Origin of the sequence: Tumidithrix helvetica PCC 7403 (assembly GCF_965232925.1) — a bacterium.
Classification (GTDB): domain Bacteria; phylum Cyanobacteriota; class Cyanobacteriia; order Pseudanabaenales; family Pseudanabaenaceae; genus Tumidithrix; species Tumidithrix helvetica.
Window position 1 is genome coordinate 1 of record NZ_CBDDRA010000006.1, and the last position, 57,671, is coordinate 57,671.

Sequence of the window (57,671 nt, forward strand, 5' to 3'; positions counted from 1 at the left end):
TGGTTTTGATGCTTTGACGGAGGCAATTAGCCATTTAAGCCATAATATCAAGCAAATACTCTCATTTTGCCTTTAGGTTTACTTCTTTTCTCCTATTTACTCAAGAATGAAACAGCCCTGCTTTTTTCAAGGGGGGCTGGGGGGGATCCTTGGGATGTATAGCGTTTCAGGTTTTCTTATCCCGAACTGACGTTAGCAGAGGCATTTGCGACCGTATTTTTTCCTTTGATTTGAATGATAGGGGCAATGAATTGCCCCTATCATTTTAGGCTGATAGCTCTTTGTAGCAATTCCACATTCACAATTTGGCAGTTCTGAAACTCCCTCAACCAGAAAGAGTTACAATTCTTCATGTTTTTGCCTAATTTCAGAAATGCCGCAAAATCTCTCTAGATTTACATTTACGGCGTATATGCGCAAAAAAAGCCGGATTTAAGCAAAATTTTCATTAAAATGGGCTTATTATGGAAAAACGATATTTTTTGTAGCGGTTCCTAAGAATATCAAAAGCCTTCTATAGAGTTTTTATCCCGTCTTGTTGTTTGCGTCCTAGTTGAAAATTCAGACGATACTCAAGTTAGCGAGAGAGGTTCTCAGCCATGAGAAAATATATAAAAAAGCCCCCAACTGATTCTTCATTTGCGCCGCCAACGATACAAATGCAAACGCGTCCCTTTGCACCTCCTCAAGCAAAGGAAAGAACTGCCGATGGCAATAGCAAGGAACAGTTAGCAAATCTAAACTCAGCCCAAGATCTCTACATCCCAGCCGACAAGTTTATCGTTCATCCCGAACGCATGTCCAACGAGAGCTTAATGCAGCGGAAGTGGGAGGGCATCGTGCAACGATATAAAGAGAAGCAGGCGGCAGAATCGGCTGCGGCACAACCCATACAGGCTAAGTTAGCGATCGGAGCCGTAGGCGACAAGTACGAGCAAGAAGCAGATAGTGTTGCAGCTCAGGTCGTGCAAAAAATCAATGTCCCTGAAAGCGCTCAACGCAAAGCAATGCCAGAAGAGGAAGAGGAACTTCAGATGAAGCCCGAAATCTCTTCACTCCAACGCGAGGCGATGCCAGAGGAGGAAGAGGAACTTCAGATGCAACCACTCTCAGGGACAATACAGAGAGAGGCGATGCCTGAGGAAGAGGAAGAACTACAAATGAAGTCAGTGGTGCAAAGGCGTGACACCCTTGCTGGGGGCGAAGCATCAGAGAATTTAGAGTCCTCCATTCAAAGTGCACGGGGTAGCGGTCAATCTTTAGATCCCAATCTGCAAGCAAAGATGGGTGAAGCAATGGGGGCAGACTTTAGCGGCGTGAAGGTGCATACAGATTCGCAATCTGACCAGTTAAACAAATCGATACAAGCCAAGGCGTTTACGACGGGGCAGGATGTGTTCTTTAGGCAGGGGGAGTATGAGCCAAACAGCCGAGGTGGGCAGGAGTTAATCGCCCATGAGTTGACTCATGTAGTGCAGCAGGGAAGGGCAGGGAAAAGATTGCCATTTGAGAATGAGCAAGAAGGTTCCTGTATAGAAGCGTTTTCTGAACCGATACAGGCAAAAAAAACGGAAACTCCTAATCAAACTGGTTTACCTAATGACCTTAAGTCAGGGGTAGAGAATTTATCGGGCTATTCGTTAAATGATGTCAGGGTTCATTATAATTCGCCGAAACCTGTCCAATTACAGGCATTAGCTTACACTCAGGGCACGGAGATTCATGTTGCACCTGGGCAGGAGGAGTATTTGCCCCATGAAGCTTGGCATGTGGTTCAGCAGATGCAGGGAAGGGTTAAACCGACGATGCAGATGAAGGGAGTGCGGATTAATGATGATGTGGGGTTGGAGAGAGAAGCGGATTTGATGGGAATGAAAGCAGAGCATGGAAAAGATGAGACTATAGGATTAGCGTCAAGTGTGAACCGATTCTCATCCCAAGATTTAAAGCATGGGCAAGGATTGGTTCAACGAGTTATTTATAAACTAATCAAGAAAAACTGGACTCCGATTAAAGAGAAGGATAAAGTCGGCGAACACGAACTACCAGAACCTACCAATGAAAGAATTAATCATTTTTTCAATAATGTAAATGGAAAAATTAGTGCTAATCTTGAGGATGTAGAAGGAGAGAAGTTAGCGTATGAGGAAGATTGCGATCCTTTATTCTATACATTATATAAAATCATCAAAGAAGATGACAAGAAAGATCCGAGTCAGATAGATATTAGAGTAAAACAAGAAGTCATTAAGTATCGAAAAAATCAAGAAAAACTTTATGATTTGGCTTATATTATACATTATGAGGGGGCAAAAGCAAAAACACCCGAGACATTAATCAATGATCGATCACCCAAATTCAAACATGGAGAAATCGAACATTTTGATATTGATGACTCGATCAATGAGAAACGATTAAAAACGCAAAAAGATCTCACATCGGACAGTCCAGAAAGCCGAGAAGGTGCAGTAAAAACCATACGAGGTACGGATAAAATATATACTTCTTATCAAGGGGCAATATACCGACCGTTTATTGAAGAGGAAAGAAAAGCGATTCTAGGTTTAGTGGAGGCTGTGAAGGGAGCTCAAGTAATGTTCAGCCTTGAACGGGGTGGATCGCTAATTGCTGACTTAATAGAAAAGTTAGGTGGAATTGAAAGCCCAAAAAATATTAAGATCCCTAAACTAGAGAAGGAAACTGAAGCGAAAGATTATCTCGGACATATACTCAAAGACAGACCAATGGAGCAGGAGCGATATACGGGCAAAGAATCAAAAATAGATTTTGAGGGGATACAAAAGAAAGCGCAACAGGAGAGATTTAAAGAATTAGTAGTCGATTTTGTCGAAAAAAATAAGGGTAAAGAGGAGATAACAATAGCAATAGCTGAGACGGCAGTTGGTGGGGGATCTGTCAACATAATGCGGCAACTTGTTGCGGATATCTGCGAAAAGGTAAAGGATTCAAAGACAAAGGTGACGTTTCGGATACTAGTAGCAAGAGAGACTATAAAACACCACGGACGGCGGGGGAAAGGTATAGTAAAGCTTACTGATAACGTGGAGAAAGCCATCAAAGAAGGGCAAGTATTGACAACTGATAACCCTCACCAAGTAGAAATGTATATATCAGAGTTATCGTATCTAATTGGAGAAGATGTAGATTACCAGACGCAATACGTAGGCGGAATGACTTCCAAAAAGCCCGTGATCGTGTTCGAAGGAGAAGACGATATTACCGCGATGAGTATAACACCAGCCTCAGAAGGAGAAGACACAGCCCGTGAAGTGATAATGGATTTAGTGGCAGGTGCATACGATCAACTAATGGCTGAATTATTTGATAGTAAATAAAATGATTGATATTGACTAAGATAACTGAACAAAGTCTAACCGAAGCATAAAGTCCTGAATATCCAATTCGGAATTTACGGGTAATTGAACGCGAGCAAACAAATAAGGGAAAAAGGAATGTGTTACCAATTGAGCTTGGGATGACGAAATAAACTCATCGACCTCTTGAATTTCATCCATTATAACAACGAGGTTGTAACCGAGAATGAGTTGCTGAGTGTAAAGAGAATCGAGGTGGCTATCAATTAAGTCTAGTGCAGCGAAGGTTGAATCCTCCGAACCAACGGAAGAAGAATGGATAAAAGAAATAGCAGAAGGAGCCGACAAAATTGACACGATTCGATTAATCCTATAGATACGGATAAAACTTAAGATAAATTAGAAGAAAAATGAAACTTGTGTTCTGATTATATCAGAACTCTTGCAATGTGCTCATTCCTCCCGTTTTCCTCACAGAAAAAGAGTGTGATCGCATATCTCTTAAATTGAGATAAAAGATGAAGCCTAGTGTCAGTATAACTTATGTAGAATGGTAACGCGTTTAATTAATTCGAAATTGGGATTGAAGAATAATACCCAACCTCAACAAGCCTTGTGTGCAATGCCAGCGAGATCGCGATTTGGTTAACTGTTAGATTAAGTGGGAGTTAAACTAACCGATTTCTAATATCGCGGTTTTCATAATTATGTGGACACCATTCAAATGCATGAAAAGCTTAAAGAGACAGGGATCTCAGTACTTCCGTCCACTGTAAATTCCGTCCGTATTTGCTTGAAAACCGCGATAATCGGTGCACTTCCATCTGGATGTTTTCAAGGAATAAAGCAGCGATCGCCTGCAAAAATTGCGCCAAGCAATTAGCCGCGATCGGCGGACTGCCGAGCTAGAAGGATGCGTTAATGGAATAGTGCGATCGCCGATCGTGTAGGTTGGGCTAAAGCATGAAACCCATAGGGTTCAAAAATGAGTTGCACGCAATTTCAAGCATACGAACATAGTAGGAGTCGAACCTACAACAGACCAGATAAATATCGGTGGCTCTACCATTGAGCTATATGTCCTGTTTATGCATGACTGCAAAGAATTTCTCTGACCTCAACCAAAATAATTCCCAGCATATTTTTGCCACTGCCATCTTGACCGCATCCCCAGTAGTAGTCATTAGGGGCATTCTCAACTAAATGTTGATTTCCCGTTCCCAGCAGAATTTCTTGAATATCCGTATGGGTTTTGAACTTTTGTAGTACGCCCTTACGCATGACATCGTCTTTGACCTGTTCCCAATCTTGGCGTAGCGAATGGCTGCGATCGCGCCCCATATTTGCCGCATCTTTAGGGGCTTTGGCATTCTGGATTTTTTCTGCCCAAGCGCGATCGGTCGTAATAAATTTCTGGGCTTGAAAGTAATGTTCGCTGGTTGCCCACCAGAGATCGTCAAGCATAAAGCCATGTCTAGAAAAATTAGAGAAACAACCGTAGGGTTCTTCGCGATCGCTATAAAAGTAAATCGTCATAGCTATATACGTGATTGAATAAGTCGGCAATTCTTAGTGTAGTCCACTAGGCAGGTACTGCCCCTGCTACACCTGCGTTATCGGCACAGTGCGTCGCTATTTCCGCCTCTAGTGGAAAAAGGAGAGCAGAGGAATCGAACCCCTAGAGCATCACCCTACCCTGGTTTTCAAGACCAGTTGCCAGCCATTTAGCGGTGCTCTCCATTTGGGGTGTCTGACGGGACTCGAACCCGTTAATGGCTAGCTTCACAGGCTAGTATCTCGACCACTTCGACTTCAGACACATGGGCATAGTAGGACTCGAACCTACAACAAACCGATTAAGAGTCGGTGGCTCTGCCATTGAGCTATATGCCCGTATTCAATACCATTTTCAAATCCCGTAAAATTTGGATAAAGCGGGGATGGCAGGACTCGAACCTGCACGAGTCACTTTAGAAGAGTGATGCTCTATCCTTTGAGCCACATCCCCATTGAGTTTCGCCAAAATCCATCGAACTTCTTTTTTGTTGCACTGACGTTTTTGGATAATGTAGGTCGATTTGCCTCGCTCCCTAGAGACAAACTCCTTAAGCATGACATCCCAAAAGCAGCCAAAGGATGGCAAATTCGCTACAGTCATGTGATACCAAATGCCATCTACCCTACGATAGTGATGATAGGCATCGAGTTTGATGAAATCATCGACTGGCTTAGGTGGTGCTTTGGGAATTCGCTCAGCCAAACAAAGTACGCCAGTATCGGGATGGATGTAGAATTGGTAGTATCTCCACTTGCCAAGCTCTCTGCCCCGATAGGTGCTGGATTTACGGCAAGGTATTCCATCAACGATTTCTACATATCTCTCGACATAGTCCCATAGATGCGAAAGAATATGTTGCCCTGATAGGGTACTACTATCTAGACTTTGACAAAGTTCGCTATAAATCCGATCCCAAGGTTGTCCTAGTTGGGAATATAGAAACTGCCGTAATGGGGCAAGATGGTCGGAAAAGTGTTTAGTTTTGCCTCGAACCTTAATGAAATAAGGGCTGAGCAAACCATCCTCACTTGCTACGTCAGTCAAGCGATCGAGCGTTTTACGAACACCTTTGAGTCTGCGAGAACTCAGGCGCATTCCGCCCCGTGGACGTTCGATGGTAAGTTCGTGGAGCCGATGCTCGCTCATAACCTTAAATTTCTCCTCATAGAATGTTGAACGATTAGAATGTGACAAGTCAGCTTGGCGAAAAATATCTGTAACACGGCAATTTCTCCTTTTTAACTTTTAAGTGGATACTGGTGGGAATCGAACCCACATCTTTCTACTTGCAAGGTAGACGCTTTCCCAGTTAAGCTACAGACCCATACAGGAGTGCTAGGAAGGAGCTAACACGCCCGACGAGGATGGTAGGAATCGAACCCACATAGCTAGTTCCGAAGACTAGCGTCCTGTCCGTTGAACGACATCCCCAAATAACCCCGACAGCCAAATAACCCTGAAACGAGCGAACCTGCAACCGCTTGCTTGTAAGGCAAATGCTCTCCCGTTGAGCTACAGGGTTTAGCGATACACCCGCATGTTGGATTTACCTCTTTCATCTTCCTGTAACAGAAGATGGGTAGAAAGAAAGTAAAAGCGAAAGACGAGGGTCGAACTCGTACGAAGAGTTTGGAAGACTCCTATGCTAGCCATTACATCACATTCGCATGATTGGATATCAGACCAAGCTGATGACAGGAATTGAACCTGCAACCCATCGCTTACAAGGCGATCGCTCTGCCAGTTGAGCCACATCAGCAGATTTGGTGGCAGGGAGAGGAATCGAACCTCTTGATTTCTTGGTTATGAGCCAAGCGAGCCCGCCATTGCTCCATCCCTGCAAAGGGTCGTACTGGAGTTGAACCAGTCTTGAAGTGCTTAAAAGGCACCCGCGTAAGCCGCTCTGCCAACGACCCAAAATCCGAGTGGTAGGATTTGAACCCACGACCTTCTGCTCCCAAAGCAGCCGCGCTCCCCCTGCGCCACACCCGGTAATACTCTCGACAGGACTTGAACCTGCACATGAAAACTCAACCTGGCTTCTCGAACCAGTGCGTATACCATTCCGCCACGAGAGCAAATACCCCTGGCTGGATTTGAACCAGCAAAACTCTCGCTCTGAAGGAGAGACGTATACCTTTCCGTCACAAGGGCAAAATACTCCTGAGAGGACTCGAACCTCCAATATCTCGGGTCTAAGCCGAAAGCCTCTGCCAATTGGGCTACAGGAGCAAAAAACTCGATACTCCTAGTGAGAGTCGAACTCACAACTTCTGAATTTTAAGTTCAGCACCTCTTCCAGTTGGGCTATAGGAGCATACTCCCGATGAGATTTGAACTCATACTTGACTATTTTTGAGATAGCCGCCTCTACCAGATTGGGCTACAGGAGCAAACTGGGAAGGAAGGAATCGAACCCTCAACCGTCGCATTCAAAGTGCGATCGCTTTGCCTATTTGCGTACTTCCCAATAGAGCGAACTGCCAAGGTAGGGCTTGAACCTACAGACTCCTGTTTCAGAGACAGGTGACTTTACCAATTTGTCTACTCGGCATCGATACCTAATTTAATTGAACTCGCCAAGTTCTAAATTATGGTATAACTGCCCCGGCAGGACTTGAACCTGCAACCCCTCCGTTAACAGCGGATGGCTCTGCCATTGAGCTACAAGGCAATAAATCCCTTAGATCAGAATCGAACTGACGACCTCCTGTTGTTCAGACAGGCGCTACTACCATCTGAGCTACCAAGGGATAAGGAGAGAGAGGGATTTGAACCCTCGACGGTGGTTATTTCCGTTCCTTCTTAGCAGGAAGGTGCTTTAAGCCTCTCAGCCACCTCTCCATATGGGTCGGGTAGGAATTGAACCTACAGTGCTAACGCTCCGGTTTTACAGACCATTACTCACGCCATTGAGAGCCAACCCAACACGGTGCTGACGGGATTTGAACCCGCGATCGCTGACTTGACAGGTCAGTCGCTTATGCCGTTTGCGTACAGCACCAAAATGAATAAATAAAAATGGCGCAGGGACTAGGATTTGAACCTAGAATGTCAGTTTTGGAGACCGAAGTGTTGCCAATTACACTATCCCCACAAGAAAGAAAAGAGCAACCAAAGAGGGATTGCCAATTTCTTGGAAGTTGGTTTTGAAGTTGGTCTTGATTTGGTAGCAGTGGCGGGATTTGAACCCACATAAATCTAGTTATGAGCTAGACGCTTTAACCAATCAGCCACACTGCCAAGTTGCAGTAAATCAAGCTGCGAAAAATCAAAATCTTTCGCAAGGCCGAGGTGAGAGTTGAACTCACGCATAGATGCTTTGCAGGCATCCTCCTTAGACCGCTTGGATACTCAGCCATTTGGTAGTCCTGACGAGAATTGAACTCGCTGCTTCACGTTGAAAGCGTGACGGCTTAAACCATTCGCCCACAGGACTAAAACTTGCTAAACCTTGGGGATGAATTACCCTGTACTACAACGATGTAATTAATCCGTCGTAATTTACATAGATATTTCACCCCCCGTACTACAAGACAATTTCTTTAAAACACAGCTTAAATGCTTTGGATTTAAGAAACGCCCCGTATAAAAATGATGGCGATACTATTGATTTTTCGTGGTTCTGTTAGGGTTGAAAAGCTACATAACTTACCTTTGCTTTAGGCGATGTATTACTTTGTAACCTCATGTACTACATACTACATGCGTACTACAAATTTGACAAGGGGGTAGCGCAAAATTTTTTAATTACTTCAGCGATCGCATATCTCAGGTTCTCAGCGTGTGGAGTAGGAGAAAATCAATTGATGAATCCTTCGATAGTAGAATATGCTAGAGAAAGCGATCGATTCAGTTTACCTACATACCCTATATTCCTTCATGTTTTTGCTAGGCGATCTTGCCGAACCACTTACACTATCGATTCAAGTCAGTGCTGTAATGGTGTGGCTCGGCTTGGTGTTTGCGATATCAGCGGTTTTGCGTCGGTTTGGCACTAACGCAGAACTCGTGCGCAAAGTCGTGCACATTGGTACGGGGAATGTGTTGTTGATTGCTTGGGGACTAAAGATTTCGCTATGGCTCTGTCTGATTGCAGGTGGATTGTTTAGCGCGATCGCTTATTTATCGTATTACACCAACATCTTGCCCATGCTCAATGGTGTAGGGCGTAAGACCCACGGCGTGTTTTACTATGCAGTCAGCATTACGCTTTTAGTTGCCCTGTTTTGGAGCATTCATCTCCCCCAATATGCCGTTGTGGGCGTGATGGTGATGTCATGGGGCGATGGAATTGCCGCACTTGTGGGACAGCGTTGGGGTAAGCATAGCTATTCTTGCTTGGGAAATAAACGCACCCTTGAGGGCTCATTAGCAATGCTGAGCGTGAGTTATTTAATGACCGCGATCGTGCTATCCCTTGCGAATGGATGGATGGGAGGGGGAGGAAATGGATGGCTCAACCCAAGTTTGTATCATTGGCTGATCGCTTTTCCTGTAGCAGCGATCGCTACCCTATTTGAAGCTTTCTCACCTGGGGGAACCGATAATCTTACCGTGCCATTATCAAGTGCCCTACTTTGCTACACCCTCAGTTCGGGCTTAACACCCATCTAAAAACACCGATCTAAACCTGATAGGATGAACAAGGTCGTTCTTGTAAAGCCTATATGCAAGCTTAACAAAATATGCACCTAGGTGCATGTTGGCGTTTTTAAAGCGAATAGACGGAAGGTACTTAGCAAGAAAAATTCAAGCAACCCCGCTTATGTCTCAAGATGACTGGTTAGTAGTTGGTAAAATTGTATCCACACAGGGTCTTAAGGGAGAGTTACGCGTCTTCTCTTACTCAGATTTTCCTGAAAGATTTGAGCAAGCAGGTAAACGTTGGATCTGTCCGACTGAGACTGCACAACCTCAAGCCGTTGAGTTACTGAATGGCCGTTGCCTACCCAGTAAGTCTGGTCTCTATATTGTGCGATTGGCAGGAATTGATACCTGCGATCAAGCCGAGGCTTTGCGAAACTACCTGTTTGTGGTTCCAAGCAGCGATCGCCCTATTCTAGACCCCGATGAGTATCATTTTTCTGATTTAATCGATTGTGATGTTATGCATCAGCCAACGGGCAAATTATTGGGTAAAGTGATCGGGATAATGACAGCTGGAAATGACTTGCTAGAAGTGCAAAACCAAGACGATCGAACCACGGTCTTAATTCCTTTTGTCAAAGCGATCGCACCTGTGGTCGATCTCCAACGTAAATGTATTGAAATAACACCACCCAATGGTCTAGTGGATCAATGGCTCTAGGTAATCTAAGCTTGAATAAGTAGAAAGGCAAACACATTCTAGGAAGTTAGGCTGTGGCAAATCAGGAATACCTCAATTTAATTATGCAAGGGGCTACCAACTGGAATAACTGGAGAGAAAAAAATCCCAGTATCCAAGGAGCCGACTTGAGCATGGTTAGTCTCAACGATCTCGATCTCTCGGGCATTAACCTAAGCATGGTAAATCTGCGGGGGGTAAATTGGCGAGGAGTCAATCTTAGCAACGCCAATCTTCGCAGTGCAGACCTCAATATGGCAAATTTACAGGGGGTCAACCTGCAAGGCGCTAACCTCAGTATGGCGTACCTAAGTACGGTCAATCTCAGTACAGCTAACTTAAGTGAAGCAAACCTCAGCAGCGCCGATCTCAGAGGAGCGACGTTGAGTCAAACAAATTTCTATAAAGCCGACCTCAATATGGCTAGATTGAGCATGGCAAATTTGGTCAGTGCTAATTTAGTTGGGGCAAATCTAATTAGTGCCAACTTGAGTAAAGCCGATCTAAGTAAGGCAAACTTGATGGGAGTCGATCTGAGTCGGGCAAATCTCAATGAGTCAAATCTTAGTTATGCCACCTTAAATGTTTCATGTCTTGTGGGCACTGACCTAATCGGAGCAAATTTAATTAGTACGGACTTTAGCGAATCAAATCTCAACCGCGCCAATCTGATTGGGGCAGATTTGTCTGGGGCTAACTTGAGCGAATGCGACCTTGTGGGAGCCGATCTAAGGGGGACAAATCTAAGTGGGGCATATCTCAGCGGCTCAGACCTCAACCGTGCCGATTTACGGAGAGCTTTGTTGGTCAGAGCCAACCTGAGTATGGCAAATCTTTATGGAGCCGATCTCACCCAAGCCATCTTAACCGATGCCACGATGCCCCATGATTATGTCTTTCAAGAGTGATCGAGAGCAATTCGATCGAGAGCGCTAATTCTGACGATTGAAATCCTATCGCCAGACCAAAGTCAAACGAAAAATGCGATCGCAGTACCGATCGCGTAAGCAAGGATATCCATCCAATCAAAGGTTGTCCCGATAACGATCGCTAAAAGTTTATATTGCCGCAATCCCAAGCGATCGACGAGATTCAAATATTGCAACCCTTCGATCGCACAGGCAAACCCAAACACAGATAAAGCGGCGACGGTGGCACGAATCTTCCAAAAAGACCGAATCAAACAATAAATGAGAATGACGACCAAAACATCCCCCACAAAAGGACGAATAAAGCGATCGTCAAAAAAAACAGCAATGCAGACTTCTATCAAGAAGAGCAGCATGGTTAAACAGAAATATTTTGGATTAAAAGTCACGGCAATGAAGGATATTAATGACTCATATTCTAAATGTGAAAATCGCCGCTCAACCTGAAACAACTAGTGTAGGAATTATGGAGTTCTTTTAAATATCGATCGAAACCACATTTAAAGAATCTCGAACTTCTTCTAGAGGCTTTTCCCACAATTGATTCCATTCAATACCAAAGAGAGGTTTTGCTTGCTTTGCCATGAGCCATCCCTTCGCGATCGCATCCATGTACTGTCCCGAAACTTCAATATCTCCAATCGTGGCTTTAAGTAGATTTTTGACCAACAACGCCAACCAAAAACGCGATGCCGACAACTGACCCACATAAAAAGCTTCTAGCTGAATCTCCCCCAAAATCATCGTATTGCAACCCGTAACCACATGCCAGATATCATGGGTTTCCCCAAGGTGAGCGCCTAGAAACTCAAAGTCATTGTTCGCCGAATGGGGAGTCATCAGCTTCAAATGATTATCCATAAAATGCTGCGCGTAGGCATAGCCAAGAGTATCGGGCGGTAGTTGAGAAAGATGTTGCAGATCGATCGTTCCTACTCGCGGACGCTTTTCAAAAGCTGCTTTCCCTTGGGGAGTTTGCGAAAGCCAGTCGATTACCTTCTGAAGTCCCTGCGGTTCGCTGGTTGTTTTTGCAATGCGATCGAGGAGTACAAAATCGCCATCATCTCCTCGTGCCATTGCGATAATGCTATCCAGTACGCTGTCTTGCCAAGTCTGCTTGAGTCCATCCTTTGTATTCATTGCCAATACCTTTAGTAAGTAGTTAAAAACGAAAATATAATGATTAACTAGAAGGTATCGTAGTTTGGCACTCAATGGCTAGTCGTGGAGTATGAAAAATAGCCAACCTTAACCGTGAAAAATTAAGAACTTTTGTATTTCCCAGTTAAGGGCAAAGCTTTCGGAAGATAAGCTGATATGAATTCAAGCGGTTAATATCCAAAACTTTGTCCCAGACCTCTAGGAACTTAACAACATCATCGTGAGTAAGTATCGTTTTATCGCAATCCCGTTGCTGGGGATCGTAATTTGGTTGCTGGGGATCAGTCCAGCTAGTGCCAATAGTTGGCCGCCGATGGCAGTCTGGCTACTACAGATTCCATTAAGTGCTGGAATTATTAGTTATGGCTTAGGGCTGATTGGAATTGTTACGCTAGAGGGCTTTATTTTAGCGAAAAGAGAGCAAGTTCATCTAGGTAAAGCCATTCTGTTTTCTGGTCTGGCAAACCTATGTTCCTTGGTTATGGGCTTTCTTGTAATTATGGGCATTGCTGGATTACCCTATGGTGCTACTTGGATACCTATGGCGATCGCTTATTTTCTTTTGGTCATTTTCTCTTGGTTGTTTTTTTCCAAAAAGCGATCGCAAGATTCGATTATCCCTCCGTTGTTATTGAGTTTGTTGGGGTTGTGTGGATGGGGGCTAATCTGGTTTTGCGGACTGATCTGTAGTCTGTTTCTATTGGGATCTGTTGGTGTATTAAATCCAGCAACTGTTGCAGGAAAGCCATTCCCCGATCTGTCTGTACCCTTTTATGTCAATATTTTGCAACTCTTGGGGGTTGTCGTGTTTCTGGGCATCGGCTTTGCCATGAGCGTAGTTTCAGAAGGGTTTTGTATTACGAAATTACTATCCAATTCTTCTGACAAACTTAAGCGAACAGTTCTAATCATGAATCTTCGCTCTTACGGATATATTGCGATCCCCATCACGCTTGCATTTATGCTCCTCAATCGAAGATTGTAATCGCTTACTTCTTCACAATACGATAGAACGAGTTTGTACCAAGATATCGATCGAATGCCCCTCCTGCCCTATTGGGTATCGCTCTTACCGAAGGGTGACAAGCAGAAGTCTGCAAGATTTATATTTAGTTGCATGATTTTATTTCTCTCTTTGTTATGCAAGACGGAATGATGTGAGGTGTGTCAGCTATATGCTATCAAGCAATGCCTGAAAGCGCGGATTGCGGTGGATGTTTCAAAATCTGAGTCTGGCTTTGCTTGCTTCTCATTCTGGTGTGTATTCGATTACTAGAGCGATCGCGATCGTAATTTCTATCATTATGTCTTCAGTAAGTTTTCCTAGTTGTCGGATAAACCTTGTAGTATCTAGACCTCTTAGTTGAAGCGTATCAATTGCTGAGACTTTACTTAATCCATTAATGCTATCTGGCTCAATCTTGATATGCCAGATGTTTTCATCGAAATATGGTTTCCAGTCAGTAATGGGAGCAATCAGTTTTATTGGTAATTTGCCGATCGCATCTGAGCTAATCACAACTACTGGTCTGGTTTTGCGAATTTCTGCACCGACGGTTGGTTCAAGATTGACCAGCCAGATTTCACCTCTATTTGGTTTCATCATGATACTCAATGATATCTCCTGTTCCTAGTTCTTTCCATTCTGAATTTTGTTGATAATGCTCTATCATCTTTTCTGCTTGCCGAGCAAGGATTTGGCGGCGTTGTTCTAATGACATTTTTAGTAAGGAGCGGCGAGACTTTTTTCTGGCTTCAAGTTTTCGGAAAATATCATGGGCAATTTCGTCTTGTTCTGTCTGTGGTAGCGCAGAAGCGGCAGTAAAGGCTTGTTCGAGTAGGGTAGTCATGGCGTTTTCCTTCTATTGTATCAAGGCTTGAAAGCGCGGATCGTGACGAATGCTATCAAAATCTGAGTCTTTAGCTATTTCGTCTTTGCGGCTTGGATCGAGTTGTATAGAGTAAAGAAGATTCTCAATCGCTAAATCGGTTTTGTTTTGTAGAACATAAGCATAGGCTTTACTTTCATACGCATAGGAATCTGGCTGAATTTCAAGCGATCTATCGATACTTTGAATTGCTTCATCATATTTTCCGACTTTTAAAAGTGCATAACCTCGGTTGTACCATGCTTCGTGTTTGTCAGGTTTGAATTCCACAGCCTTGTCATAGGAGGCGATCGCTTCTTCATATCTGCCTAAATTCTCTAGGGCAATGCCTCGGTTGTACCATGCTTCGTGTTTGTCAGGTTTGATTTCCAGAGCCTTGTCATAGGAGGCGATCGCTTCTTCGTATCTGCCTAAATTACCTAGGGCAATACCTCGGTTGTACCATGCTTTGTGGTAATCAGGCTTGATTTCCAAAACCTTGTCATAGGAAGCGATCTCTTCTTCGTATCTGCCTAAATTACCTAGGGCAATACCTCGGTTGTACCATGCTTGGTGGTCGTCAGGCTTGATTCCCACTGCCTTGTCATAGGAAGCGATCTCTTCTTCGTATCTGCCTAAATTACCTAGGGCAATACCTCGGTTGTACCATGCTTGGTGGTCGTCAGGCTTGATTTCTACTGCCTTGTCATAGGAGGCGATCGCTTCTTCGTATCTACCTAAATTCTTTAGGGCAATGCCTCGGTTGTACCATGCATCTTGGTCGTCAGGCTTGATTTCTACTGCCTTGTCATAGGAGGCGATCGCTTCTTCGTATCTGCCTAAATTACCTAGGGCATTGCCTCGGTTGTACCATGCTTGGTGGTAGTCAGGCTTGATTTCTACTGCCTTGTCATAGGAGGNGATCGCNTCTCCGTATCTGCCTAAATTACCTAGGGCATTGCCTCGGTTGTTCCATGCTTGGTGGTCGTCAGGCTTGATTTCCACTGCCTTGTCATAGGAAGCGATCGCTTCTTCGTATCTGCCTAAATTACCTAGGGCATTGCCTCGGTTGTACCATGCTTGGTGGGCTTCAGGCTTGATTTCCACTACCTTGTCATAGGAAGCGATCTCTTCTTCGTATTGTTCACTTGCAGCAAAAATAAGCCCTTGCTCGAATAGAAGTTCGGCTTTACGATTTAGTGTTTGATATGGCTCTGCGAGTAGTTCGGCAATTTGAATGATGCGTTCTGTACGTTGTGATAAACTCCATCTTTGGTACTGTTGAAAATCTCCTTCTTGGATCAGACGTTGTGATTCCTGTCCCACAAATTCTTTGTCTGTAGGAAACTCTACTACACCTGTTCCCCAGTCAAAAAAGTCGGGGGCACGACGGATGATATATTTAATCGCAAAGCGAGGCAATAGAAACACAAAACAGAGGTGACGAAAGCAATCTCTATAATTTTCACGTTGCCAATTGAGATGGCTGAGGATGGGTGGAACTGTGTCGAGGTTGTAATAATCACCTTCCCCACCATATCCCGGACGAATGTATTCTGTAAGAGATTTCTCTAAGCCGACAATAAATAGAATGTTGAGGTTTTCGACATTGGGAAATGCTTTGACCAGATCGATTAAATTAGAGATAGGCTCCTTGAGTTCTAAAACACCAACTGTTTTGTGTGGCAGGTCGTTGCGAACTTTTTCGATTAATTCTTGCCCGCCTACTGGCGTACAGCGCACAAATACCAACCCAAAGCCCTTACGCCGTCTGAGCGACCTCAGCATCGATTGATACTCCTCTTCGGGAGTAGATTTCTCAATCTCTCGCTCTCCTATCAAAGTCATAGCCTTTGCTCAAACTTTTCAAGTTCTTTAATAAGAGGATGTACGTCATACCATCGCTTTAACTTTTCGTCTGCATCGCGATAGCGATATTCCAGAACACAACGACTACCCAATAGGCGTGGATACTCCTTATCATTCTCTATGTTTGGGATCTGTTTTTTATTGGCAACCTTACGCAAAAGTTCCCATTGGTGATCGAAAATTTGGTTGAGATAATCTTCCTTAGCATCCTCGAGCGCCCGATTCACAGACTTAGCCGAGATCGGAAGTGTAGCGGTGTGATCCAATGCCTTTTGAATCATTTTCATTAACAATCGAATATGTCCCCCACTCATCAAACAGAGACGTTCGAGGACTGCATCAGATACAAATACCTCTGTTTCCAAAGCATTCGCTAGCTTTTTCCCAACCTCAGGATCGTTCTCTAACTCGACTTGGGCAATTCGTTTAGCAATAATTTCGCGAAATTTCTCCAGCCCAGCTTCACTTTTCTTGCCTTCTTCATCTGTTAACATCACCATTGGTAGCACGTCGGTTTCATCAAAATTGTTTTGTAACTGCGTGCAACGATCGGAGTAAACCATCGCGATCGGAACAGTGTAAATCACATGACAGTGCAAATCTCGCATCTGTTCGTGTCTTTGGATAAAAATCTCATCATAGTTACTTGGCTTTCCCTCTGCTTTTTGTGTCTCTGCAATGCGATCCAGATTATCGACAATCAAAACTAAGTCTTTATAGCCTTTTTCTACTAAAAATTTCTTGCCAGCATCAATAAATTCATTGAGAACGACAGATAAAGAAGAAGCATTGGCATTAATGCGATCGCGAATCTCCCTACGGTTGTCTGGTTTTGCCTTAATCGTAGCCGTGATTTTAGAGAACTGCGAAACCTGTTGTTCGAGTGTCAAGCCCTCAAAGCTCAGCTCTGTTAACAATAAATCGGATAAATTTTTAGCCCTTTTTTGCAACCAATCAGAGATCCCCTTTAATGGATTTTTGTCTTTTAGTTTGATTTCTTGAACTAAATGCTTTGTACAAGCCAGTAAAATATCGGCATATTCCGTATCTTGAATATCAATATCTTCACTGTCAGCACCAAAATAGACGACAAAATAATTTCGCGCTTCTAAGTCTCTTTTGAGTCTCAAAAGTTCCGTTGATTTACCAACACCACGATGTCCTGTATAAAGCTGATAGGTGGTAGTTCTGCCACGTATAATTTTATTTCCTAACTCTGTTAAAACACTCCAATCACCACGTACTTCTCCACAGTCCACATAGGCTTCTTTAGGGGGCGGATCGAAAGGATCGAAGACATTGTAAATTTCAGTCAGGAGGTCTTGAGACATAGGTGGCTCGACAGACAGGTAATAGTGATTTTATTTTACGCTATAAATTTCCGATCGCCGATTAAACAGGCTCAAGGATGGCGCAGATTTAAATGGGCACAGTGGCAATATCCGCCAAGACTTGCAGTGGCCCAGTTTGGATTTGTCCGTTGGTGCTGAGTTCGCTATAGCAAAGATAGATTCTCTCTGTGGCGCGATCGCATAGATCTCGCAGCAATCGTTTTAAACGTTCGCGATCGGCTGCCTCCCGATCTTGAATTGTCCATACTTCACCCGACCAGTCATGCAAAAATAGAGGCGCACCAAACAACGCCGCTGCGCCGCCCTGCGTCCAGAGCGAGGAACCCGCATCCAGCCAAAATTGCCAGCGATGGGAGAGGCGTGCCATGCGATATTGGTAAATTGTGGCAAGCACGACGCTATCGTTCGGCGCATTTGGCGCAAAGGGATTTGCCGTCACTGTACCCTGTCGGATTAATTGAATAAATCCCTCTAAAATCTTTCGATCCTGCCATTGCAATCGCAGTCCTATTTCCCAATAGTACTGAGCTGTCTCAATCAATTCCTGTAGCGTAGAGAGGCGATCGTAGCTGAGATTTCTGGGTTGGAGGAACTGTTGAATCGCCCGATCTAACAGTAGCAAAGGCGCAAGATTATGGGGTTGGCGTTCGATCCATTGGCGAATCTGTTCGTATGCTTGAGTGGCTTCATAGCCAAAGCGATTCCATTCGCTAAAGGTGTCGCTAGGGAGCAGTTGCGGTTGAATGGGATGTGGCAAGAAACAGCGATCGGCGAGCAGCCCTGCCCTGACAGGATCGATCGCTTCGCTTAAAGACACCAGCATTTCGGCAACTTGATCGCGACCGACCAGATGTCCCAGATTGGAATAGACCAAAGTCATGAGTGCCAACAGCGATCGCACGGCGGCGGAAACCGAGAGGGGGCGCTGATCGTTAAGCGGTAAAATCGAAATCTCTTTTTTACTGAGAATTTCTACTAGGGCATAGTTGGCGATATTATCCAAGCCGGGGGCGATAATGGCGATTTCACTGGCTTTGATTTGCTCGGAAGCGATCGCAGTGGCGATCGTATCGGCAACGGAACGGAATAATTTAGCCCGTGAAATCGTATCGATACTATGGAAGCTGTCAATGGATTCGCTGAGGCGCATACTTGGCTCTAGAACTAGATCCAAAACCAACTCCGCATATTCCTTGCCAATGCTTTCGGGAATCCTATCAAGCGTTTCGACTTGGCATTGCGCCGCTAGTGTCAGCCAATATTTCGGATCGGCTCCCAGCCCCAAGCGAATCGAACCTTCAGGATTAAAGGTAAATAGAGATTTTACACCGCTCTTAACTAAAACCGTACATAAATCGCAAGCGATCGCGGGGAATTCATCGGCATCATCCACAATCAAATAGCGATAGCGTTGCTGGAGTTTCTGGCGATATTGTGTATTGGGTAATAGATATTTGCCAAACAATTCCGTAATCGTGCCATAGGTCAGCAACCCATTGCGCCAGCAAAACTCCCGCCACTCCACCAGCGCATCCCCAATATTCTCACAGACATTTTGCCAAGCACTTTCTTGCTGTTTGGGGTTCTCATTCGGCGCAGAATTTCTAGAATCTCGCTCGGAGTCTGACTCAAACCCCTCCATGCCTTGACTCAAGATCTGCGGTACTTGCTCGATCGGTTTCCCACTATTCGCAGCCAGTAAGTACAAGTCCAACATGCGCCGCACGACGCGATCGCGACCCACCCCTTCCATACTGAGCAAACCCGAATCGAGTCGGTCTGACCACAATTTGGCAGCGAGTTCCTGCTCGTTTTCTACCCGCAGCAAAATCGGAAACTGGGCTTTCCATTCCAACAACCGCATCAACAGAGGAAAGAAAAGCAGGACTTGATCGCGAAAAAAACTAAGCGGCGTAGCGGCTGTGACGGGATAACGACCGTGGGTGGCAATACTGAGGCGATCGCTTAACTTTTGGCGTTGTTCAGAATCTACCGATAGCACCAAGACGGACTGCGAAGCAGCTTGCGGATTGGGATGTTTGGCAAAGTCCATCTCTGCCCAGTCTTGAAATTCCTGGACAATGCGATCGCTTTTGCCACTGCGGCTACTCCCTCGAATCCATAAATTGGTCATTCGTTTTAGATGCGATCGCCTAGATATAAAGGAAAATGAATTTCATATTCAACGTCAGTTCGGGATAAGAAAACCTGAAACGCTATACAACCCAGGGATCCCGCCCAGCCCCCCTTACAAAAGGGGGGAGAATTTTTCTTGTCCCCCTTACAAAAGGGAGATGCCCTATCGGGCAGGGGGATCGAACTCTTTAGTTCTAACCAGTTGGCTTGCTTTGTTCCGAAATCATTATCCCGAATTCATGTTATTCATAATTCTAATGCCTATTTCAATTTAATTAGAACTTGAGTTCTGCGCTCGCAGAAAACGAGCAAAAAAAAACTGCGATCGCAGTTTTTTGGAATTTGAAATTATTAAGAATTTAATGGAACCGGGCAGAGTCGAACTGCCGTCCGTACTAGCTCATAACGCCCCACTCATTCACAGGTTTATCCATTCTGATCCTCATGGAGGGAGCTACTTGTTATCCTCAGCAGCGGAGATTCTCTCGTATGGTCTTAGGCAAACAACTTACAAGAGGAAGTTTTTTGCAGCGTCCGTTGGGGGTTATCTAATGAGTTTAACGGAGTCACACATCAGATCTCGAAACCGAAATTAATTGGTTCTTAGGCAGCTACAGGAGCGGCTTTACGAGCAAAGGGTACTATGTTGTTCGCATGTACTTGTTTGAGTCATTGATTTGCGAGAGGTGACTCGCTCTCGACCTGCATCACGGGATAATTTCCACTAACACGTCGAAACCGTTGCGGTCCCAAGTCGATCCATTATAGCTCAAAAAATTAGATTGGTGTAATCCTAAAGGATTGGATTTGTTAGATGATTCATCCATACAACAAGATCCCCGACTTTAAGATCCCCGACTTTTTTAAAAAGTCGGGGATCTAAGCCAGTAGATTGCATTATTCAAATAGAGAATTGCTATCAGTGATTTTTTGGGTTTCAATCTTTAAAAATCGCGCATCAGATCGAGGCTTTTGTCACAATCTAAGCATATCAATTGTCAATAATAATGCCAGCAAACGCGATCGGGATCGCTCTGAACTCTTTGCGAATGAGGTTGTGCATGAATTTATCCCAGTCAATAAGGATTTTGGTGGGTGCATTAAAAGTTAAATTGGCGATCGCCTAAAAACTAAATTCTTGTAATTATTCTGCAATTAGCTTAGGGATAAATGGTATAAGCAAATTTGTCCTATAATTTCTCGCTTTGTTATTTTTTGTTTGTTACTTGCCCTCAATCAAGTCAACTGAAAGGATCTGAAGTTATCCATAACGAAGTAACTCAGTAACAAATTGCGAATAACCACTGAATCTCATTAACTATGCCAAAAGTTCTCGTTTCCGACCCTATCGATCAAGTTGGTATTGATATCCTGTCTCAGGTTGCTACTGTTGACGTTAAAACAAATCTTAGCCCCGACGAACTGATCAAAGCACTGCCTGAGTACGATGCCATCATGATTCGCTCTGGTACCAAACTTACCAAAGAAGCGATCGAAGCAGGTAAAAATCTAAAAATTATTGGACGGGCTGGCGTTGGTGTCGATAACGTTGATGTTCCCACAGCAACGCGCCAAGGCATTGTTGTTGTTAACTCACCTGAAGGCAACACGATCGCAGCGGCAGAACATGCCCTTGCCATGATGCTCTCGTTATCTCGTTATATCCCTGAAGCCAATGCCTCCATTAAGTCAGGCAAGTGGGATCGCAAAAGCTTTACAGGTGTAGAAGTTTACAAGAAAACCCTCGGTGTGATTGGCTTAGGCAAAATTGGTTCTCATGTGGCAACGGTGGCACGGGCACTGGGTATGAGGCTCTTGGCTTATGACCCCTTCCTCACTGCAGAGCGAGCAGAGCATTTGGGTGTAAATCTCGTGGAGTTAGAGATTCTATTCCGCGAATCTGACTACATCACTCTGCATTTACCCAAAACCAAAGAGACTTACCACCTGATCAATGCTGAAAGCCTCAAAATCATGAAGCCGAACGTGCGGATCATCAACTGTGCCCGAGGTGGCATCATTGATGAAGCTGCCTTAGCAGAAGCGGTTAAAAATGGGCAAATTGGTGGTGCTGCCCTAGATGTTTTTGAGAATGAGCCCTTAGAAGCGGAGTCAACCCTGAGAACAGCGGGTTCGCGACTAATTCTTACCCCTCACCTCGGCGCATCAACCGAAGAAGCGCAAACCAATGTAGCTGTGGATGTCGCAGAGCAAATTCGCGATGTGCTGTTGGGCTTACCTGCACGCGCTGCCGTGAATATTCCTGGGTTGGGCCCCGATGTTTGGCAAAAGCTCAAGCCCTATCTGCAACTTGCCGAAATGCTCGGCAATCTGGTCGGACAACTGGCAGGTGGTCGCGTCGATACCCTCGACGTGCGCCTACAAGGCGAAATTGCCACCAGTGAAAGTCAACCGATTGTCGTAGCCGCGTTGAAAGGATTGCTCTCGCCTGCTTTGCGCGAACGGGTCAACTTCGTCAATGCTAGCCTTGAGGCAAAAGAGCGTGGAATTCGCGTCACTGAGACCCGCGATGCTACGATCGAGGACTACACGGGTTCCTTGCATTTGACTGCCAATGGTACGCACGGACAACAATCGGTAACTGGTGCATTATTAGGTAAGTCAGAGTTGCGAATTACCAATATTAATGATTTCCCCATTAACGTTGCACCTTCGCACTATATGTTGCTAACTTTGCATAGAGATATGCCTGGGATCATTGGTGGGCTTGGCTCCCTGTTGGGCAACTTTAATGTCAATATTGCCAGTATGCAAGTCGGTCGCCGTATGGTGCGTGGCGAAGCAGTCATGGTCTTAAATATTGACGATCCCCTACCAGCAAGCTTGCTAGAAGAGATTGTGCGGATTCCGGGTGTTAAAGATGCTTTTGTCGTTAACTTATAGAAACCGATAATGTTGAGTTTTCTAGATTTTTTTGCCGAGTGTTCTGGGCTATGGAAAACCGAGCGCACTTACCACATGACCGATGTCAACGAGATCGAAAGGTCTTATACGGAATATGAGGTAAAGGCGTTGACCTATCAAGATAAGCAAAACATTATGGCTCCATCGGACTCGATGCCGATCGTGTTCGATCTGGATGCATTAATGCTCGACGATCGGGGCATACCAGGGTTTTCTATTGCTTTTGATACAGTGTCTGAAAAGGGTGAAAAGGTATCCATGCAGCTCAAGGCATTATTTGTGCCTGACACCCATGTGCTATCTGTTTCTGAAGTCACAGATAACTCCTTAATCCCGATCGCTGCTCAACTTGAAAAATCTAAAGAAGTCGTTCAAGGCTACTACCTCAGAGATGAGGGCTACTCAGAAGCTGGCGCGATCGCAGGGCGATTTACCTATCAGCCCACTCGGCAAACCCTAGAAATGACCACCTACTATAAGAAATCGATCGCAGTCGATCAGATGCGCTTTCTCACTCATGAGACGCGCCTGCGCACGATCGTCACCTATCGGCGACCCGACCAGCCAGTTGCTCCGACCGAAATCACCCTAGTTGGCTTTGGCGTAGAACATCGCACCAGAGCGTAAGGCTAGCACCTAGGTCTAGACATATTCTTCGCCCCCTAAATCTCCCAATATCTGAGGGACTTTAAGAGAAAATCTTGCTCCCCCAAAATTGGGGGCTGGGGGGCTGAATCTATGCCCAATCATCGCGCCCATCATTGTGGGTGGCGAATACCTTGGCGGTGGCATGAATCTCACGGGTTTTGACATATAGCTGCTCCTCAGTTAAGTGCCACTGTGCTAAAACCTTGAGCAAGTCTGCTTGAATGTCTCGCGCTCCCTGAAACCCCCGATAGCGAATGCATAGTCGTGCTAGGTCTGCCAAGTTGCGATCGCTGGGTTGCGTAGTACCAAGCAAATCGGTGACAATTTGGCGATCGCCCATGTATTGCGGATGTCGTTGATCTTTGAGGTCAGCCATAGGTTTCGTCTGGGATCGTGGATTCTCTTGAATATTTTAGTTGGATAACGCAAAAAGCTGTTGGCATATAACCAACAGCTTTTTAGTTGATGAAAACGATTTGGAAAACTTACCGTCTCACAATTACCATCTCAGTGCCAGTGACAGGACTGCGAGCCACTAGGTGCATTTCTGAGTCAGCAACAAGCAATTTTTGGAACTTAAGCGACTGCGATCGCGATAACAGATCGGACATGAGTTGGCTTTGGCGATCGGGATCGAGCTGATACCAAGCATCGGTCAACTCAACAATCAAACGCCCCAATTTAAAATTGGTTTGTACGGACTTAATCAGTCCTTCACCATACTTTTTAGATGCATCAGTTACCTGCACCTGAATATCATTTACCTTGACTTTGTTGGGAGAGACAGCGCGATCGCCTTTTTCTGGTGCCACTAAGTCGCTAAAGGGCTTTTGGGTAGGCTGCTTGGTTTGTCTGGATATTTGGGTGGGAGACTGGGTAGGGGCTTTAACCGCATGGCTTAAAGCACGTGTTGGTTTGAGCAAAATTAATAGAGCAAATGCCAGTACCAGAGTTGTCACGGCTGCACGCTTCTCTAGAATGTGCTTGACGCTATCTGATAGCTGAATTTGACCGAGGATCGATTGCATCGATCGCAGGGCTGGAGCGATGGCTGTGCTTGCTTTTTTCCAAGGATCGCTGGACTCTACTTTTGTCCAAGTATTTGACACTGTAGGCGTTGCTGTCACCTTTTGCCAAGCTGCGCTAATGGGTGGATCGATTTTGTCAACGACTTTAGTGATAAAAGCTAAAACAACAGGCACAAGCTGCTTTTGGACAAAAGTCCAAGCAGTCCCCACTTCCTGTTTAACTTGGTCGGGCAATGGCAATGGGTCACCAGGTTGAAGGGGTGCTTTGGGCAAAGCTGGGGCAGCAAGGTCTTGTGCTGTTCCGTCTTGTGCCGACGCGCTGGTTACTTCTAGCTTGTGTTGCAGACTTTCTAAAGCTTTGATTAGAAATTGTAAAGTCTGCGTACCAATTGATACCAGAATCGCGATCGCTCGTGCTTTAGCGTCCTGTTGAGCAGGAACTTTTTGAGCGCCTCCCTCTTCATTCGAGAGTGAAGATTGGGGTGGAGCCACTTCAGTGAGTTTTTTGTTGAGGCTCTGTAACGCTGGGATTAACCATTGGGTAGACTTTAGCAATAGCGCTTGTAACGATGGAGAAATTTTTGTCCATGTTTGCTTTGCTTGTTGCGTTACCTGATTCACAATATCTGTATTTTTCTCTGACACAATCTCCTCCTCAGTCACAGGGTGACTAAACATCACACAGTTGTGATAGAACATATCACAAAACTTTTGACATAGGACAATTACAAATCTAGATGCAGTAACTTTTACTTATCTAAGTCTTAGGGGTCTGATCTCTGTAGATAGCTTTGTGCGAGACAACAGCGGTTGAATTATTAAGGAATCGTGAAATCTTTATGGCTACCGTTCAAATATTAGATAAGCAGGGCAAAATCATCATATCCAAACAAATTTCGTTTTATTTTAATGCCATTTCTTGTCTGGAATCTCTTTAATCCTGTGATACTCTATACTGGGAAAATCGGTAAAAATTCTGATTAGCAAAATAAGTTATAAATCTCTTATGACGATTAGCTTTTGCTCAATCCTAAATTGTCTGTAAATCGTCTTTTCAGTTTTTCTAGACTCATCTTCACTAGATTCGGTTTGATGAATTTCTATCAAAGGTTTGTCAGAAATTCATCAAACCTTGGAAAAGAAGATGCCTGGATTGAATCATATACCCCAGGTACAGAACTAAATTCCTACATCTACTGAATTAAGCAGTTTTGTGTACCAAACACATGCAAGAGTCTTCGTTTAACAGCTTACTGAGTTACAAACAAATTAGCAGCAGCTATGCGCAAGAGTTACTGCAAACAAAAGCTGAGCTAGCTCGGTATCAACTTGAATATCAAGACCTGCGCCGTAAATCCGATCTACTCAATCTAATTTTAGACAAAATTCACGCTTTGGTGCTTGTGCTTGACACGGAAGGGCATATCGTTCAGATCAATGCTACTTACGAACAAATAGCGCAGTATCCTTTGTCTGAAGTGCAAAACAGCTTTTTTTGGGATCTGTTTGTACCACCCGAGGAGGTTGAAGCAGTAAAAGCTACCTTTCACAATCTCAATGCCAAAGATTTTCCCAGAGCGCGCGAAAGTCTTTTGCTGACTCGTTCGGGCGATCGCCACTTAATTGAGTGGGTAGATACCGCGATCGCCGATCTTAACGATGAAGTGAAGTATGTGATTTGTACGGGTAATCCTGTGACCGACCGCAAGCAACCCGAGAAAATTTCCCAAATGTGCCAGTTGGGGATCGAGCATACGAGGGATGCGATCGTCTGGATTGCTGCTGATGCAAGGATTGCTTACGCCAATCAATCTGCCTGCCAAATGCTTGATTTTTCTATAGAGGAACTGCTGGCAACAACGATTTTCGAATGTGATGAGACTTCCGATTCTAAAAAATGGGACGAACATTGGCAAAGCCTCAAGCGGCAAGGTTCATTAACATTTCGGAGTACGCTTAGAGCTAAACATGGCAAGATCGTACCTGTAGAAATAAGGGCTAGCTATGTTAAGTTCGGCGACCAAGAGTATAGCTTTTTGGTACTACAAGACATTAGCGATCGCTTGGCTCATGAAGAACTGCTCGAGCAACAAGCCGCTTGGGATAAACTCATTACAGCCATCACATTACGGATTCATGGTTCGCTGCGACTAGAAGATATTTTGAGCGATACCGTTCGCGAGATTTTGCAGGCACTTCATGTCGATCGCGTAGTTGTCTGTCGGATCGATCTGGGTGGCAATGGAAGCGTTGTGGCTGAGGCTGTTGCCGATGGTTATAGCTCCCTAATGGGTGACAATCTGGATGCATATTGCCGAGACGTAAACTGTCATCCATTCCCGCAAGAGTCTGTAGGGGTAATTCACGATCTCACTCAGACGAACTTCCCTGACGAGATCGTACGATCGCTGCAACGTTTGCAAATTCGAGCTTGTCTCACCGCACCAATTTTGGTCGATCAAAGCGGTAGCGAAGAGGAGCCTAGCCCTGAGAGGCTTTGGGGATTACTCGTGGTGCAGCAATGTAGTGAGGCGCGTGATTGGCAACAGCCTGAGATCAATTTGCTTGCAGCGATCGCTACGCAACTAGAAATTGCCGTGCAAAAAGCCCAACTTTACGAACAGTTGCAAAGCGCAAATCTTGAGCTAATCAAGATCACGAACCTAGACTATTTGACCCAAATTGCTAACCGTCGCTGCTTCGATCAGCAGTTAGACTTTGAATGGCAGAGACTGGCGCGGGAAAAAGCTTCACTATCGCTGATTATGTGCGATATTGATTTTTTTAAAGCCTATAACGATACCTACGACCATCTGGGTGGGGATGAATGTTTGCGGCAAGTCGCACGGGCGCTCGCTGCCTCGGTGCGTCGTCCCGCTGATTTGGCAGCCCGCTATGGCGGAGAAGAGTTTGCAATTATTTTACCAAATACAGAAATTGATGGGGCTTTGCATGTTGCCGAGGCAATTCAATTAGCGGTGAAAAATTTACAGATCGTTCACGAGCCTTCCCCTGTAAGTAAGTATGTCACCCTAAGCTTTGGGGTTGCTAGTATTATGCCTGTGGTCAAAGCCGAGCCTACGGTGTTAGTGCGCTTTGCCGACCACGCTCTATTTCGAGCGAAAGAATTGGGGCGCGATCGCATCTATTGCATTGGCTGATTAATCGATTAAGTAGTAATCCTTACGATTCCAGCTAACTAATTCAAGATATCTAGTAGACTAGATTGTTAGCATCTAGTTCAAAAAGCCTCTCGATCGGATATTTATCAAGCTCGAATATCTCTTAAAAGCGAGAATCAAATGAAGTTAGAGGATAGCGATCGAGTTCAGAGATGAACCTGTTGATACACTCATGGACACTTTGAAGGTTGCCTGAAGCCAATGCAAATTTTAGTTTTAGCGTGGGAATTTCCACCGCGCATTATTGGCGGGATCTCTCGTCATGTGGCAGAACTATATCCAGAGGTTGTCAAACTAGGGCATCACATCCATCTTGTCACGGTTGAAGTAACTGGCGAAAAAAGCCATGAAGTTGTCGATGGCATTGAGGTGTATCGCGTTCCCGTAAAGGATGGAGGCAATTTTTTTGAGTGGGTCGCCAACATGAACGGCAGTATGCTCGATCGCGCTAGTCAATTGATTGACGAGCAAACCAAGCCCTTTGATGTTATCCATGCCCATGATTGGTTGGTAGCTGATGCCGCGATCGCTTTGAGTCAAAACTTCCAATTACCTCTGCTGGCAACGATTCATGCTACAGAGTACGGTAGATGCAACGGTATCCATTCTGATTCTCAAAATTACGTTCATTATAAAGAAATTAGCTTGGCTAAGGCAGCCGCGAGGGTGATTGTCTGTACGCAGTACATGCAAGGGGAAGTGGAACGCGCTCTCGGTTGTGCCCCCGATAAAACGAATGTTGTCCACAATGGGCTCAGTCTAGAACGAATGCAGCGATCGCATAGTGACGACTTCGATCCAGATGCCTTGCATCAAAAATATGCCCAGCCCGATGAAGCGATCGTCTATTACGTGGGACGAATTACCTATGAAAAGGGTATTTACATCCTATTAAATGCTGCGCCTAAAATTTTGGCAGCAATGTCAGACAAGGTGAAGTTTGTGATTATTGGTACTGGGGATGCCTACTCGATCTTATTGCAACGCCAAGCGTGGGATTTGGGCATTCATCACAAAGTCATATTTACGGGCTTTATGTCCGATCGCGATCTCAGCATGTTGCAAACAATCGCCAGTTGTGCGGTTTTCCCTAGTTTATACGAGCCCTTTGGGATTGTGGCGCTTGAAAGCTTTGCAGCAGGTGTGCCTGTGGTGGTTTCTGACACGGGTGGTTTGCCCGAAGTGGTACAGAATGGGGTGACGGGTATTGTCACCCATGTCAACGACAGTGACTCTCTTGCAGAGGGCATTTTAGAGGTCTTGCAAAATCCCGATCGCGCTGAGGAACTTGTCAAAAATGCTCAAAAAGAATTGCGCGATCGCTTTTCATGGCAAAAGTTAGCCATTGAGACGGAGGCAGTTTATACCAGAGTGATTACTGAATCTAAGTTGGATAAGGAATCGTGAGTTCGCAGGAATTCCCCAAAGCCAAAATGTAATTGCTCCGTCAATACTGGAAAGCGACAAGGTTTGTCTGCTTTTGAGTCGATTCTTGCGGCTTTAAACCCTCTTGAATCATTATTTCTTCTGAGTTGAGCAATTACAGATAATCATACCAAGTGAATTAGGGCTTCAAGCAAAGTTTGGTTTTGTGCGTCCGTGCCAACGGTAATGCGGAGTTTACGATCGATCCCTGGTTGTTTGAAATACCTGACGAGAATGCCGCGTTCTTTGAGAGCGAGATAAATCGCTTCGGCATTGCCATTCGGTGGGGTAACAAAAAGGAAGTTGGTTTGCGAATCGGGAACCTCAAAGCCCAGTTGCTTTAGATCGATCGCCAGTTTAGCCCGAGAAGCTTTTACTTTTTCGGCGCATTCGTTTTTATAGGCTTGGTCGCGCATGGCAGCCGCCCCAATCGTACAAGCGATCGCATCGATATTGTAACTTTCCTTAACTTTAAATAAACCCTCTAGCAGTTTGGGATTGGCAATGCCAAAACCAAGGCGCAATCCCGCGAGAGAATATCCCTTAGAGAGGGTGCGGCAAATCAAGACATTCTCAAACTCGCTGACGAGAGAGAGTGCGTTCTCATTGGCAAAATCCACGTAGGCTTCGTCGATTAGTAACACGCCTTTGAGGTTGGCGGCAAGTTGGCGCAGGTCGTCGTTTGCCACGACATGACCCGATGGACTGTTGGGCGAAGCCACAAAGGTGACCGCTCCATTTGCCTCAATCAGCGCTTCAATCGGGAGGCGATTACGATCGCCGTAGGGAATCTCAACCACCTCGGCAGCTTGAATTTCGGCTAGGGTTTTGTACAGGACGTAGGTTGGGGTGGGATAGACAACTTTACGTTGCGTCTCGGCACACGATCGCACGATCATCGTCAAAATTTCATCGCTGCCATTGCCAGCAATCACCCAATTTAAGGGCACGCCTAAGACATCGCTGATCGCCTGCCGAAAGTCGTTGGCAAAGGGGTTAGGGTAACGCCGCAAGAATTCACCGTCTAGATTGTGTAGGGCTGCGGTAACTGCGGGAGAAGGCGGATAGGGGTTTTCGTTGGTGTTGAGTTTGATAATGCTGGTTCCAGGCTTGGGTTGCTCGCCGGGGATATAGCCTGCCATTGCATCAACGGCGGGACGAAAGTAGCTGTTCATTAAGATTGCAAGCAAATGAAAACGACTTATCTATTCTATCTTCAGTAGATCGAAAATATAGAACACAAATACATCAAAGAAAGGGTAGGCTTAGGCTAGAAGAGTTGAATCAAAGCCATGAACACCTACTCGCAAATCAAGGCTGGCTGATTTTGCCAGTAGGAGCAATTCATGAATTGCCCTTACTGACATCATTTCTACTCTTAACATCCATTTCACCCGAAGAAGCACTCCTAGCCCGACCTTGAGCCGCCCATGCTTTCATGTAGTTGATCTGTTCTCGCGCCGTACTCGCCAAGGGAAACGTATCCTGCACTGCGCCCACGATATCCTCCGTGGTCAGATCGCGATTGTGATAGAAAGCTCGATACATTCCCTCGATAATGGCTTGTTCGATTTCTGCGCCGCTAAATTCCTTGGCGATCGCTGCCATGCGATCGATATCAAATTTACGCAATTCTGTCGGACGAAACCTTTGTAAATGCACAGAAAAAATTTGTTTGCGTTCCTCACAATTTGGCAGATTGATAAAAAAGATCTCATCGAATCTTCCTTTGCGCAGTAATTCAGGAGGTAACGCATCAATATTATTCGCCGTAGCCACGATAAAAACAGGCGTTTCTTTTTCCTGCATCCAGGTTAATAAAGTTCCAAATACCCTCTGACTTGTCCCCGAATCCGTAGAGCCACCACCCGTCATCCCTGCAAAGGCTTTATCGATCTCATCCATCCACAAAACGCAAGGAGCCAATGCCTCCGTTAATTGAATTGTCTGGCGAGTACGGCTCTCTGACTGCCCGACAAGACTGCCAAAGAGTTTACCCACATCTAGACGCAATAGAGGTAACCGCCAGAGATGCGCGATCGCTTTGGCACAGAGACTTTTTCCCGTACCCTGAATCCCCATCAACAAAACACCCTTGGGGTTAGGCAAACCAAAGGCTCTCGCCTCATCCGAAAATGCCTGCTGTCTCTGCAATAACCATTGCTTAAAATTATCCAACCCTCCAATGCTGTCGAGCGTTTCATAGGGAGCAAAAAATTCCAAAAATTCAGTTTGGCGAATTCGTTGTTGTTTCTCGATTAATACCAAATCGATATCAGCGAAGCTGATAAATTGCTTCTGCACCAGTGACTTCGCTAAGGTATGCGAAATATGATCGCGCGTCAGTCCCATACAAGCTTTTACCAGTTGTTCTAAGCCCGTTCCACTTAAGCGCAGTTGTTCCACCGCAACCATCTGTTGAATTGCCGTTCTAATATCATCGGCATTGGGCAATGGGAAGTTTAATATAGCGATCTGTTGCTCTAGTTCCGAGGGAACCTCTAACATGGGACTGAGTAGCACCACCGTTTTTCGCGAACTACGCAGATTGCGATAGAGGTTGCGTAACTGCCGCACGATCATCTCATCAGGGCGTTGTCCCCCCAGCCGACGATGCAGATCGCGAAATACAAAGATTGCAGGGACTTGCGGGTCAGCTTCCTCAACAATTTGTAAAGCTTGTAAAAGATTATTTTTCGCTTGCTGGTTATGAATAAAGCCATGCACCAGATCGTAATAGACTACTTCACGGGCAGGATTGCAGGAACGACCCACCTGTTCGATCGCTTTCTCAGCCCGCTCTTCTTCTGCCGTCACCACATAGATCAGGGGATACTTAGCCCGAATGAGAAGGTTAAATTCAGCAGGAAAGTCTTGGCTTCTCATACTAGATAGCATAGGGGTAAACAAAACAAAGGAAGGAAAATCTTTTTTCCTTCCTTTGTTTTATCATTATTCGCCTAGCAAGTAGGGGTAATTCATGAATTACCCCTACTTGCAAATAGAAAAAACTACTCTTTATGCGTGGTTTGGAGTCCAGTCGATCCAGTTTTGAGGCTTGAGGAAAGTTTCGTATAGATCGGCTTCGGGAGTGTTTGGTTCGGGATGATAGTCATAGTCCCAACGTACCAGTGGAGGCAAGGACATTAAGATGGATTCCGTGCGACCGTTGGTTTGCAAACCAAAAATTGTGCCTCGGTCGTATACCAAGTTAAATTCGACATAGCGACCGCGACGATAGAGTTGCCAGTTACGTTCTCTTTCACCATATTCCATATTGCGGCGACGTTCGCCGATGGGAACATAGGCAGGTAGGAAGGAATTACCGCAATCTTGGACAAAATCGAAAATTTCTTGCCAAGAGCGCTCTGAAGGTTCGCCAATCTCGTCACTTAGGGCTTTAGCAGTAGGTGAGTCATTGCTGTTTTTGTAGAGTTTGCCCTTGCCATCTTGATAGTCAAAGAAGATGCCACCGACACCACGGGTTTCGCCGCGATGTTTGAGGAAGAAGTAATCATCGCACCAAGCCTTAAAAATACGATGGTAATGAGGATTGTGGCGATCGCAGGCAGCCTTAAGGGTTTTGTGGAGATGTTGTGCGTCTTCGGCAAATCCGTAGTAAGGCGTCAGGTCTAATCCGCCGCCAAACCACCACACATTCCCTGCTTCAAAATAGCGATAGTTGAGGTGAACTGTGGGGGCGTAGGGATTTCTAGGGTGAAGCACCATAGATGTACCTGTAGCGTAGAAAGTCTCGCCATCCAGTTCGGGATATTGTCTGATGATGCTGGGTGGTAAGTGTGAGCCATATACTTCCGAAAAATTGACACCACCTTTCTCGAAGTAGTCTCCATCGACAATGACTCGCGATCGCCCACCCCCACCTTCGGGACGCACCCATTGATCTTGCTTAAACTTTGCCTTCCCGTCTAATTCTTCTAACCCTTCGCAGATACTATCTTGGAGTTTCTGCATAAACTGACTAACTTGTTGCTTGGAATCGCTCGGATGTTGAGGAGCTTGAATTAGGGGGCGGGTGGCAATAGTCATAAAGTTACTTTTGAGTATCGTCCGTTACTTAGGTTTATATGTTTCTTTAACAATAGCTAGACTTAGGACTATAAATTCATTTGTAAAAGATTTTTAATATTTCTATATAGTTATCGAAACATGAATCTATATGAGTAGATTAGACACCCAATCCTCCTTGGCAAGCATTTATCGCGGATGCACTAACCAAGCTCTCTGAATCGGTTGGCTAAGGGTTTGCACCAATGGTGAGAGTTGGGCAATATCCTTTAACCCCTGCGTGGTTTGAATTTCAATCCCCTGCTGATAAAGCGTATAGCCCTTGGTCAGGGCTACGCGAATACCGCAATAATATTCGGGATCGAGCCCCTGCATTCGCAGCTTGGCTTGCCATTCCTCTAGGCTTGTGGTGCGATCGCTGGGACTCTTATCGCTAATGTCCGTCGCTTTAAAAATATCACGGTCTAAATAACGCCGACATAGATCTGCCAAAATGCGATCGCCACTCTCGCGCCAACGATGCAGGTGATAGGTAAACACCGTGTCATCGGCAGCTAAATATTCCTCACAACTGAGGGTTTGCGGATCTTGGCTCAACCAAGCCTTCACAATGCGATCGGCATCGATCTCATCGGATTTAAGCAATAATTTTGCCCGTTCAAAAACCTTGGTCAGTGTAAACCGCGAAGCTAGATTTTTGGGATGGTTGTAAACCTGCAAATACATAAAGTAGCGGACGGTGAGGTAATGCTCGATCGCCACCAAGCCCTTACGGTTCACCACCAAACGCTGCGTGATCGGGTCGAAGCTCATTGCCATCAAAATCCGATCGAGATCGAGTTGTCCGTATCTTGCCCCAGTGAAATAACTATCTCGTTGTAGGTAGTCCAAGCGATCGCAGTCCAATTGACTGGAAACCAATTGGTAAGCGAGAGGGACTGGATACTGTTTGGTGAATATTTGCTCAAGAGAACCCGTTAGATCGGAATCATAATTCTCTAGTACTTTCGCAATATCACGGGACTGGAGCAGCCGCCTTGTCCATACTTCATGCTGACTGCCAAACATCTCTTCACCCGCGTGGCTAAAGGGCCCATGTCCCAGATCGTGTAGCAAAGCGGCACTCAAGACCGCCGCACGATGTCCAGCTAGGTAAGGATATCGCTGCACGATTTGGTCAAATGCTCGCCTTGTTAGCGCCATTACCCCCAAAGAATGGGTGAAACGCGAACCCTCGGCTCCATGAAAGGTCAGACTTGCTGTGTCTAGCTGGCGAATACGCCGCAGTCTTTGAAATTCGGGCGTATCAATTAGACGAATTAGTAAAGCTTCTACAGGATCGTCCCCATGAAGCGTAATCGCTCCATGCAGCGGATCGTGGTAAGTACGAGATTTACCGGGTAGCATTAGGTTTCAAGACTAGCTGTTTTTCTGTCTCATGGTCGCCCCATTTATGAGGCGATTTAAGTTTACACCCGAAGCTGAATGCATTGGGAAACAGGCAAATAGGTAGGAAAGGATGAGTAGTTTACTCAAGAGCCAATGTTTTGCACAGATTCTTGGAAAATATGGTGCAAGCCTCCCAGAACGACCCCTATATTGCTAATGGCATATAAAGGTGTTTCATAAGCCGTGTTTTGTCTGTATTATTGCGATCGCTAAAAATTTAAGGTATGAACCCAGTAGTTTAGATCGATGCACGCAATGGAAAACTACCCAAAAGAAATTTAAATTTTTTACTCTTTGTTAAAACCTATGCTGCTTGTTGCTCAACTTACTGACATTCACCTCTTTGCCGATCGCGACGCCGCACTTTGGGGAATCAAAACAGAGGATTCCTTTCAGTCTGTATTGGTAGAAGTCGCGAACCTCAATCCTCAGCCCGATCTGCTGATTTTAACGGGCGATCTAACCCAAGATGGTGACAAAGCTGCCTACCTGCGTCTGCGAGATGCTCTCCAGTCGTTAAACATCGATACATACTGTTTGGCGGGAAATCACGACGATCTCGACCTCATGCCCTCTATCCTTCAAGGGGATCGTATTTTTGCGGCGAATTCAAGCACAAATCCGAATTCTAGAATCCAAAGAGGGAATTGGCAGTTTCTCTTTCTAAACTCGGTTCTTATCGGGGAAGTGGATGGTTTGCTTTCAGACCAAAGTTTGGCGTGGCTTGAAGAGCAGCTACAGAGCCATGCCGAGATGCCCACCCTGATTGCTTTTCATCACCCTGCCTTGCCCGTGGGCTGTGATTGGATGGATAGCATTGCCCTACGAAATCAACAGGAATTTTGGCAGGTTTGCGATCGCTTTCCCCAAATACAAGTTGCGATCAATGGTCACGCCCATCAAGCTTTCGATCTCCTGCACAAAACCGCACACAACCAAATTCGCTACTACGTCACCCCTTCGACCTGCATTCAATTTAAGCCCAATACGCCAAAGTTTCAGATCGATCCGCGATCGCCTGGTTTTCGCTTGCTGTCTCTATTTCCCGATGGCAATGTCGAAACTACCGTACATCGCCTTGCAAAATCGAGATTCCAGCCCGATCTGACAGTTAAAGGGTATTAAACGCAATCTCAAATTACTTGTGCGTTTCGGGTTTCGGCGCAGTTCGGCTGCGATCGCCGAACACAGTTCAATCTACGTTAAAGAAAACTCAATCGCTTTACTTTGCGTAAGACAAACAAACTGCCCTCATTCCCTCGACCAATGCGCAGATCGTCGTCGAGATAGGTCGTTTCTAGCCATCCCCGTTGTTCTCGATTTTTGATTTTGGAATCGATCGCCCTAAGTTTCTTCCCTGAGGCTAAAATCTCCACAAAATCGCTGATATTCCGATAGCCGATTAGACGCTGCGAACCAATGACAAATCGCTCAAAATTTACCTTGACCCGTAGGTCGGACACTACTGTGAAGCTGGCACATACACTCACCAATCCCTCTAGCAACGGCAAGCTCATAAGTTCTGCCACGTTGTAAATTTTGCCCTCGGCAGCGCGAACGCATTGGTAGATCTGTCCCAGTTTTACAAGTGGTAAGCGATCGAATCCCAGTAAGTCTTTACTAGTGGTAAACAGCAATTGCCAATCGCCCGTTAGCAATTCCGCTGCTTCTGTCGGTTTCGGGGTAGGATTTAACTCCTCGAGATAGGCGACAGCCGAAAAGATCGCGATTTTCTGAACTTCAGTAATCTGCAAACCTCGATTTACGGGTGCGATCGCTTTTAAAAGGTTGTCTTTTTTGCTCATGGTTTCAGCTTAGCTCTTGTTCCTGATACAGCATAAATCCTTACCCATGAGATAATCATGCCATCACCGCTAGTAAGCAAAAGTTCTCTCTAGCGATCGGCAATTCACCTTAATTTTTAGATAATGGCAGAAATTACACGAGAGCAAGTTTTAGAAAGATTTGCCTCAGGCATCAATCTCACAGGCTTAGATCTATCTTGGTTAGACCTACATGATACCAACCTAAAGGGAGCCAATCTTGAGAATAGCAATTTAGAGGGAGTCGATCTATTTAACGCAAATCTAGAGAATGTCAATTTTACTGGCGCAAATCTCTATGGTGCATACCTCTATGGCGCAAATTTGCAAGGAGCAAATCTTACGGATGCAAACCTCACCCGTGCAGACTTAGAGGAAGCTAACTTAGTTGGGGCAAACCTCACCAATACAAATTTGATTGGCACAAATATGAGAAATTCAGTCAAATAGGAACAATTCCCTTCTGCCCAAAACAATCTAGGGCAACCATAGGAAGATTTCCCTTAGGCGGTTTCTCATTTAGAAAATGTCCTTAATTTAGATATTCCGTTTGCTGAAATCACTTAACGCTTAATGGGCTCATCTCGATACCACCAAGCCAAGATCTGTACCCAATTCCAACCAAGTTTTGCCATTTGTTGGGACATTTCTTGATCGAGATGTTGACCATCGGAAACTGGCATATAGCCATTGCCCCAGCTTACCCAGTTGCGTTGCAATCTGGCGCGATAGTAGCCCTTAAACCCAGGACGGAGCATATAACCTGCCGTAGAAGCCACTGCCTGATCGCTGCGGGGATGGATCAGAGGTATAGCTTGAGAACTATTGGCATCGTAACGATAAAAACCTGAGTAAACTTGATCGCGAGTATCGCTTACCAAGTCATAGGGAGCATCCCCCCATTTGCGCTGACGTTGCGTGTTGATGGCATAGCTACGAGCAGCAACAGCCTGAGCCATGAGTGCATCCATATGCCAACTGGCAGGCATTTCACTGGGAACTACACTGCGCAAATATTCTTCGAGACTTAAAACGTTTACCGCAACTGCTTTATTATTCCAAGATCGAATCTCCATTTCGCCAGGGTAAAGCGTACTACCCACCTGAACCAGTCCATTATTAGAAGGTACGATCCGATTGACAGTAGAGGTCGGAAGTGTGTACCAACGGCCCGGATCGAGCCGACGATTTTGTCCTGAAGCTTGTAAAACCGAGGGCTGCGTTACGGCAACTGACATTTGAGAGCCAGAATCTTCTTTAACTAAAACCCTTAAAATTGTTGCAGCTGCAGCTTGGGATATGTTCGCTAAAAATAAAAATGACAGGGTTAAAACTAGCGTTTGTATTCTTTTGGAGAAGCTCTTAATCATTTGGTTTATCTCACACCTAGACAAATAAAAAGCACTATCCACAGTAATACTCAACACATAAAGACTAAACAAAAGCTTGAAATTATGCTTTTTGCTAGCTTAATTATGAGTGGCGCGCTAAGAACTAAAGATAGTAGAAAGTGTATCAAACTGTCTACATTTTTTTAAAGCTTTTATCTGAAAATTATAGGTTGGCAGGTACTAAACCTCACCTCAATAGTTAAATTTGCAGGAAAACGATCTGGATTTCAGTGGATTTAGATATTATGTAGCTAGAAGAGTAAGCGGGCAGTTGCGGAGTTGGGTTTTTCCCATCTCTGAGGAAAGTCCGGGCTTCCACAAAGACCAAACTGCTGGGTAACGCCCAGTGCGAGCGATCGTGAGGATAGTGCCACAGAAATATACCGCCTACATATCAAGGCAAAAGGTGAAAGGTGAAAATTAGTTTTCTCCCTTTATGCTTTTTACTTTTTTCTAGGTAAGGGTGCAAAGGTGCGGTAAGAGCGCACCAGCAGGGTCGAGAGGCTCTGGCTCGGTAAACCCCAGTTGGAAGCAAGGCGAGAGGGTAAAAGAAATTGGTCTTTATTTTCTTACACCCGTTATCTATAGTCTTTTGTCTGTGCAAACAGGCATTATTCTTATAGATGTGAGCCGCTCGAGGTATCTGGTAACAGATATCCCAGATAGATAACTGCTAGTTTTTAGTGCTTAATTGTGAAGTAGTTAGCCAAAAGCTAATTGCTAATAATTATTAGCTAAATTTAACAGAACCCGGCTTATGTCTTACTCTTTCTCAACAATAAATTTAGTAGCATAGATAACATATGTGCAATCTTTTTTAGCTTTTAACCCGACAGAGTTAGTAGAAATAAGAAAGTAGATTTTATATCTACAAAATCACGAAAATTTAGGGGCTTACATTTACGTGAAGATATCTATTAAGCCTGGTTTATTTGGCTTTTTCTTAGATATTGACGTTAACCAACTTCATAATTACCAAGCAAGAAATTATGGGAATTATTCCCAACCCGATTAAAAAACTGGTTTATTGTCGTCCTCAACAATGGTTAGGTAGAGCAGTAATTGGCTTAACTTTTGTTTGTTTAACCAGTACCTTGAGTTTTCGTTTTTATGCAGAGCCAAAGGTGACCGAAGGCACGTTTGTAGATAGTGATATTCGCGCTACGAAGACCATTGATGCTGTTGATGCCGAAGCAACGCGTCTTGCTAAAGAAAGGTTGAAGCAGCAAATAATTGTTTATCGATTTAGCCATGAAGCCAATGATGAAATTACAAAGCATCTTGAAGAAATTTTGAACGTAGGCGAACAAATTCGGCAAATTATGGGAGCATTTCCCTACCTGCCCAATAATTCCCTCAATCCCGACCTTCAATTTTACTTAAGATCGATTTCTGAGTCTGAATGGCAAGCAGTTAAGTCAAGCTTAAACCCATCTATAAACCTACCAAGCAGTAACTGGAATACTTTACAACCTACTTTTACTCAGGCTGAAACCTTTAATTTTGCAGTGTTTGAACTGCAACGACAAAAGTCTGTGCTGTCTGTCGTGGCATTCCAAGACCTGATCGATCGCATTGAGCAAGCCAGACAAGCCTACAAGCTTGCCAAAGCCAAGCTGCTCGAAGGTCCAGATATATTTCGCGATCGCTTATTAGATCTTAGCAACGCAGAATGGGAGTTAGATAAGCTCAGCATTCGTGGTTCCCTTACTAGTCTTTTAGCAACAGGCATTGTCTCGGGGTTACCCGAAGAAGTTGTAAAATACCGCATTGAAAATCTACGCGAATTACCCCTTGACCCTGTTCGTCGTCGTCTCGCGATCGCCTTACTCGCAAAAGTGATAAAACCAAACTTGAGCGTGGATGAGACAGCCACAGCCGAGAAAGTTGCCAAAGCGATGTCAAGCGTCGAGCCCAAAATGGTGAGGCTGCAAGCAGGTGAAGTTATTGTCAAAGCTGGTGAAAAAATTACTGCCCGAGAGTTTATGTTCTTAGACGAACTGGGTTTGACTCAGCGTCGGACAAACTTGGTTGGCATTGCTGGGATTGCCGCAGGTACAGCTCTCGCTATGCTGATCTTAGCTCAAGTTCTTAAGCATGGGTCGTCTTGGTTAAATGTTCGCTTGAAATTGAAAGATCTGATCGTGATCGCGATCGTTGGCAATAGCGCTGCCTTGGCAGGCATATTCTTAACTTCGGGCACGCTAGCGTTTTTTCCCCTTGCGAGTATGGGACTGATGCTAGGTAGTTTTTACGGTTCTAGATTAGCCACCTTAGTAACAACACTGACTTCTGCCTTAATTGCTGTGGGGATTAGTGCTAGTTTCATCACCTACTGCCCAATTTTAGTAGGCGCATTGTTGGCAGCGGTGATTACCAATCGTCCTTACACCCGATCGCATCTGGCAGCTGCAGGTATTATTGTGGCAGCGGCACAGGCAGCAGTCTTTATCGCGATTGCGATCGCTGTAGGGACAATTCCCCCATTTGTGCTAGTAGCAACTGCTTTACAATATGGGGCGAGTGGCTTAATTGCCGCGATCGTGGCATTAGGCGCAATTCCCTATTTAGAGCAAATTTCCTATACGCTGACGCCGTTTCGTTTGGCAGAACTTGCAAATTTAGATCGCCCCTTGCTGCGACGCTTGGTAACAGAGGCTCCTGGAACGTTTCAGCACACCCTATTTGTGGCAAACTTGGCAGAGGCAGCCGCAAGGGAATTGGGAGCAGACACCACCTTAGTTAGAACTGGAACGCTCTATCACGACATTGGCAAAACCCTCCGCCCAGAATATTTCATCGAGAATCAAATGGGGCAAACGAATCCCCATGATCTTTTAGACGATCCCTGGCGTAGCGCTCAGATCATTAAAGAGCATGTCTCAGGTGGCATTAAGTTAGCGCAGAAATATCATCTACCCGAAATTTTGCAGGCTTTTATTCCCGAGCATCAAGGCACGATCGCGATCTACTACTTTTATTGCAAAGCCAGAGAGCGATCGCCCGAAATCTCAGAAGCAGAATTTCGGTATGAAGGACCAATTCCGCAGTCTCGCGAGACAGGGATTGTCATGCTAGCCGATGCTTGTGAAGCGGCTTTACGTTCTCTGGGAAATGACACTACCCTTGAGAAAGGGAGTGAAATGCTGATGCGAATCTTTCAATCGCGTTGGGATGACGGACAACTACGCGATTCTGGCTTAACCCCGTCTGATATGGAACGCATTGCACCTGTATTTATTAAAATTTGGCGAGAACGCAATCACGGACGCATCAAATATCCAGCGCTCGCTAAAAAGCTCGATCCATCAGGTTCGGCGATGCCCGACCAAGCATGTAATGGCTGTAATGGACAAACAGAAATTGCAGGAATTTTGGTACCCATTCAAACTGTTCCTATTCAAAAGACAACGGTGGGTAGCCAAAGCTAAAATAGGGGCATAGCTAGAATTAGGATCCTCGCTTTACGAATATGTCTTGGGCAGTTACGCACCATCCCTGCTCCTATAAAATTTTACTGGAACTTACATTGTGAATTATCTACAGGATATTCTTCCATTTATCCAACACCTAAGCGATCGCGTCGGAGAACAGCTCCTGAAAGATTTTGAGCAGGTTAGAATCGCCGAACAAAAATCCGATGGAAGTTTAGTCACAAAATCCGATCGCTGGGCCGATGAGTATATCAAAACAGCGTTACAAAATGAATTCCCCGATTTTGCTGTGTTAACCGAAGAGTCGGCTCGTACATTGCCCCATGCAGAATGGTGTTGGGTGGTCGATCCTTTAGATGGAACCACCAACTTTGCACGAGGTATTCCAATCTGGGCAATTTCTTTGGGGCTACTACACTACAGTTTGCCAGTATTTGGCTTTGTTTCTATTCCCCCATTGCGTCATTCCCTCTATGGGTGGTTTACCGAAGCAGATAGAGATAAGCAGGGCGTTAATGCCGCTTTTCTCAACGGTCATCCTTTACATGTCAGTTCCAATGCGCCTTCGCTGACAAACCTAGGAAGCCATTTATTTAGTAGTTGTTCGCGCAGTTTAGAGGCGATTGCTACGACAAAGCTCCCAGCAAAACTGCGAATGCTCGGTGTTGCTAGCTATAACTTACTAACTGTTGCCACGGGCGCAACCATAGCAGCCGTAGAAGCCACACCTAAAATTTGGGATATTGCTGCCGCTTGGCCGATCTTGCAGGCAGCAGGTGCAATCTGGATTTCCCTAGAGTCGCAACCCATTTTTCCGTTAGAGCCTGGCAAAAACTACAGCGATCGCAACTTTCCCACCCTTGTTGTTAGTCACACTGAACTTCTGGCAGTTTTTCAGCCCTTAGTTAAACCTATGTGGGCAAAAGTTCAATAAGGCTTAGTAGGGCGATCGCCCTACTAAGCGATCCTGAAAAATATCTAATAACATGTGTAACCGATTATTTTGACAAACCTGTTAAACTTAGACATCTTATTAACAAGTACCATCCAGCGACTTTTTAACAGTAAATATGGTAGATATTTGTTCTAAAAAAATTCTTGTCATTGAAGACGATCCTGATATTAGAGAAAACATTCAAGATGTTTTGATATTGGAAAGCTTTGAGACGATTACAGCTGAAAATGGCTTGATAGGATTGCAGCAAGCAAGGGATCACAGTCCCGATCTGATTGTTTGCGATATGGTAATGCCCGAACTAGATGGCTATGGTGTGTTAGAGGCATTGCGTCAAGACCCCATAACTGCCACGATTCCTTTAATTTTTTTAACGGCAAAAGCCGATCGGGCTGATATTCGTCATGGCATGGAACTGGGCGCAGACGACTATTTAGCCAAGCCCCTCAAGCCAGAAGAATTGCTCAAAGCGATCGCTACACGCTTAGAAAAAAAAGCAATCTTCGATCAGCTCGTGACGCTGCAAGAACTTCTGGCTCAGCAAAACAATGAGTTGCAATATAGTAATGCCCTGTTAAAGGCTCAAAAAGAATCGTCGCTCGATGGAATTTTAGCAACGGATGAGCAAGGACGTATCTTTAGCTATAATCGTCGATTCTGCAAAATGTGGAATCTCGAACAAGAATTGTCCGATCCGAAATTGGAATCGAGTCTTTTGCTCTCTAGGGTCGATCTCCCAGATACCTTAATGAACTTGATCGAGCAAGGCTATGAAAATGCCGATCAGGTAATTCACGGCGAGGTCAATATTGATGCCAAAGTCTTTGAGTACTACACCAGTCCTGTCTCCTCTCCCGAACATAAGTTTTTAGGACTAATTTGGAGCTTCCGAGATATTACAGAGCGCAAATTGGCAGAAATTAGGCAAACAGAATTGTTAAAAGAGGTTCAGCAAGCGAAAGAAGAAGCAGAACTTGCTGCGAGAGCCAAGGCTGACTTCTTGGCTATGATGAGTCATGAGATCAGAACGCCGATTAATGGCGTATTGGGCGTAACCCAACTGCTAGCGACTACCGACCTAACGCCCGAACAGTATAAATACGTTAGAACGGCTCAGGTTAGTGGTGAGATTCTGTTGACCGTCGTAAACGATATTCTAGATTTCTCCAAAATTGATTCGGGTAAGTTGGAGCTAGAGCATCAACCTCTTGATATCCGAGCCGTTGTCCGTGATATTTACGAACTAATTTCACCCAAAATCCAAGAGAAAAATCTCCATTTGCATTACAACATTGCTCCTGATATTCCTACCTATATTTTGGGTGATGTCACGCGCCTTCGTCAGATCCTCTTGAACTTAATCAATAATGCCGTTAAGTTTACAGAAGTAGGAGAAGTGGAGGTGTCCGTCAAACTAGAGACACCTCAAGCGCTTCCGCCCCAAGGCGAAGAAGTGATGATTTTATTCTCCATCCGAGATACGGGAATTGGTATTTCTGAAGAAGATGTCAGTAGATTATTTCAAGCATTTACACAGGCAAATATTGCTACTGCGCGTAAGTATGGTGGTACGGGGTTAGGTTTGGTCATTTGCAGTCGTCTGATTGAGATGATGAAAGGATGGATTTGGGTTGAGAGTAAAGAAGGAGAAGGGTCAACCTTTTATTTCACGATCGCCTCTGAAATCACTGCCCAAATCCCAGAAGACTCTAAATTAGTGAGTTCTCTCCAGCCTTTATCATCTCGGCTCAACCAAGGGCAGAAATTAGGCGAAGTTCTCCCACTCAATATTTTGCTGGCAGAGGATAACGTAATTAACCAAGAATTGGCGATCGCCATGTTAGGGAAGATGGGATACCAAGCTGATGTGGTTGGCAACGGACAAGAAGCGATCGAGGCAGTCCAACACAAGCAATACGATATCTTGTTTACCGACATTCAAATGCCGAAATTAGATGGGCTAGAAACAGCCAACTTCTTAACCAAAAATTGGGCCGATCTGTTGCTGCCCTACACGCGTCCTAAGATTATTGCCATGACGGCCAGTGCCTTGCAAGGCGATCGCGAAATGTGTTTGCAAGCAGGCATGGATGACTACATTAGTAAACCAATTCTGTTTGATGCGTTCCAACGCATGGTAGAAAAGTGGGGACAGGGAATCGACCAACCATCCCAAGCAGAAGGAGATAATCTTGACGCTTTAGAAGCGATCGAGCCTAGTGCCATCCAATCGCTACGAGATATCAACCCTGCATTGGTTGCGCGTATGGTTAATCTGTTTTTAAAGGAAGAATCTCCTCCTCTTATGACTCGATTGAGAGAGAATATCAAAAATGTCAATTTGCCTGAAATCTATCACGTTTCCCACACGCTCAAGGGTTGTAGCTATATTTTAGGCGCTAAGAAACTCGGAGATCTATTATTGAGTATAGAAATGAAAGGTAAAAAGAACGATTCGAGCGGGATGGAACCTCTAATGCAGCAAGTGGAATTGGAATATCTAGCGGTGACGCAGGCATTGCAGAAGTTCTTGTAATGCCTTATGGGAGCCAAAATCGTAGGGGCAATTCATGAATTGCCCCTACGATTTTCCATTCTGCACTGTATTGGAATTGTCCCTACTTGCCGCCAATATTGGATTGCATCACTCTTACTTCGCTGGAGCTGGGCTTTTTGATTTCGCCTCCACTACTTCTAAACGACTTCTGAGTTCTTGGTTCTCTTTTTTGAGTTGATTCAGTTCCTCGCGCAGTTGTTTGATACCTTCATCCTTTCCGATCGCTTTTTGAACGCGTTGCACAGCTTCATCGGCCATCCGTCGCACGCGACCATCGGGCGTTTGATCGGCAAGGGCTTGCAAAATCCCGATCGCGGCAGGGCTGTCTACCTGTCCTAAAGCGTTCACCACCGATACTTGGGTGAGAAAGAAGGTTTCTCTGGCGATCGCTTGCAAACGATTGAGAATCTTTTCGGTTTTGGGTTTGGTTTGCGATTTACCCATTGCCCCTAAAGCCCGAATTGCGGCAAGGCGGAGCGGTTGCGGCACGTCAGGCGCAGTGTACTGGATCACGATCTCCAGAGCTTCATCGGAATCCTTGAGTTTTGCCAGCCCTGCGATGGCGCCAGAACGCACCACCTCATTCCATCCAGCTTTTTCTTTAAGCGTCGTATGCAAAAGTTTAATTACTTTGCTCGGTTCTCTCTCTGCACTCAGGGCTGCTGCGAGATCGCCCACATGGGTTGCTGCCGTTGCTTCGACCAGATAGCTAGGATCGCCTTTCTTGAGAAAGGGTTTGATCGCGTCCAAACTTTCTTGGGTTTTGCTGGTGGCAAGTCCATTCAAGACAGCGCGTCGCACCCTCGCGTCTGTATCTGCCAAACCTTTGATTAAGGCGGTAAAGGCTTGATCGAGCTTAATCGATGCCAACTGACCTGCAACTTCTACCCTTACGCCCCAAAAGGGTTCGTTTAAGAGGGCTTGTTCTAATGCATTGACTGCTTCTAGTCCACCTTTCTTGGCGATCGCTTCCGCTGCTTGAATCTTTGCTAAGGGATCGGGATTCGATAACAGCGATGCCTTTAGCTCAGCCATACCATACTCTAGGGTAACTTGCTTGAGGTAATCGTTGCCATGATCGAAGCTGACAAAACTTGGTTTGGATTCTAGAGGGAAATAGAAAGCCTGATCCTTCTCAAACACGCGCACCTTAAAGATTTTTAGCTCTGTTTGCCCCTCAAAACCAAAAGCGATCGGAAGTTTGAGATCGAACAGATCCTCTTGGGTTTGGGAGACGGTGACCTTTGCCAGATTGTTCTCAGCATCCCAGCTATAGCCCAGCTTATACTCTGGATGTCCGCCGCGAAATACATACTGATCGAAGAGAGACATGCAATTCTTTCCTGTTGCCTGCTCGATCGCGCGGATGAGGTCGATCGTTTCCACCGTTTTATGAGCATTTTGCTGCACGAATAGATGAATTGCTTTCCAAAATAGCTCGTCACCTAATTCTGTACGAATCATATGGTAGACGCAGCCACCCTTCTCATAGGTATGGCGATCGTAGAGTTCGATCGCTTCGCGATAGACATGGGTAACAATCGGACGGCGATAGCGTTCGGCATCCTCGGCCAGATAGTTCCGCATTTCCATCAAGCGATAATAGGCAGCATCCTCGGCTCCATATTCATGGTCTGTCCAGAGAACTTCGGCATAGGTGGCGGCTCCCTCCTTGACCCAAGCGTGCGACCAATGCTTGATTACAACCAAGTCCCCAAACCACTGGTGGGCGAGTTCGTGGGCGACTAAGCTTTCACTAGCGCGGTTGTCGATCGCAGCACGTTCGTCTAACATACAGCGATCGGTGAGCAAGGTCGTGGAAGTGTTTTCCATGCCACCAAAGATAAAATCAGCCACGCAAACTTGGGCATATTTAGGAAAGGCATAGTCATAGCCATACTTTTGGCTAAAGAACTCAATCATTTGCGGCGTTTTGCCCATAGTGCGGCGGGCATCGGCTTCGCTCCATGCCTTATCGACATAGTAGGTGACAGGTTTGCCACGCCATTCATCGGTGACTTCTAGAAAATCTCCGATCGCTAAGGTCATCAAGTAGCTGGGATGAATCTCTTTTTGCGACCAGTGATAGATCGTGTCTTTGCCTGCTTTCGCAACGCTTACGAGTTCTCCATTCGACACGGCTTTGAGTTCTTTGGGAACGCGTACCTTAATCTCGGAAGTTGCCAACTGCCCAGGATAGTCAAAGCAGGGAAACCAAAAGCGCGAATCTTCATCTTCGCCCTGCGTCCAGACTTGGGTGGGCTTATTGGGATAATGTTCGGAGGGCGTAACAAAATAAATACCGCGCTGGGGCTGGACGGCGGCATAGGCGATCGCTAGGGTAATCGGCTGATTTGCCACAGTCGGCTCGAACAGATTGACCTTGAGAAATTCACCATCATACTCAAAGGGCTGCGCGACTTTGCCAATCTTAACGCCATCAATCCTTAGACTGACAGCATCTAGGGTGAGGTCGGTGATTCCGCTGCGCACGGGGTTAATCCGAATCGTGCAAGTTCCAGTAATTGTAAGCTTGGCAATATCGACAACCAAATCTAAGCCAATATGTTCTACCTGACCGGGGCGATCGGGATTGTAGTGCGGCTTGGCACCCGGTAATTGAAACGACTTGTGTTTGCTTTTGCCATTGCCATTATCCCCATCCCAAGCCGCGAGACTGTCTTCAAGGGTGAACGCGCGATCGCCTGAAACTTGCTGGAGTGAGGAGGTTTTAGATGCCATAGAGAATTAATACGATGATTTTAGAGCAGTCAATGTATTGCAATCTTACCAAATCTAAAATATGCGATCGCACGACTATGAAAGTCTTAAAATAACTCCATCGACTTCAGCCATTATCAGGTACTTATGAAATCAGTGTAACTAACACCTTATCTACTCTCGTACCATCCATATCTACTACCTCAAATTGGTGCTTATTGCAGTTGAAGTGTTCTCCAGTGGCGGGAATATGTCTCAAATAGTTCATGATGAAACCGCCCAAGGTATGATAGGTTCCCTCACGATCGCTTGGAAATTCTTCAATATCTAGAATCTCTTTGACGCGATCGATAGAGAGCATACCATCTAATAGCCATGAACCATCTTCTCTTTGTACGACTTGACTATCATTTTGCGGATCGGAAGAAGGTAAGTCACCCACGATCGCCTCTAGCAGATCGTTAATCGTCACTAACCCCTCAACCCCGCCATACTCATCGGTAACCAGTACCATATGACTTGCCGTCTGTTTAAATAGCTCCAAAACATTTAAAGCACGGGTATTCTCCGCCACAAAGATGGGAGGACGGATGCAGGCTTCAAGATTAACTTCTGTACTTCCCATGCAAGCCGTTAAAAAATCTCGAAGTTGGATAATCCCCAAACATTCATCGAGATTTTCTCTGGCGACTGGAAATCGAGAAAAGACACTATCCATCACTTCCTGTTGCATCTCAGCAAAGGGTGCATCTAGATCGAGCCATACAATTTCTGTGCGAGGAGTCATCAGAGCCTTAATCGGGCGATCGCCTAGCCGAAAGACTCTTTCTACCATCTCTTGCTCTGCTTCCTCAAAGGTTCCAGCCTCTGCACCCTGAGCGATGAGGACTTTAATTTCTTCTTCGGTAACGGGGTCTTCTTCGGTTGATTGAATCCCTAAAAGGCGCAGTAAAGCATCCGTGGAACCACTTAACAGGTATACGAGCGGCGTTCCAAGTTTTGCTAGCCATTGCATGGGAATTGCGACAGTACAGGCAATTTGTTCGGCATTACTTAGTGCGAGACGTTTAGGGACAAGTTCGCCAATGACCAACGATAGGTAAGTGATAATCGCCACTACTACAGAAAAGCTAATGGTGTCACTATAGGGAACCAAAAAAGGAACTAAGTTGAGCGCATCTTTGAGTCGTTGCGCTACTGCGGCACCACCCACAGCACCACTCAAAATTCCGATTAAGGTAATACCAATTTGTGCAGTTGAGAAAAAATTATTTGGCGAGTTTGCTAGTTCTAAGGCAGCTTTTGCCTTGCGATTTCCATCTTTTGCCCATTGTTCTAAGCGGACTTTACGCGCTGACACAATTGCCAGTTCTGACATTGAGAATATGCCATTCGCAATTACCAATAAAAGTATGAATAAAAATTCAAACGCGATCGAATTCATTAAATTAAAAACTTGTTAGGCGTTCTTAAAACAATATAGCAATCCTATTTAATTTGTATTTTGATTTATATGTAGGGACAATTCACGAATTGTCTCTACAATGTCATAGCGAGCCTTAATTGTTTGCGAACGCAATAAAGACTGAAAGCCATTGCAGACAAGATGCCTGCGCTACAAATTAATTACAACTCATTTAGAATTGCTATAGCATAAATCCGCCTATTCAAGCAGATTGCCTAAACAAGCGGATTTAAATTTATGGATTGTGATGAGGGCTTGGTGCGAACTAGAACGTTTGAAATATTTACCTAGTTAGAAACTAGATTAGACCCCAGAAATGTAAAACGCCCTGACCACTGACCAATTCGATTGTTAGCGCTGCGACAAAACCGATCATGGCTAAACGCCCATTCCAGTTTTCTGCGCCAGATGTAAAACCCCAATTCCAAGTGTTGCGATTATCGTTTGACATAAGACTTAAATGTTTAACTCAAATACTCTACGCCTTAAAATGTAACAGTTTCCTTAAGGAATTGCAATATTTCTTTACATTCTCTGCCTATAGATAGACAAGCGTTAAAGTTGGGTAAAATCCTTAGGCTTAATGTTCTAAATCTTTGGTATTGTCTTGAGTTTAAGGATTTAAGAAGATTTAAGAAGATTGCTCTTGATTCCATTAATACTCTCAGACATTTATCAACAACCCCTAGGCTGGGGCTTCGGCAGTTCATTCCAAATGAGGAAATTTATTATGCGAAAGTTCTGGAAACGTATTTTGGGAGGTTGCCTAGCAATACTCCTATTGTGGACATGGGGCAGTGCTCAAGTGAATGCCGAGACGCTAAATCCAGCAAAACCGGTTCAGACACCCTTAGTACCTACACAAAGTGCGGGACAACTTCCCATCAAAAATTCCATTAAGCGTCCAGAAATAAAGAGTTTCAACCCTAAAAATAATGTTAAGCCAGTAAGTAACACAAGGCTTTCATTAAATTCCGAGCCTAAATTTCAAGGGATTCCGCTTACTTGCTACTTTTCGCTTGTGCAGTCAACGGAGGGAGATCCGCAAAATCAACTCTTTTCGCTGACTGAAATTGCCACAAAATATACCGAAGCGAAGCAATTAAATAAAGCAGCTCAGATGTTAGACAATGCCATTGAGTATCTGCCCAAAATTGATAACCCACCCGTACAGGCTTACGCTACGGTTGAGGTTGCTAGTTACTATGCCAAAGCCGCCCAAAAGCAAAAAGCATCGCTGTTACTCGATCGAGCACTGAACCTAGTCAAAGGCTTTACCCAAAGTACGGATCAAATTTTTGCCACGATTAAGATCGCGCACGAATACAAGGAAATCGGTCAAACGGACAAAGCAAGTCGTCTGCTAGCAGATGCCCTACACTATGCTGAAGCTGTGCCCGATGAATATGTCAAATCCCGTGCCTATGCTGCGATCGCCAGTGGTTTCAATGAGATGAAACAACCCAATCAGACCGAACAAGCGATCGTCCAGAGTATCCAATACGCTCAAAAAATCAAAGATACAACTTCAAAGGTAAGGGCATTAACTGAAATTGCTGGAACCTATGCTGAGTCTGGCGAACATGCTAAAGCGATCGCTTCATTAACCGATGCATTTAGCAATTTAGATGCTCCTAAGGAAAATTCAAAGGAAGATTCAAAGGAAGATTCAAAGGAAAACCCCACTGAACTGCCAGCAGCAGTCTTTAAACCTCGTGCCTTGGCTTTGGTCGCCAGTAAATATATCGGCACTGCCCAATACGATCAGGCAATTCGGGTAATTGACAATATCGATTCAGCTTCAATTGAAAAACCCGTTGCCTTGATTGGCGTTGCCAGTAAGTATGTTAAAGCTGGTCAACTAGACAAAGCAACAAAAACGCTCGATCTAGGTCTTAAAGCGCTCTTGTCTCTGCCTAATTCCCTCGATCAAGCTGTGACATTAGTGGAAATTGGGAAGCAATATAATCTTAGCAAGCAACCCCAAAAAGCGCTCGAAGTGCTAAAACTCACTGAGGAAATTGTCAATTCGTTCGATCGCCCCCTAGAGAAAGTCTTTGGTTTTACAAATCTAGCTGCGGTTTATGCGGAAGTGGGTCAATCCGAACAGTCAGGTAACGTGCTAGATCGAGGTCTAGAGATTGTGAATAGCGATAAAAGTCTGAGCGATCGCCCAAGAATGATCGCCGATCTCTCTGGACTTTATTGGTCGGTAGGACGACACGATCGAGCAATGGAACTCGCAAAAAGCATCACAAATCCTGCTGAGCAAGAGCCCATTTTGAAGTTATTTGAATGTGCGAAGTAGATCTTTCCCATGAAAATAAATGACCTCGTTCGCAAGCGAACGGGATCATTTATTAATCCTTAGAGAACTGGCTAAGAAATTAGCTTGGAACCAGATTTTCGATCTGTTCTACCCCATGGGTAATACCCTCAAAAAGCGTTACAGCATTTTCAGCCAATTGCCTAGTTTTGCCCATTTCTTCGAGCATAGCAGCAAGTTTGGCAATGCCTTTAATCCCAATCGCGGCACTAGTTCCTTTGATAAAATGGGCTTCTCTTTCAATCTCAATATATTGAGTCTGTGCGATCGCAGTTTTCAATGCCGCTAAATGCTCGGGCAAAGAGCCCAAAAAGGCTTTGAGTAATTCTTGCTTAAATTCCTCATTACCGCTACACATGTCATCGAGATATTGCCAATCAATTTCTAGCTCATTTGTGTCCGAATTTACCTCCGTGGGTTCATCTACCTCAGCAACACGCTCGACCTCCGATCTCGAACTTCCATTAGGGCTATTAAGCAGCGCAACCGTTTGCCCTGACTGCGTGAGAATCTCCCCCCAGTAGGCAAGCTTGATCCCCAAATCCTCCTTGCGAATGGGCTTGCTCAGATAGTCATCCATGCCAGAGGCAAGACAGCGATCGCGATCTTCTTTCATGGCATTGGCAGTCAGGGCAATAACGATCGTTCTTGACCCAGAGTGATTCGGTAAAGCCTCGCGATCGCGAATTTTACGGCTAGCACTAAAACCATCTAAGATCGGCATCTGACAATCCATCAAAATAATATCGTAGGAAATTTTCTCTAGTAGATCTAGAATTTCTTGTCCATTTGCTACAACATCTGCCTTGTAGCCCAAATTATGCAGTTGGTTAAGTACTACCTTTTGATTGACGGGGCTATCTTCAGCAATCAATATCTTTAGTTTTGATAGCGTGCGAATTCCCATCTCGCTAGTTTCTTTTGTTGTTAGTTTCTGTTTGGGTTGGATGCCAGCGATCGTATTGACGAGACTATTTAACAAACGAAGCTTGCGTACGGGTTTGCAGAGATATTCCGCAAAGCCAATCTCTAACATGCGGCTAGCTGCACCGCTTTGATCGAGCGATGTGAGCATGATTAAGTGCGTATTCTGAATAGTTGGAGAGTTTTTGATTTGGATTCCTAACTGTTCGCCATCCATTTCGGGCATTTGCATGTCAAGTAATGCGATTTGATAGGGTTGCCCTATCTCAACAGCATGGTTGAGAGCAGGTATAGCTTCGGTAGATTGAATCAGCGTATCGACCTTAATTCCCCAAGATTTTAATTGGTGATAAAGAATATTGCAGTTCGTAATACTATCATCAACCACTAAAATCTTAAGCCCTATAAGGCTTTCCACTCCGAGATGATGAAGCTGTATATTAGATTGCTTCTGGAAAGGAACAGTAAACCAAAATGTCGAACCTTTATTCTCTTCACTCTCTAAATAAATGCTGCCACCCATAAGTTCGACCAGTTGCTTGCAAATCGCTAAGCCCAAGCCTGTCCCTCCATATTGTCGGGTTGTTGAGGCATCAACTTGAATGAAGGGCTGAAACAGTTTAGACTGAGCCGCAAGAGGAATACCAATCCCCGAATCAACGATCGAAAAAATCAAGACGACAGAGGTGTCATTTTCATGCTCTAGAGCGACTTCAATCGTGACTTCCCCTTGAACTGTAAATTTAATCGCGTTATTCGTCAGATTTAATAAAATCTGGCGCAATCGACTAATATCTCCTTGTAAAAACTTGGGGACATCTGGATGGATAAATGTTGCTAGCTCTAACCCTTTGCTTTGAGCGGGTTTGGCTAAAATATCAGCAATCTCTTCTATACTAGACTCAATCTCAAAATCTAGAACCTCCAATTGCATCTCGCCTGCTTCTAACTTAGAGAAGTCGAGAATTTCATTGATCAGGGTTAGTAGATGTTCCCCACTATTGTGGATCGTGTTTGCAAAATCTTGTTGCAGCGCATCTAGCTCAGTATCAAGGAGTAAACCCGTCATGCCAATCACGGCATTCATCGGTGTGCGAATCTCATGGCTCATCGTGGCGAGGAAAGCACTTTTGGCTTGATTAGAAGACTCTGCCTCCTGTTTAGCGATTAGAAGTTCTTGGTTTTGTCGATATAACTGTTGGTTGACTTCAATTAATTCTTGCGTCCTAAGTTGAACTCTCTCCTCTAATTCATCTTTGGCTTGCTGAAGTAATATTTGAGTGAGTTGTTTTTCGGTAATATCTTGAATAGCTAAAACTACACTAATTTCTTTGGAGAGATCGCTACCTATTTCGACAAAGGTAGCTGTGATATCGAGAATAAACCTTTTTTCACCTTGGTAAAACTCATAATTTTTATTCACCTTGCCTTTTTGTGCGATTGCTAAAGCTAAGGGATAGTTTTCATCTGATAGGAGAGACCCATCTTGGTACAAAGGCAAAAGGGGTGGTAACTCTTTGCCAAGAATCATAATATGTAGGCGACCAACGAGGAGATCGAAAGATTTATTACACCACTGAATGCGTCCCTGAGCATTCGTCCACACGATCGCACTATCCACAGCACCTAAGGCAACCTCCATTTTCCCAAGGGTCGCTCGTAGTTCCTGAATTTGAGAAGGGGTAGGATTCATGGATATGGATCTTGAGAGTAGTAACTAAACCTTAAGATTCGAGCGATCGCAGCGTTGCCCCAAACGCCCATTGCTCGTCCTGTTTCTCCGCAATAATATAATGCTCCGAAAGAATCTCACGTTCGTCTTTGGTTATGACCTTGAGTTCTAACGGATGATTGAGAATGGTTGCGACACCTGTGGCACTGAACCGAGAAAATCCCATATGATGAGATTCGCGAAAGTAGCTTGGCAAAATCACTGAAATTAGCTGTCCTACTATCTCGTCTTTTTCCCAACCAGTAAATTGCTCAAAATGCTCGTTGACATCAACAATAATTCCTTGAGAGTCAGCAATAACACCAGGAAGATCGCTAGTCAAAATCTCTGCAAGTGTCTGAGGACGCATCATAGAAAGAACCTATTATGATAGTAAGATGTTGGCTTTTACTGATATTAAGTATTACACTATTTCTGGATGTCAAGAGAAGTAATTTATAAATACTTTAATCGAGATGGAAATATTTCTATCCTGCGAATTTATGGTTTCAGCTAAATAAGCTCCTCAATCTTTTTGACCCCCAAAATAATCTTTTCAAAAAGCAAAGTCGCGTTGTCAGGGAGTTGTGCTTGTTTGCTTCGATCTTCAAATATTGCCGCTAGTTTAGCAATGCCTTTGATTCCGATCGCTGCACTTGTTCCCTTGAGGAAATGTGCCTCTCGCTCGATCTCAAGATACTGAGACTCAGCGATCGCTGCTTTAAGTGCATCTAAATGTTCGGGTAAAGAACCCACAAAGGCTTTGAGCAATTCCTGCTTAAATGCTTCGTTGCCACTACACATATCATCCAGATATTTCCAGTCAATTTCTAGATCGTTCTCATCTGGATTTATCTGAGCGATATTATCAATCTCTTCAATAACTGAGTTCGATCTTTCATAAGGGTTGGGATTCAGTGAAGCTATTCCTCCTATCTGTGCTATTACTTCACTCCAGTAAGAAAGCTTGATCCCCAAATCTTCCTTGCGAATTGGCTTGCTGAGATAGTCATCCATGCCTGAAGCCAGACAGCGATCGCGATCTTCTTTCATCGCATTTGCTGTAAGCGCAATAATAACGATCTTAGCGGATTTATTTTGGGCTTCAGCCTCCAAATCGCGAATTTTGCGGCTGGTTTCATAGCCATCTAAGATAGGCATCTGGCAATCCATTAAAATAATGTCGTAGGGAATTTGAGCAAGAAGTTCTAACACCTCTTTGCCATTTGCCGCTACATCAGCATGAAAACCCAAATTGTGGAGCTGATTGATGGCGACCTTTTGGTTGACGGGACTATCTTCTGCTAACAAAATTTTGAGCTTAGAGGGAGGGATTGGCTCAGCTTTTTTCAGATTTTGGTTAATTTGATTCAAATTAGAGTTTCGTCGAATGCCTGTAATTGCATCAATAACGCAATTTAAGAGTCTCAACTTCCTCACTGGTTTTCGCAGATAGTAGTCAAACCCGATCTCAAGCATCCGCTTGGCAGCACCATTTTGATCGAGCGATGTAAGCATGATTAAATGGGTGTTTTGGAGTGTTGGCGAGTCCTTGATTTGCTTGCCTAAACTTTCCCCATCTAGATCGGGCATTTGCATATCTAGCAGGGCAAGTTCATAGGGGTCTCCAATTTCGACCGCCCGATTAAGACAAGCGATCGCCTCAACAGAATGCTCGACCGTATCAACCCGCATTTCCCAAGAACTAAGTTGATGATTGAGAATGCGACAGTTGGTCGTACTGTCATCTACAACAAGAACTCGCATACCTCGAAGGATATCAACTCCAAAATTATTTGTGGGACATTCAGATTGCTTTTCAAATAGAAGCTCGAACCAAAAGGTCGAACCATAATTCTCTTCACTCTCCACATGAATTTCACCCCCCATCAACTCAACGATTTGCTTGCAGATCGCTAAGCCTAAGCCTGTCCCCCCATACTTACGCGTTGTCGAAGCATCAACTTGTGTAAAGGGCTGAAACAGTTTTGACAGAGCTTTAGCAGGAATGCCAATACCTGTATCGATCACGGCAAAACGGAGAGCAACAGTAATCGCATCTTCTGACAACAAGCTAACTTCAATTGTGACCTCTCCTCTAGAGGTAAATTTGATCGCATTATTGACTAGATTTAGTAAAACCTGACGCAAACGGCTGACATCTCCTTGCAAGCATTTTGGCACATCAGAATGGATAAACGTAATAAGCTCTAGTCCTTTTGTCTGTGCTACGGTAGCTAAGATTTCCGCGACCTCTTCGATACTGGTTTCTATATCAAAGTCAAGCACTTCTAATTGCATTTCTCCCGCTTCTAATTTAGAGAAATCGAGGATCTCGTTAATCAGATTTAACAGGTGATCGCCGCTACTACGGATGGTTTGAGCAAAATCCTGTTGTTGGCTGTTTAAGGTGGTGTCGAGTAACAAACCTGTCATTCCAATCACAGCATTCATGGGGGTGCGAATCTCATGACTCATCGTTGCGAGGAAAGAACCTTTTGCCACCGTTGCTGCTTCGGCTTCCTTCCTCGCGATCTCTAAATCATTATTTTTTTGTTGTAAAAGTTCGCGTTGTTCTCTCTCTTGGGCAAGCAATCGTGACTGCGAGATCGCAATACCAATTTGATCGGCAAGTTGGCTGAGTAAATTTATCTCAAAAGACTCCCAATGTCTAGATGCAGAACATTGATGAGCGATTAACAGTCCCCACAAATGCTCGTTTTCGATAATGGGAACCACCAAATTTGCTTGGACTTGAAAACGAGCTAAGAGCTGTTTATGACAGTCACTGAGGCCTGAGCTAGCAACATTGTCAATTGCCATTTTTCGACCCTCTTGATAGGCTTGCCATTGACCTGACTGAAAGCAAGTGTCTTGAATATTGACACCAAGAGAAGATATCCATTTGGAACCTACTGACTCCACTTCTACGGTGCCATTCCAATCAGGATAGAAGCGATAGATCAGTACGCGATCGGTATTTAAAAACTTGCGAATTTCAGTAACAGAAGTACTAAGAATTTCCGTGAGATCCAGCGACTGACGAATGCGGAGGGCTAAATCTGAAAGGAGGAGCATTCGCCAATTTTGCTTTTGAAGTTGTTTTTCCGTTCTACGTTTTTCTATAAATTGTCCAATTTGTCGGCACACCGCAAGCATCACATTTAAAAGCTCGGCACTAGGCTGCTGACACTCACGACTAAGCAGCGAAATTACCGCTAAAATTGCATCATTTTCCCCTGGAACAGGAAAACAAAACACAAAGTTTAATCCTGCATTTTTTACTGCTTCTGCGTTACGAAAGTTAGGATATCGATCGATCTCAACCCACTTAGCGATTCCTTCCGCCCAAACAGTTCCAATGAAACCAGAACCATATTCAATCGACATTTGGTTGTGACTTTGTATGAGTTCATCCACATCAGTTTCCTGCGTAGTATAACTTGCCATCAGTCGTAAAACATGAGGATGTGCGTTGGTAAGCCATAGTTCGCCTACATCCAAGGTCATCTGTTCGCAGAGGATTTGAAGTATTTTGGTTGCTGCTTTATTAAAACTTGTTGATTCAGCTAAGACCGTTGCAATCTTATATTGAACTGCTAACAGCTTCTCAACTTCTTTGCTCTTTGTAATATCATCGGAAATTCCAGCGATGCGATAAGGTTCTCCCTGTTCGTTGAGAATGGGAAAAGCCCGATCGCGAATCCATCTAATTTCTCCGTCTGGACGCAGGATGCGATAGACTTCATCGAACCCCCCTGATACCTGTTTGGGTAAAGCAGCTAAAATTCGATCGCGATCGTCTGGATGAATCGTTGATAGCCAGTTGGATGAAGGTTGATAGACTTCATCCTTGGAACGACCCCAGATCTTTTCATAGGCTGGAGATTTATAGATAATTTTATCTTCTTCTATATTGGTTTCAACACTGGTCATCCAGAAAGCAGTTTCAATATTCTCCGCTAGTTGACGAAAATATTCTTCACTCTGTTGTAAAGCTAATGTTCGTTCTCTAACACGATCTTCTAGTTTTTCCGTTAGCGTATTAAGCTCTTGATTTTGTAATGCTAAAGTTTGCATTAGCTGCCGCAGTTGCAGATGTAGGCGAACCCGCGCTAAAACCTCTTCCTGTTGAAAAGGT

At 44.7% G+C, this 57,671-nt stretch carries 39 protein-coding genes, 29 tRNA genes, 2 other RNA genes and 1 pseudogene (1 of these 71 running past the window's edge); 17 read left to right on the forward strand and 54 right to left on the reverse strand.

What is annotated here, in order from left to right; translation table 11 throughout:
* Positions 1 to 599 precede the first annotated feature (599 nt).
* The gene (locus ACP2WE_RS07130; protein ID WP_425214894.1) at positions 600 to 3,356 is read left to right on the forward strand and encodes an eCIS core domain-containing protein; all 2,757 of its coding nucleotides are present in this window, start codon (positions 600 to 602) and stop codon (positions 3,354 to 3,356) included.
* Positions 3,357 to 3,371: 15 nt separating this feature from the next.
* On the opposite strand, the gene ACP2WE_RS07135 is transcribed toward ACP2WE_RS07130, so the two are convergent.
* The 7 genes from ACP2WE_RS07135 to ACP2WE_RS07165 all read right to left on the reverse strand — a co-directional run bounded on the left by ACP2WE_RS07135 (position 3,372) and on the right by ACP2WE_RS07165 (position 5,343).
* Entirely contained in the window at positions 3,372 to 3,692 is a 321-nt protein-coding gene (locus ACP2WE_RS07135; protein ID WP_425214895.1) for a hypothetical protein, read from the reverse strand.
* A gap of 654 nt (positions 3,693 to 4,346) precedes the next feature.
* A tRNA-Lys gene (locus tag ACP2WE_RS07140) sits at positions 4,347 to 4,418 on the reverse strand.
* 3 nt (positions 4,419 to 4,421) lie between these two features.
* Positions 4,422 to 4,871: a riboflavin biosynthesis intermediates N-glycosidase gene (gene ybiA, locus ACP2WE_RS07145; RefSeq protein ID WP_425214896.1), complete on the reverse strand. Its 450-nt coding sequence runs from the start codon at positions 4,869 to 4,871 to the stop codon at positions 4,422 to 4,424.
* 119 nt (positions 4,872 to 4,990) lie between these two features.
* Positions 4,991 to 5,074, reverse strand: a tRNA-Ser gene (locus ACP2WE_RS07150).
* 3 nt (positions 5,075 to 5,077) lie between these two features.
* Positions 5,078 to 5,155: transfer RNA gene (locus tag ACP2WE_RS07155), tRNA-His, on the reverse strand.
* A gap of 1 nt (position 5,156) precedes the next feature.
* Positions 5,157 to 5,228 (reverse strand) — tRNA-Lys (locus ACP2WE_RS07160).
* 42 nt (positions 5,229 to 5,270) lie between these two features.
* Positions 5,271 to 5,343, reverse strand: a tRNA-Arg gene (locus ACP2WE_RS07165).
* On the opposite strand from ACP2WE_RS07165, the gene ACP2WE_RS07170 reads away from it, so the two are divergent.
* Positions 5,317 to 5,733 carry a hypothetical protein gene (locus tag ACP2WE_RS07170; protein ID WP_425214897.1) on the forward strand — a complete coding sequence of 139 codons (417 nt, stop codon included), beginning with the start codon at positions 5,317 to 5,319 and terminating at the stop codon, positions 5,731 to 5,733. The genes ACP2WE_RS07165 and ACP2WE_RS07170 overlap by 27 nt on opposite strands.
* A 410-nt stretch (positions 5,734 to 6,143) precedes the next feature.
* On the opposite strand, the gene ACP2WE_RS07175 is transcribed toward ACP2WE_RS07170, so the two are convergent.
* The 24 genes from ACP2WE_RS07175 to ACP2WE_RS07290 all read right to left on the reverse strand — a co-directional run bounded on the left by ACP2WE_RS07175 (position 6,144) and on the right by ACP2WE_RS07290 (position 8,332).
* Positions 6,144 to 6,217: transfer RNA gene (locus tag ACP2WE_RS07175), tRNA-Ala, on the reverse strand.
* Positions 6,218 to 6,252: 35 nt separating this feature from the next.
* Positions 6,253 to 6,324 (reverse strand) — tRNA-Arg (locus ACP2WE_RS07180).
* A gap of 20 nt (positions 6,325 to 6,344) precedes the next feature.
* Positions 6,345 to 6,415 (reverse strand) — tRNA-Val (locus ACP2WE_RS07185).
* Positions 6,416 to 6,488: 73 nt separating this feature from the next.
* Positions 6,489 to 6,560: transfer RNA gene (locus tag ACP2WE_RS07190), tRNA-Gly, on the reverse strand.
* A 19-nt stretch (positions 6,561 to 6,579) separates the two neighbouring features.
* Positions 6,580 to 6,652, reverse strand: a tRNA-Thr gene (locus tag ACP2WE_RS07195).
* Positions 6,653 to 6,661: 9 nt separating this feature from the next.
* Positions 6,662 to 6,734: transfer RNA gene (locus ACP2WE_RS07200), tRNA-Met, on the reverse strand.
* A gap of 2 nt (positions 6,735 to 6,736) precedes the next feature.
* Positions 6,737 to 6,809, reverse strand: a tRNA-Lys gene (locus ACP2WE_RS07205).
* Between the two features lie 4 nt (positions 6,810 to 6,813).
* A tRNA-Pro gene (locus tag ACP2WE_RS07210) sits at positions 6,814 to 6,885 on the reverse strand.
* Positions 6,886 to 6,888: 3 nt separating this feature from the next.
* Positions 6,889 to 6,971 (reverse strand) — tRNA-Leu (locus ACP2WE_RS07215).
* A 3-nt stretch (positions 6,972 to 6,974) separates the two neighbouring features.
* A tRNA-Leu gene (locus ACP2WE_RS07220) sits at positions 6,975 to 7,047 on the reverse strand.
* Between the two features lie 4 nt (positions 7,048 to 7,051).
* Positions 7,052 to 7,125, reverse strand: a tRNA-Leu gene (locus ACP2WE_RS07225).
* Between the two features lie 11 nt (positions 7,126 to 7,136).
* Positions 7,137 to 7,210: transfer RNA gene (locus ACP2WE_RS07230), tRNA-Leu, on the reverse strand.
* 1 nt (position 7,211) lies between these two features.
* Positions 7,212 to 7,286, reverse strand: a tRNA-Leu gene (locus ACP2WE_RS07235).
* 3 nt (positions 7,287 to 7,289) lie between these two features.
* Positions 7,290 to 7,363, reverse strand: a tRNA-Gln gene (locus ACP2WE_RS07240).
* 10 nt (positions 7,364 to 7,373) lie between these two features.
* Positions 7,374 to 7,447 (reverse strand) — tRNA-Gln (locus ACP2WE_RS07245).
* A 48-nt stretch (positions 7,448 to 7,495) separates the two neighbouring features.
* Positions 7,496 to 7,567, reverse strand: a tRNA-Asn gene (locus ACP2WE_RS07250).
* A 5-nt stretch (positions 7,568 to 7,572) separates the two neighbouring features.
* A tRNA-Phe gene (locus ACP2WE_RS07255) sits at positions 7,573 to 7,646 on the reverse strand.
* Positions 7,647 to 7,649: 3 nt separating this feature from the next.
* Positions 7,650 to 7,737: transfer RNA gene (locus tag ACP2WE_RS07260), tRNA-Ser, on the reverse strand.
* 3 nt (positions 7,738 to 7,740) lie between these two features.
* Positions 7,741 to 7,819, reverse strand: a tRNA-Tyr gene (locus tag ACP2WE_RS07265).
* Between the two features lie 4 nt (positions 7,820 to 7,823).
* Positions 7,824 to 7,897, reverse strand: a tRNA-Asp gene (locus tag ACP2WE_RS07270).
* A gap of 18 nt (positions 7,898 to 7,915) precedes the next feature.
* Positions 7,916 to 7,990: transfer RNA gene (locus tag ACP2WE_RS07275), tRNA-Trp, on the reverse strand.
* A gap of 70 nt (positions 7,991 to 8,060) precedes the next feature.
* Positions 8,061 to 8,136 (reverse strand) — tRNA-Ile (locus tag ACP2WE_RS07280).
* A 43-nt stretch (positions 8,137 to 8,179) separates the two neighbouring features.
* A tRNA-Cys gene (locus ACP2WE_RS07285) sits at positions 8,180 to 8,253 on the reverse strand.
* Positions 8,254 to 8,256: 3 nt separating this feature from the next.
* Positions 8,257 to 8,332, reverse strand: a tRNA-Glu gene (locus tag ACP2WE_RS07290).
* A gap of 392 nt (positions 8,333 to 8,724) precedes the next feature.
* Between ACP2WE_RS07290 and ACP2WE_RS07295 the strand changes: the two genes are divergently transcribed.
* The 3 genes from ACP2WE_RS07295 to ACP2WE_RS07305 all read left to right on the forward strand — a co-directional run bounded on the left by ACP2WE_RS07295 (position 8,725) and on the right by ACP2WE_RS07305 (position 11,130).
* Positions 8,725 to 9,510: a diacylglycerol/polyprenol kinase family protein gene (locus ACP2WE_RS07295; RefSeq protein ID WP_425214898.1), complete on the forward strand. Its 786-nt coding sequence runs from the start codon at positions 8,725 to 8,727 to the stop codon at positions 9,508 to 9,510.
* A gap of 151 nt (positions 9,511 to 9,661) precedes the next feature.
* On the forward strand, positions 9,662 to 10,204 hold the full coding sequence (gene rimM / locus ACP2WE_RS07300) for a ribosome maturation factor RimM (protein WP_425214899.1): 543 nt from the start codon (positions 9,662 to 9,664) through the stop codon (positions 10,202 to 10,204).
* Between the two features lie 53 nt (positions 10,205 to 10,257).
* A complete protein-coding gene (locus ACP2WE_RS07305; RefSeq protein WP_425214900.1) occupies positions 10,258 to 11,130 on the forward strand; it encodes a pentapeptide repeat-containing protein in 873 nt (290 codons plus the stop codon).
* Positions 11,131 to 11,192: 62 nt separating this feature from the next.
* Here the strand turns inward: ACP2WE_RS07305 and ACP2WE_RS07310 are convergent, their stop codons facing one another.
* Entirely contained in the window at positions 11,193 to 11,507 is a 315-nt protein-coding gene (locus ACP2WE_RS07310; RefSeq protein ID WP_425214901.1) for a ribosomal maturation YjgA family protein, read from the reverse strand.
* 121 nt (positions 11,508 to 11,628) lie between these two features.
* Complete coding sequence (locus ACP2WE_RS07315) at positions 11,629 to 12,291, reverse strand: Coq4 family protein (protein ID WP_425214902.1); 663 nt, start codon at positions 12,289 to 12,291, stop codon at positions 11,629 to 11,631.
* Between the two features lie 241 nt (positions 12,292 to 12,532).
* Between ACP2WE_RS07315 and ACP2WE_RS07320 the strand changes: the two genes are divergently transcribed.
* Positions 12,533 to 13,297, forward strand: a complete 765-nt coding sequence (locus ACP2WE_RS07320) for a hypothetical protein (RefSeq protein ID WP_425214903.1) — start codon at positions 12,533 to 12,535, stop codon at positions 13,295 to 13,297.
* 264 nt (positions 13,298 to 13,561) lie between these two features.
* Here ACP2WE_RS07320 and ACP2WE_RS07325 read toward each other — a convergent pair whose 3' ends face one another.
* From ACP2WE_RS07325 to ssrA, 7 genes and pseudogenes are all read right to left on the reverse strand, one after another.
* Positions 13,562 to 13,915, reverse strand: coding sequence for a type II toxin-antitoxin system PemK/MazF family toxin (locus tag ACP2WE_RS07325; RefSeq protein ID WP_425215065.1), 354 nt, complete (start codon positions 13,913 to 13,915; stop codon positions 13,562 to 13,564).
* Positions 13,902 to 14,162, reverse strand: a complete 261-nt coding sequence (locus ACP2WE_RS07330; protein WP_425214904.1) for a hypothetical protein — start codon at positions 14,160 to 14,162, stop codon at positions 13,902 to 13,904. Before ACP2WE_RS07330 ends, ACP2WE_RS07325 begins: the two co-directional genes overlap by 14 nt.
* Before the next feature lie 12 nt (positions 14,163 to 14,174).
* A partial coding sequence (locus tag ACP2WE_RS07335) for a tetratricopeptide repeat protein (RefSeq protein WP_425214905.1) occupies positions 14,175 to 15,100 on the reverse strand: 926 nt, incomplete at its 5' end.
* A gap of 8 nt (positions 15,101 to 15,108) precedes the next feature.
* A pseudogene (locus ACP2WE_RS26040) lies at positions 15,109 to 15,611 on the reverse strand (tetratricopeptide repeat protein); the annotation flags it as partial.
* Between the two features lie 413 nt (positions 15,612 to 16,024).
* Positions 16,025 to 17,380, reverse strand: a complete 1,356-nt coding sequence (locus ACP2WE_RS07345; RefSeq protein WP_425214906.1) for an ATP-binding protein — start codon at positions 17,378 to 17,380, stop codon at positions 16,025 to 16,027.
* An 88-nt stretch (positions 17,381 to 17,468) separates the two neighbouring features.
* The gene (locus ACP2WE_RS07350) at positions 17,469 to 19,535 is read right to left on the reverse strand and encodes a hypothetical protein (RefSeq protein ID WP_425214907.1); all 2,067 of its coding nucleotides are present in this window, start codon (positions 19,533 to 19,535) and stop codon (positions 17,469 to 17,471) included.
* A gap of 362 nt (positions 19,536 to 19,897) precedes the next feature.
* Positions 19,898 to 20,288: a transfer-messenger RNA gene (gene ssrA / locus ACP2WE_RS07355) on the reverse strand.
* Between the two features lie 569 nt (positions 20,289 to 20,857).
* On the opposite strand from ssrA, the gene serA reads away from it, so the two are divergent.
* Together serA and ACP2WE_RS07365 are read left to right on the forward strand one after the other, a co-directional pair.
* Positions 20,858 to 22,441: a phosphoglycerate dehydrogenase gene (gene serA / locus ACP2WE_RS07360; protein ID WP_425214908.1), complete on the forward strand. Its 1,584-nt coding sequence runs from the start codon at positions 20,858 to 20,860 to the stop codon at positions 22,439 to 22,441.
* A 9-nt stretch (positions 22,442 to 22,450) separates the two neighbouring features.
* Entirely contained in the window at positions 22,451 to 23,089 is a 639-nt protein-coding gene (locus ACP2WE_RS07365) for a phycobiliprotein lyase (RefSeq protein WP_425214909.1), read from the forward strand.
* A 109-nt stretch (positions 23,090 to 23,198) separates the two neighbouring features.
* Here ACP2WE_RS07365 and ACP2WE_RS07370 read toward each other — a convergent pair whose 3' ends face one another.
* On the reverse strand, positions 23,199 to 23,486 hold the full coding sequence (locus ACP2WE_RS07370; protein WP_425214910.1) for a DUF3288 family protein: 288 nt from the start codon (positions 23,484 to 23,486) through the stop codon (positions 23,199 to 23,201).
* A 109-nt stretch (positions 23,487 to 23,595) separates the two neighbouring features.
* On the reverse strand, positions 23,596 to 24,783 hold the full coding sequence (locus tag ACP2WE_RS07375; RefSeq protein WP_425214911.1) for a hypothetical protein: 1,188 nt from the start codon (positions 24,781 to 24,783) through the stop codon (positions 23,596 to 23,598).
* Positions 24,784 to 25,364: 581 nt separating this feature from the next.
* Here ACP2WE_RS07375 and ACP2WE_RS07380 point away from each other — a divergent pair.
* Together ACP2WE_RS07380 and ACP2WE_RS07385 are read left to right on the forward strand one after the other, a co-directional pair.
* Complete coding sequence (locus tag ACP2WE_RS07380) at positions 25,365 to 27,299, forward strand: sensor domain-containing diguanylate cyclase (RefSeq protein ID WP_425214912.1); 1,935 nt, start codon at positions 25,365 to 25,367, stop codon at positions 27,297 to 27,299.
* A gap of 222 nt (positions 27,300 to 27,521) precedes the next feature.
* The gene (locus ACP2WE_RS07385) at positions 27,522 to 28,727 is read left to right on the forward strand and encodes a glycosyltransferase family 4 protein (protein ID WP_425214913.1); all 1,206 of its coding nucleotides are present in this window, start codon (positions 27,522 to 27,524) and stop codon (positions 28,725 to 28,727) included.
* A gap of 143 nt (positions 28,728 to 28,870) precedes the next feature.
* Here the strand turns inward: ACP2WE_RS07385 and hisC are convergent, their stop codons facing one another.
* The 4 genes from hisC to ACP2WE_RS07405 all read right to left on the reverse strand — a co-directional run bounded on the left by hisC (position 28,871) and on the right by ACP2WE_RS07405 (position 34,181).
* Positions 28,871 to 29,920 (reverse strand): histidinol-phosphate transaminase, encoded by a 1,050-nt coding sequence (gene hisC, locus ACP2WE_RS07390; RefSeq protein ID WP_425214914.1) that lies wholly within the window; start codon positions 29,918 to 29,920, stop codon positions 28,871 to 28,873.
* Between the two features lie 169 nt (positions 29,921 to 30,089).
* Positions 30,090 to 31,643 (reverse strand): Ycf46 family AAA ATPase, encoded by a 1,554-nt coding sequence (locus ACP2WE_RS07395; protein ID WP_425214915.1) that lies wholly within the window; start codon positions 31,641 to 31,643, stop codon positions 30,090 to 30,092.
* A gap of 120 nt (positions 31,644 to 31,763) precedes the next feature.
* Positions 31,764 to 32,795, reverse strand: coding sequence for an oxygen-dependent coproporphyrinogen oxidase (hemF, locus tag ACP2WE_RS07400; protein WP_425214916.1), 1,032 nt, complete (start codon positions 32,793 to 32,795; stop codon positions 31,764 to 31,766).
* A 168-nt stretch (positions 32,796 to 32,963) separates the two neighbouring features.
* Positions 32,964 to 34,181 (reverse strand): HD domain-containing protein, encoded by a 1,218-nt coding sequence (locus tag ACP2WE_RS07405; protein WP_425214917.1) that lies wholly within the window; start codon positions 34,179 to 34,181, stop codon positions 32,964 to 32,966.
* A gap of 348 nt (positions 34,182 to 34,529) precedes the next feature.
* Here ACP2WE_RS07405 and cpdA point away from each other — a divergent pair, with 348 nt between their 5' ends.
* Entirely contained in the window at positions 34,530 to 35,348 is an 819-nt protein-coding gene (gene cpdA / locus ACP2WE_RS07410) for a 3',5'-cyclic-AMP phosphodiesterase (protein ID WP_425214918.1), read from the forward strand.
* A gap of 77 nt (positions 35,349 to 35,425) precedes the next feature.
* Here the strand turns inward: cpdA and ACP2WE_RS07415 are convergent, their stop codons facing one another.
* Positions 35,426 to 36,028 (reverse strand): PAP/fibrillin family protein, encoded by a 603-nt coding sequence (locus ACP2WE_RS07415; protein ID WP_425214919.1) that lies wholly within the window; start codon positions 36,026 to 36,028, stop codon positions 35,426 to 35,428.
* A gap of 123 nt (positions 36,029 to 36,151) precedes the next feature.
* On the opposite strand from ACP2WE_RS07415, the gene ACP2WE_RS07420 reads away from it, so the two are divergent.
* On the forward strand, positions 36,152 to 36,496 hold the full coding sequence (locus tag ACP2WE_RS07420) for a pentapeptide repeat-containing protein (protein ID WP_425214920.1): 345 nt from the start codon (positions 36,152 to 36,154) through the stop codon (positions 36,494 to 36,496).
* 113 nt (positions 36,497 to 36,609) lie between these two features.
* Here the strand turns inward: ACP2WE_RS07420 and ACP2WE_RS07425 are convergent, their stop codons facing one another.
* Positions 36,610 to 37,284, reverse strand: coding sequence for a SpoIID/LytB domain-containing protein (locus ACP2WE_RS07425; protein ID WP_425214921.1), 675 nt, complete (start codon positions 37,282 to 37,284; stop codon positions 36,610 to 36,612).
* A 408-nt stretch (positions 37,285 to 37,692) separates the two neighbouring features.
* On the opposite strand from ACP2WE_RS07425, the gene rnpB reads away from it, so the two are divergent.
* The 4 genes from rnpB to ACP2WE_RS07445 all read left to right on the forward strand — a co-directional run bounded on the left by rnpB (position 37,693) and on the right by ACP2WE_RS07445 (position 44,362).
* Positions 37,693 to 38,211: RNase P RNA component class A (rnpB, locus tag ACP2WE_RS07430), an RNA gene on the forward strand.
* A gap of 215 nt (positions 38,212 to 38,426) precedes the next feature.
* Positions 38,427 to 40,868 carry an HD family phosphohydrolase gene (locus tag ACP2WE_RS07435; protein WP_425214922.1) on the forward strand — a complete coding sequence of 814 codons (2,442 nt, stop codon included), beginning with the start codon at positions 38,427 to 38,429 and terminating at the stop codon, positions 40,866 to 40,868.
* Between the two features lie 97 nt (positions 40,869 to 40,965).
* A complete protein-coding gene (locus ACP2WE_RS07440) occupies positions 40,966 to 41,805 on the forward strand; it encodes an inositol monophosphatase family protein (protein ID WP_425215066.1) in 840 nt (279 codons plus the stop codon).
* A gap of 136 nt (positions 41,806 to 41,941) precedes the next feature.
* On the forward strand, positions 41,942 to 44,362 hold the full coding sequence (locus ACP2WE_RS07445; protein WP_425214923.1) for a hybrid sensor histidine kinase/response regulator: 2,421 nt from the start codon (positions 41,942 to 41,944) through the stop codon (positions 44,360 to 44,362).
* A 114-nt stretch (positions 44,363 to 44,476) separates the two neighbouring features.
* On the opposite strand, the gene ACP2WE_RS07450 is transcribed toward ACP2WE_RS07445, so the two are convergent.
* From ACP2WE_RS07450 to ACP2WE_RS07460, 3 genes are all read right to left on the reverse strand, one after another.
* Positions 44,477 to 47,125 (reverse strand): M1 family aminopeptidase, encoded by a 2,649-nt coding sequence (locus ACP2WE_RS07450; protein WP_425214924.1) that lies wholly within the window; start codon positions 47,123 to 47,125, stop codon positions 44,477 to 44,479.
* A 124-nt stretch (positions 47,126 to 47,249) separates the two neighbouring features.
* A complete protein-coding gene (locus ACP2WE_RS07455; protein WP_425214925.1) occupies positions 47,250 to 48,548 on the reverse strand; it encodes a hemolysin family protein in 1,299 nt (432 codons plus the stop codon).
* Between the two features lie 319 nt (positions 48,549 to 48,867).
* The gene (locus ACP2WE_RS07460) at positions 48,868 to 49,020 is read right to left on the reverse strand and encodes a CAB/ELIP/HLIP family chlorophyll-binding protein (protein ID WP_425214926.1); all 153 of its coding nucleotides are present in this window, start codon (positions 49,018 to 49,020) and stop codon (positions 48,868 to 48,870) included.
* Between the two features lie 279 nt (positions 49,021 to 49,299).
* Between ACP2WE_RS07460 and ACP2WE_RS07465 the strand changes: the two genes are divergently transcribed.
* Positions 49,300 to 50,877, forward strand: coding sequence for a tetratricopeptide repeat protein (locus tag ACP2WE_RS07465; RefSeq protein WP_425214927.1), 1,578 nt, complete (start codon positions 49,300 to 49,302; stop codon positions 50,875 to 50,877).
* 79 nt (positions 50,878 to 50,956) lie between these two features.
* Here ACP2WE_RS07465 and ACP2WE_RS07470 read toward each other — a convergent pair whose 3' ends face one another.
* The 3 genes from ACP2WE_RS07470 to ACP2WE_RS07480 form a co-directional block, all read right to left on the reverse strand.
* Positions 50,957 to 53,512 carry a response regulator gene (locus ACP2WE_RS07470; RefSeq protein WP_425214928.1) on the reverse strand — a complete coding sequence of 852 codons (2,556 nt, stop codon included), beginning with the start codon at positions 53,510 to 53,512 and terminating at the stop codon, positions 50,957 to 50,959.
* Between the two features lie 31 nt (positions 53,513 to 53,543).
* On the reverse strand, positions 53,544 to 53,903 hold the full coding sequence (locus ACP2WE_RS07475) for a PAS domain S-box protein (protein ID WP_425214929.1): 360 nt from the start codon (positions 53,901 to 53,903) through the stop codon (positions 53,544 to 53,546).
* Positions 53,904 to 54,043: 140 nt separating this feature from the next.
* Positions 54,044 to 57,671, reverse strand: the 3' portion of a protein-coding gene (locus ACP2WE_RS07480) for a response regulator (protein ID WP_425214930.1). It continues 326 nt past the right edge of the window; the window shows 3,628 of its 3,954 coding nt (coding positions 327–3,954); its start codon lies beyond the right edge, outside the window — the gene reads right to left on this strand; the stop codon is at positions 54,044 to 54,046.

Excerpts from the sequence above, each read along its gene's own strand:
- ACP2WE_RS07130 (WP_425214894.1), top strand. The coding sequence starts at position 600 with ATGAGAAAATATATAAAAAAGCCCCCAACTGATTCTTCATTTGCGCCG.
- ybiA (WP_425214896.1), bottom strand. The coding sequence starts at position 4,871 with ATGACGATTTACTTTTATAGCGATCGCGAAGAACCCTACGGTTGTTTC.
- ACP2WE_RS07170 (WP_425214897.1), top strand. The coding sequence starts at position 5,317 with ATGCTCTATCCTTTGAGCCACATCCCCATTGAGTTTCGCCAAAATCCA.
- ACP2WE_RS07295 (WP_425214898.1), top strand. The coding sequence starts at position 8,725 with ATGCTAGAGAAAGCGATCGATTCAGTTTACCTACATACCCTATATTCC.
- rimM (WP_425214899.1), top strand. The coding sequence starts at position 9,662 with ATGTCTCAAGATGACTGGTTAGTAGTTGGTAAAATTGTATCCACACAG.
- ACP2WE_RS07310 (WP_425214901.1), bottom strand. The coding sequence starts at position 11,507 with ATGCTGCTCTTCTTGATAGAAGTCTGCATTGCTGTTTTTTTTGACGAT.
- ACP2WE_RS07315 (WP_425214902.1), bottom strand. The coding sequence starts at position 12,291 with ATGAATACAAAGGATGGACTCAAGCAGACTTGGCAAGACAGCGTACTG.
- ACP2WE_RS07325 (WP_425215065.1), bottom strand. The coding sequence starts at position 13,915 with ATGAAACCAAATAGAGGTGAAATCTGGCTGGTCAATCTTGAACCAACC.
- ACP2WE_RS07330 (WP_425214904.1), bottom strand. The coding sequence starts at position 14,162 with ATGACTACCCTACTCGAACAAGCCTTTACTGCCGCTTCTGCGCTACCA.
- ACP2WE_RS07345 (WP_425214906.1), bottom strand. The coding sequence starts at position 17,380 with ATGTCTCAAGACCTCCTGACTGAAATTTACAATGTCTTCGATCCTTTC.
- ACP2WE_RS07350 (WP_425214907.1), bottom strand. The coding sequence starts at position 19,535 with ATGACCAATTTATGGATTCGAGGGAGTAGCCGCAGTGGCAAAAGCGAT.
- serA (WP_425214908.1), top strand. The coding sequence starts at position 20,858 with ATGCCAAAAGTTCTCGTTTCCGACCCTATCGATCAAGTTGGTATTGAT.
- ACP2WE_RS07365 (WP_425214909.1), top strand. The coding sequence starts at position 22,451 with ATGTTGAGTTTTCTAGATTTTTTTGCCGAGTGTTCTGGGCTATGGAAA.
- ACP2WE_RS07370 (WP_425214910.1), bottom strand. The coding sequence starts at position 23,486 with ATGGCTGACCTCAAAGATCAACGACATCCGCAATACATGGGCGATCGC.
- ACP2WE_RS07380 (WP_425214912.1), top strand. The coding sequence starts at position 25,365 with ATGCAAGAGTCTTCGTTTAACAGCTTACTGAGTTACAAACAAATTAGC.
- ACP2WE_RS07385 (WP_425214913.1), top strand. The coding sequence starts at position 27,522 with ATGCAAATTTTAGTTTTAGCGTGGGAATTTCCACCGCGCATTATTGGC.
- hisC (WP_425214914.1), bottom strand. The coding sequence starts at position 29,920 with ATGAACAGCTACTTTCGTCCCGCCGTTGATGCAATGGCAGGCTATATC.
- ACP2WE_RS07395 (WP_425214915.1), bottom strand. The coding sequence starts at position 31,643 with ATGCTATCTAGTATGAGAAGCCAAGACTTTCCTGCTGAATTTAACCTT.
- hemF (WP_425214916.1), bottom strand. The coding sequence starts at position 32,795 with ATGACTATTGCCACCCGCCCCCTAATTCAAGCTCCTCAACATCCGAGC.
- ACP2WE_RS07405 (WP_425214917.1), bottom strand. The coding sequence starts at position 34,181 with ATGCTACCCGGTAAATCTCGTACTTACCACGATCCGCTGCATGGAGCG.
- cpdA (WP_425214918.1), top strand. The coding sequence starts at position 34,530 with ATGCTGCTTGTTGCTCAACTTACTGACATTCACCTCTTTGCCGATCGC.
- ACP2WE_RS07415 (WP_425214919.1), bottom strand. The coding sequence starts at position 36,028 with ATGAGCAAAAAAGACAACCTTTTAAAAGCGATCGCACCCGTAAATCGA.
- ACP2WE_RS07420 (WP_425214920.1), top strand. The coding sequence starts at position 36,152 with ATGGCAGAAATTACACGAGAGCAAGTTTTAGAAAGATTTGCCTCAGGC.
- ACP2WE_RS07425 (WP_425214921.1), bottom strand. The coding sequence starts at position 37,284 with ATGTCAGTTGCCGTAACGCAGCCCTCGGTTTTACAAGCTTCAGGACAA.
- ACP2WE_RS07435 (WP_425214922.1), top strand. The coding sequence starts at position 38,427 with ATGGGAATTATTCCCAACCCGATTAAAAAACTGGTTTATTGTCGTCCT.
- ACP2WE_RS07445 (WP_425214923.1), top strand. The coding sequence starts at position 41,942 with ATGGTAGATATTTGTTCTAAAAAAATTCTTGTCATTGAAGACGATCCT.
- ACP2WE_RS07450 (WP_425214924.1), bottom strand. The coding sequence starts at position 47,125 with ATGGCATCTAAAACCTCCTCACTCCAGCAAGTTTCAGGCGATCGCGCG.
- ACP2WE_RS07455 (WP_425214925.1), bottom strand. The coding sequence starts at position 48,548 with ATGAATTCGATCGCGTTTGAATTTTTATTCATACTTTTATTGGTAATT.
- ACP2WE_RS07460 (WP_425214926.1), bottom strand. The coding sequence starts at position 49,020 with ATGTCAAACGATAATCGCAACACTTGGAATTGGGGTTTTACATCTGGC.
- ACP2WE_RS07465 (WP_425214927.1), top strand. The coding sequence starts at position 49,300 with ATGCGAAAGTTCTGGAAACGTATTTTGGGAGGTTGCCTAGCAATACTC.
- ACP2WE_RS07470 (WP_425214928.1), bottom strand. The coding sequence starts at position 53,512 with ATGAATCCTACCCCTTCTCAAATTCAGGAACTACGAGCGACCCTTGGG.
- ACP2WE_RS07475 (WP_425214929.1), bottom strand. The coding sequence starts at position 53,903 with ATGATGCGTCCTCAGACACTTGCAGAGATTTTGACTAGCGATCTTCCT.